The organism is Endozoicomonas ascidiicola, assembly GCF_001646945.1.
GTDB lineage: Bacteria > Pseudomonadota > Gammaproteobacteria > Pseudomonadales > Endozoicomonadaceae > Endozoicomonas > Endozoicomonas ascidiicola.
Genome location: NZ_LUTV01000002.1, coordinates 1 through 57671 on the forward strand (window position 1 = coordinate 1; position 57671 = coordinate 57671).

Sequence of the window (57671 nt, forward strand, 5' to 3'; positions counted from 1 at the left end):
CCACTTATCCTGAATTGGTTCAGAGCTAAAAAGGCGTATTCAAGCGGTATAGTTGAGGGTCTGAACACCAAGATAAAACTCACTACGAGAAAATCTTACGGTTTCAGAACCTACAGATGCGCGGAAATTGCGTTATACCATGCACTTGGCAAGCTACCTGAACCAGAAATTGCCCACAGATTTTACTGACGAGGCAAAAATATAAATAGTTATTTTTCAATTACCAGCCTTTGATAAGCATCAGATTTTCGAATTAACTCGTTAATCAAATCACTATTTATTACATAAAGGAATAAATATTCCCAAAACAAAACATTTATTCATTAAGAGTTGTGCTGATAAGACGAAATATGAGATAAGATCACCCTTCAATTTTCACCGTAAATTATGACAAAGGGTAAATGTACTGAAAGCCATCCATTTTCAGTTTCTTTGTTAGATAAAATTATTTTTATTCAATTACGGAAGATACTGGGATAATAGAGGTTTTAATGACTCAACTGATTTCGGTAGGCGCTCTGGAGTCGTTCCTGATCGCTATTTTTGTTTTATTTCTTGGCCATAGCATTAACTCAAGAGTTCAAACGTTAAAGCAATTTAATATTCCTGAACCTATTGTAGGTGGCCTTCTGGTCGGCATTGTCATTGCTATCCTGCATGTGAATGGCATTAATCTGGAGTTTTATCTGCCACTTCAGGACGCCTTCATGCTGATGTTTTTCGCAACGGTCGGGCTTGCCGCCAATTACACCCAAATGATCAAAGGCGGGAGAAAGGTATTTATCTTTCTGGTTTTTGCCTCCATCTATATCGTTCTGCAAAATGGCCTTGGCTTGACCCTGGCGACTCTGCTGGGCCTGGACCCTTTAATGGGACTCATTGCAGGCTCTATTACCCTTTCTGGTGGACACGGCACCGGCGCAGCATGGTCTCAGACCTTTCACACGATGTATGGCATGGAAAATGTCCTGGAAATTGCGATTGCCTCAGCAACGTTTGGGTTGGTAATGGGCGGGATTATTGGCAGCCCTGTTGCCCAGCGACTGGTGGAAAAAAACAACCTCAAGTCCCGGTATGGCAATACGCCGACCATTCATGAACAGTTTCCGGAGCTGGTGACTTACAGCGAATATGAGCAAGAGAGCGTGACGTCCAAAAAAGTCATTGAAACCTTGTTTGTGCTGTTGATCTGCGTTGCTGGTGCCAAGTATCTCGAGATCTGGGTAAACTCCTTTAACATCAACTGGCTAACCATCCCGGATTTTGTTTACGCCCTGTTCATTGGTGTGATTATTACCAATACGCTTGAAGTAACCAAACTCAAGACGCTGGATGTAGAAACTGTAGACGTTCTTGGTACCGTCTCTTTGTCTTTGTTTCTGGCCATGGCACTGATGAGCCTGAAACTCTGGAATATCTTGGATTTAGCCGTGCCACTGCTGATCATTCTGGCAGCACAGACGGTGATGATGGCTATTTTTGCCTATGTCATTACCTTCCGTATGATGGGAAAAGACTACGATGCCGCAGTCATCTCCAGTGGCCACTGTGGTTTTGGCCTCGGTGCTACGCCCACAGCGGTGATGAATATGGGTACCGTAGTTAACCGCTTTGGCCCATCGCCTCAAGGCTTTATGGTGGTACCCATTGTCGGCGCGTTCTTTATCGATATTGTGAACCTGATTATTTTGCAAACCACTCTGGCAATTATTGGGTAATTATACTGTCATCAACCTTCTTACCGCGGCTTCATCCATGGAGTCGCCGGTTCCCGCCAAAGCCACTTCCCCTCTGTCTAGTACTACATAAGAATCCGCCAAATCCCGAGCAAATTCAAAGAACTGCTCCACTAGCAAAATCGCCATTTCGCCACGATCTCTCAACATACCAATCACCGATTGAATATCTTTGATAATCGATGGTTGGATGCCCTCTGTCGGTTCATCCAGAATTAACAGCTCTGGCTTGGTGATCAGCGCTCTGGCAATGGCCAACTGCTGTTGCTGACCGCCGGACAAATCGCCCCCACGGCGATGGCGCATCTGCAGCAACACGGGGAATAGGTCGAAAATTTCAGCATCAATCCGACGCTGAGAACGGGCTAAACAGGCAAACCCGGTTTCCAAATTCTCCTGCACCGTCAACAATGGAAATATCTGTCGCCCCTGGGGAACATAGGCAATGCCCTGCCGCGCACGAGTGTGAGCCGCTGTGGTCGCAATGTCTTTTCCCTGCCAAAGAATTTTCCCACTGGATGGGCTAACTCTACCGGCAACGGCATTCATAAGCGTCGTTTTACCAACGCCGTTTCGCCCCATCACACTGGTGACCTGACCTTTCCGGGCATTCACCGACACAGATTTCAGCGCCTGACTGGCGCCATAGAACACATCAACGCCCTGTACTTCCAATGCTCCGTCCATGTTTACCTCCCTAAATACACGTCGATGACTTTCTGATTTTGCTGCACATGATCCAGAGAGCCTGTCGCCAGAACACTGCCCTCATGCAGCACCATAACCGGACACTCCAAGGCACGAATAAACGCCATATCATGCTCAACCACCACAACGCTGCGCTCTTTTGCTAACGCTTTCAGCAAGTCTGCCGTTCTGAATGTCTCTTCATCCGTCATGCCCGCAGCGGGCTCATCCACCAGCAACAGTTCCGGCTCCTGAAGCAATAACATGCCGATTTCCAGCCATTGTTTCTGGCCGTGCGACAGTGATTCGCCAGCCCACTCTCTTCGATCAGCCAGACGAATCAGCTCCATAACTTCATCAATTTTGGCAGCACCTTGTGAGCTCAATTTGCCAAACATAGAAGCAAAAGGCGAACGCCTTCCAGACAGGGCCAACTCGAGATTTTCCCATACTGACAGGCTTTCAATCACCGACGGCTTCTGAAACTTCCGCCCAATGCCCATATTGGCCACCTGAGTTTCATCGTAACGGGTAAGATCCACATCCCCGCGAAAAAACACATCGCCGGAATCCGGACGCGTCTTTCCGGTCACCACGTCCATCATGGTGCTTTTACCGGCACCATTAGGGCCAATAATGGCGCTCAACTCTTTCTCTCGCACCATAAACGACAACTCATTGAGAGCACGAAAACCATCAAAGCTTACGGTCACATTGTTGAGATAAAGCAGAGTGTCGTTGGGTATATGTTTATCCATGGTCAACTAACTCCCTGTTACTCACTGATTGCCTGCGGGCTTTAATGATATCCACCACCTGCTGATACAAACCCACCAAACCTTTGGGCAGCCAGAGGGTGGTCACCACAAACAACGCCCCAAGGGCAAACAGCCATGCATCGGGCATTACGCCGGTAAACCAGGTTTTGGCATAGTTGACCGCCACGGCACCAATCACCGCACCGTAAAGCGTGCCACGGCCACCTACGGCTACCCAGACCACCAGCTCAATGGAATTAACAGGAGAAAACTCGCCGGGATTTATGATGCCCACCTGTGGCACATAAAGTGCACCGGCAATACCCGCCAGCATGGCTGAAACGGTAAAGGCCACCAATTTGAAATACTCCACCCGGTAACCCATAAAACGAACCCGGCTTTCCGCATCTCTGACCGCAACCAGTACTCGTCCATAACGACTGCTCACCAACCAGCGGCACAAAACATATCCCAGCATCAGTGCCAGAGCAGAACTGATTAGCAGCACCACTCGGGTGCCATCACTTTGCAAGCTGAATCCCAACAGGTCTTTAAAATCCGTCAGCCCGTTATTACCACCAAAGCCAAAATCATTCTGGAAAAACAGCAGCATTAATGCATACGTCAACGCCTGAGTAATAATCGAGAGATATACCCCCGTTACCCGAGAACGGAACGCCAACCAACCAAATAGAAAAGCCAGAATCCCGGGCACCAAAGCCATCATCACCATGGCAAAACCAAAGGAATCAAACCCTTGCCAGTACCAAGGGAGTTCCTGCCAATTCAGGAACACCATGAAATCCGGCAGCTCCGGATTCCCGTAGACGCCTCGATCACCAATCTGGCGCATCAGATACATGCCCATGGCATAACCGCCCAGGGCAAAAAAAGCACCGTGACCGAGGCTGAGAATACCGCAATAGCCCCAAACCAGATCCAATGCCAACGCCAAAAGTCCATAGCAAAGATATTTGCCCAGCAGCGTTACCGTGTAATTACTGACGTGCAGTGCCGAACCTTCCGGCATCAAGGTATTCAACAAGACAACCACTGTCGTGACAACAAACACAAACGACATCAGAAGTTTTCCAGCACGATCTTCCAATAGCAGTCGGGTAAGCCAACCTTTACTCCATTTATTCTCCATTTCTTACCCCTCAACTGCCCGACCTTTAAGGGCAAACAACCCTCTCGGTCTTTTCTGAATAAACAGAATAATAAAAATCAGTACCAGAATTTTAGCGACTACAGCACCCGCCCAGGGCTCAAGGAATTTATTCACAATCCCCAGCCCCATAGCTGCCACCAAAGTGCCCCACAAGCTGCCAACGCCACCAAAAACCACCACCATGAACGAATCAATAATGTAGTTCTGACCAAGGTTTGGCCCCACATTGGTTAACTGCGAAAGGGCAACACCGGCAACGCCAGCAATACCGGAACCAAGGCCAAATGTCAGCGCATCCATCTTTCCCGTAGGAATGCCCATGGAGCTAGCCATGGCACGGTTCTGGGTCACGGCTCGAATATTCAAACCAAAGCGGGTGTAACGCATAACAAACAACAAGGCGAAGAAGATTAGAAGGCTAAAACCAACGATATAAAGACGGTTCCAGGTTAACGACAGTGCTTCATTAATAATCCAGGAGCCACTCATCCAGGAAGGTGTTACCACTTCTTGGTTCAGGGGAGAAAAAATCGTTCTTACAGCCTGTTGCAAAATCAGGCTAATACCAAACGTCGCAAGCAGTGTTTCCAGCGGTCGGCCATAAAGATGACGTATTACCAACCGTTCAATCAGCACACCAGCAGCACCGGCCACCAAGAATGCCATGGGAATGGCAATAAATAATGATTGATCAATTAAGTTCGGGAATACAGATTGAATAACAAATGTCGAATATGCCCCCAACATCATCATCTCACCATGAGCCATATTAATAACGCCCATGACACCGAAAGTAATCGCTAAACCAATCGCAGAAAGCAATAGAACTGAACCAAGACTTAAACCAAAAAATACACTTTCTGCCATGCCATAGTATTGCTGTCGTTGGTCGATTTCTGCCAGCGCGACACGGATAGACTGCGCTAGTTCGGTACTACTTGTATCCGCCAACGAAGCCGCCAGCTCAGACCGAACATAGGGATGGTTGGAATCCGTCAGTGCATGAACAGCCTCAAGTTGAGCAGTCCCCTTCGCGGTCTGAAAAGCATGAAGGGATAAAGCAACGTCGAGCGCTGACAGCACATCCTTGTTTTCTTCCGTCGCTCTCATGGCTTGGAAAGCAGTCAGTGTTTTATCATCAAGGGTTTTCAGACCGGTATAGATAGCCTTCTTTCGCGTATCAGGATTTTTTGACTTCAGATCCCACGACGCCAGCGCTGTCTTCAAAACAGAGCGAAGTTGGTTATTGATGCGTACTTTTTTTAAGGCTCTTTTCTTTACCGTTCCCAATTCATCAGAAGACAATAAATCATAAATTCGGTATTTCTTTTCCGGTGTTTTCTCTGCATATACCAATTGCTTTTGCTTTTTTACAACAAACAGATGGCCATTTAGCCAATGCTCCAAAACTGTCTGGCTCGCGTCACTGCCTTCGTTGGTCAGGGAGATTACTACCTGCTCTAACTGTGACCAGGTGCTTTTTTTAAGCAACGGTTCGAGTTTATCCGTGGTTAATGAAAAGCCCGGTCGGGATACTAGTAACAGCAATAACAACAGCATGCTGCCAAGTAATCGTTGAATGAGTTGAGAGACACTCTGATTCATATAACATCCTTAGAGTATTTAGTCACACCCCCACGGGGACAATGGGAGTGCAACTATACCCGTCGTCTTTCAAGCTGCTACTTTGTTGGCAACGCTCACTCACCCCAATCACCTACTACTCGTAGGCTCATGGGGACTCACTCGGTTGCCGCCGCGTAGCAACTTAAAATACTTTGGGTATTAACTGTTGAATCAGTAGTTCTGGCCGGAGCAGACGCCGGTTTCCAAGTTGTAGTTACCGCACTGCACTGGCGCTGACCAGTCGGCAACAATCTTTGAGCTTTCTGGCAGGAAATCCGTCCAGGCATCGCCAATCACGCCGCCTTTGGTTTCCCAAACAATTTCAAACTGGCCATCGTCTTGTATCTCACCAATCAGTACAGGCTTGGTCAGGTGATGGTTGGTATTCATAACCGCAGTTCCACCCGTCAGGTTAGGAACAGAAATACCATATATGGCAGAGCGAACGTCATCGATATCAGTGGTTCCCGCTTTTTCAACAGCTTCAGCCCACATGTTAAAACCAATGTATGTGGCTTCCATTGGGTCGTTAGACACTCGATCTTCATCCTTGATAAATGTCTGCCACGCGTCGATGAACTCATCATTGGCATCACTTTCGGCACTCATAAAGTAGTTCCAGGCCGCCAGATGACCAACCAGTGGACCGGTATCAATACCAGACAATTCTTCTTCACCTACGGAGAATGCAATCACCGGAATGTCTTCAGCAGATACGCCCTGGTTACCCAGCTCTTTATAAAACGGTACATTGGCATCGCCGTTTATTGTGGAGATCACCGCAGTCTTCTTACCGGCATTACCAAATTTTTTGATGTCTGAAACAATGGTCTGCCAGTCAGAGTGACCAAACGGCGTGTAGTTGATCATGATGTCTGCATCTTTGATGCCTTTGGCTTTCAGATAAGACTCAAGAATCTTGTTGGTGGTTCTTGGGTAAACATAATCAGTGCCCGCCAGTACAAAACGATCAACACTGCCACCTTCTTCGCTCATCAGGTAATCAACCGCAGGGATCGCCTGCTGATTGGGTGCTGCACCTGTATAAAAAACGTTTTTGGATGACTCTTCACCTTCATATTGAACCGGATAGAACATCAGGCCGTTCAACTCTTCAACCACTGGCAGTACTGACTTCCTGGACACAGAAGTCCAGCCACCAAAAATCACATCCACTTTTTCTTTTACCAAAAGCTCCCGGGCTTTTTCTGCAAACAAAGGCCAATCTGATGCAGGATCAACAACCACAGCTTCCAGTTTCTTTCCAAGAATACCGCCGTTCTTATTTTGTTCTTCCACCATCATAAGAACAGTGTCTTTTAATGTGGTTTCACTGATCGCCATGGTGCCGGACAGTGAGTGAAGTACTCCCACCTTGATGGTATCTGCAGCCTGCGTCATAGCAGAGAGCGACAAAGAAGCGGTCGCAACGGACGCCCATACTAGACTTCTGGAAATTTTTTTTATTTTCGTTTTCATGCTTCCCTCTCTTTCTGTTTGTTGTTCTGATTAATTCCTGAACAGAAATAGCAAGAGGTATGCCAGTACCGACCTAATCCAATAAAAGGGCAAATTCCATCGAAACAAAGCATTTATATAGAGCAATCACGCCCTCGCCTTATTTTAGGGCGCTCAACACAGGTAAAAATTGACGGCGCACCAAATCAAGGCAAAGCAGTTGCACCATTATTGACAACCCAAGGGTCTGTTGACGTTTTGTTGCGAGACTCAGTGACTCAGAAAAACGTCAAGCGCGCGAAAGGGTTGCGCCGTGCGTAGCATTCTACGCCAAGCAAGCCTGACAAAGCGGGTGGCGTTTTTCTGTGTCACCCGGAGGGCGGCTCAGGGCACCCTTTATGCCCTCGGGTATGACCCGCTGAGGGCGCAACGAAATGTCAACAGACCCTACACACCACGCCGCATTGCGGGGCATGGCATTGGTTTTGCTTTGCTTTCAGTACAAGCACACCAAGGCGAATAAATGCACTTACTCACCGAAGCTCATAACAACGACCACGTTGGTCTGAGTGAACATCAGCCTTTTGCGTCAATCGGGTGGAAGGCCGGCATTTCCGCTGAACTAAAACAAATTAATGAACACACACGTCTGGGGAAAACCAGCCATTACGGTCCTTTGCGAATTCAACGCCCTTTTTGGCCGGAGGGCAAAGATCTCGCTCACCTGTACATCCTTCATCCACCAGGAGGTTTGGTGGCTGGTGATGAGCTTGTGCAACAGTTTTCGGTTTGCAAAGGCGCCAAAGGGTTAGTCACAACGCCAGCTGCGGGCAAAGTGTATTTTAACGGCAATGGTCAACTACAAAAGCAAATCACTGAAATTTCTGTGAGCGAAAACGGTTCTATGGAGTGGCTGCCTCAGGAAACCATTTTGTTTAATGGTGCCATTGCTGAGCTGAATACCCAGATCGAGCTCTCTGGTAATGGGCTCTATGCCGGCTGGGACATTGTCTGTCTGGGCCGAACTGCCAGTGGTGAACAGTTTATTCAAGGGCAGTTGACGCAGAATCTCCGAATCACCCGTGATCAAAAACCTATTTACCTTGAAAGGCTTCATTTTGATGCAGGCTCGTCATTTACCAATTCTTTGCTGGGGCTTCACGGGCACACCGTGTTTGGCACATTGTTAATGACCCGGGATAAGTCGCCAGACTTATCCACACTCCACAGTCTCCTCGAAGAAAAAGAATGGCATCACGTCACGGCGATCACCTGGCGTGCAGGCGTATTTATCGCCCGATATCTTGGCGACTCATCAGAACAGGCACGAAATATCTTCACTTGGCTATGGGAGCAGGAAAGGGAACGGTTCAACGGTCGTTCCGGCTGTCGCCCCCGAATCTGGAACACTTGATTAATACAAAAAGAAACAGGATGCACTGATGGAACTGACTCCAAGAGAAAAAGACAAACTGCTGTTATATACCGCTGCACTAGTTGCCGAACGTCGTTTACATCGAGGCGTGAAACTGAACTATCCGGAATCCATTGCTCTGATCTCCATGCACATTATGGAAGGAGCAAGGGATGGAAAAACCGTTGCCCAGTTAATGAATGAGGGTAGAGAAGTCATTTGTCGTGAACAGGTGATGGAAGGCATTCCCGAAATGGTGCCTGAGGTTCAGGTGGAAGCCACCTTTCCTGACGGTACCAAATTGGTCACTGTCCATAATCCAATTGCTTGAGGAATCAACATGATACCCGGAGAACTGATTGCCTCTTCAGAGCCAATTGAAATCAATGTCGGCCGTGAAACCTTGATGCTGTCTGTGGCGAACACTGGTGATCGCCCGGTTCAGGTAGGTTCGCACTATCACTTTTACGAAACCAACCCTGCACTCTCATTTGAGCGTGAGCAGACTCTGGGATTTCGGCTGAATATTCCAGCAGGTACCGCTGTTCGATTTGAACCGGGACAGGATCGACAGGTTGAGCTGGTTCGCTATGCCGGTAAACACCAGATTTATGGTTTTCGTGGTGACGTTATGGGCAAGCTTCAGGGAGAACAGAAATGAAAAACGACCATGACATCACGAAAAGAACCCTGATGGACCGGCAAACCTATGTGGATATGTTTGGTCCAACCGTAGGCGACAAAGTTCGTCTTGGTGATACAGAGTTATTTATCAGCCCTGAGAAGGACTTCACCGTTTATGGCGATGAAGTGAAATTTGGCGGCGGAAAAGTGATTCGCGATGGTATGGGACAGAGCCAGCAACCAGAAGCGTTTGTCGTAGACACTGTCATCACCAATGCCTTGATTCTTGACCATTGGGGCATTGTAAAAGCCGATATTGGCATCAAAGGCGGACGCATCGAGCGCATTGGTAAAGCCGGTAATCCGGATGTGCAGGAAGGTGTGGATATCATTATCGGCCCTGGTACCGAGGTGATTGCAGGGGAAGGGCAGATCGTGACTGCTGGCGGTGTTGATGCTCACATCCATTTTATTTGCCCTCAACAAATTGAAGAAGCGCTGACGTCTGGCGTCACCACCATGCTCGGCGGTGGCACAGGTCCAGCGACGGGTACCAACGCCACGACTTGTACTCCGGGCAGCTGGCATATCAGCACAATGTTGAAAGCGGTGGACAATTTGCCAATGAACATTGGCTTTCTGGGTAAGGGCAACGGTAGTTTGCCGGAAGCACTGGAAGAGCAAGTGCAAGCCGGCGCTATGGGGTTAAAACTTCATGAAGACTGGGGAACAACGCCGGCCTCCATCGACTGTTGTCTAACCGTTGCCGAGAAATACGACATTCAGGTAGCAATTCATACCGATACATTGAATGAATCGGGCTTTGTGGAAGATACTCTGGCCGCTTTCAAAGGACGAGTTATCCATACCTATCATACCGAAGGTGCTGGCGGTGGCCATGCTCCGGACATTATCAAGGCCTGCGGTGAAAGCTATGTACTGCCATCGTCTACTAATCCCACAAGACCTTACACCATCAATACCGTTGATGAACATCTGGATATGCTGATGGTCTGCCATCATCTTGATCCAAATATTCCTGAAGACGTAGCTTTTGCAGACTCACGAATTCGCCGTGAAACCATTGCCGCAGAAGACATTCTTCATGACCTTGGCGCCTTCAGCATGATTGCTTCCGACTCCCAGGCCATGGGCAGAGTTGGCGAAGTGATCAGCAGAACCTGGCAGACCGCCCACAAAATGAAAGTCCAGCGTGGTTTATTGCCTGAAGATGCAATGGCGGAAGTGGATAACTTTCGTGCCCGTCGTTACGTTGCCAAATACACAATCAATCCTGCACTGACTCACGGTATCGCCCATGAGGTGGGCTCTGTTGAACCGGGCAAGCTGGCGGATCTGGTGTTATGGAAACCCGCTTTCTTTGGCGCCAAACCCTCTCTGGTTCTGAAAGGTGGTGCGATTGCAACAGCACCGATGGGGGATCCAAACGCATCTATTCCAACACCGCAACCCGTTCACTACCGGCCGATGTTTGCGGCCATGGGACAGGCTGCAGCAGCTACTTCACTGTCGTTTGTTTCCAAGGCCGCTCTGGATGCCGAGATTGGTGAAAAGCTGGGTTTGAAGAAAACACTCTCCGCAGTGAAAGGCACTCGCACAGTAAAAAAGAAAGACATGGTGCTGAACACATGGCAGCCAGAGATGGAAGTGGATCCGGAAACCTATGAGGTGCGAGCTAATGGTGAGCTGCTCACCTGTGAACCGCTTGATGTTGTGCCCCTTGCTCAGCGCTATTTCCTTTTCTAAACAATTATTCAAACAGGATCGTTTATGTTGAAGTTTACCGAACGCCTTTCGGAAGCGAGCAGCCATTACAGTGATGAACTTCTGCTCCCTTTCGATGAACGTAAGCGTGGGCGCTTGAAGGCTGTCACCCGAAATGGTCAGCAAGCTGGTATTTTCATTGAACGTGGCGAAGTCATGCGTGATGGTACTCTGCTGCAAGCCGAAACCGGAGAAGTGATCAGAGTCACCGCAGCGAATGAAGCCGTTACTACTGCTCGCTGCAACGACCCGTTGCTATTTGCCAGGGCCTGTTATCACTTAGGTAATCGTCACGTACCTCTGCAAATAGGCGACAATTGGCTTCGTTTTCAAATTGATCATGTGCTGGATGAAATGGTGGTACTTCTGGGGTTGGAAGTCAGTCACGCAGAAGCGCCTTTTGAGCCAGAAAATGGCGCCTATGCCAAAGGTCATTCCCATCAGCACGGACACGAGCCTCAAGAGCATCACCATGAGCATCACCACTGAGTCACTGTTGGGGTTGCTGCACCTCTCCAGCCCCGCATTGCCGGTGGGTGCGTTCGCCTATTCTCAGGGGCTGGAAACAGCCATTGACCGACAGTGGTGCCATAACCGGCAAACCACTGGTGACTGGATCAGTGAATTGATGCTACAGGGCATGGCAAAACTCGACGTACCGGTTTTTCTGCGCATTTATCGTGCCTTGAAAAACCATGATCAAGAGCAGGTTATGTTCTGGAATGACACTTTACTGGCCTTTCGTGAGACTAAAGAGTTATACGACGAAGATTGTCAGGTTGGCAGAGCGTTCTGTACCTGGGTGAAATCCATGTACCCCGATGAGCCAAGAGCCGACTGGCTGATCACACCCACCCAATGCTCGATGTTTGCACTGTCCAGTCTATTGGGAAGCATTGATGAGCAAAGTGCCGTCATTGGTTTGCTGTGGTCCTGGTGTGAAAATCAGGTAACAGCCGCGACAAAAGCAGTGCCCCTTGGGCAAACCGATGCCCAGCATATTCTGAAAAGACTGACCCATGAAATGGATGGCGCACTGAATGCGGCTCATTCCCTGAACGATCATGAGATTAGCAACAACATGATGCACTACGCCATGGCCAGCAGCTGGCACGAGCATCAGTATTCCCGGTTGTTCCGATCGTAACCTGATAGAAAAAGGATAAGAATAATGACACTTAACAGAACAACTCGAACCCCGCAAACGCTGCGAGTAGGCGTCGGTGGCCCTGTAGGTTCTGGCAAAACAGCATTGCTGACCAAGCTCTGTGCCGCCATGCGGGACTATTACAATCTGGCGGTTGTCACCAACGATATTTATACGAAAGAAGACGCCCAATTTTTAATGCGCAACGAAGCACTGGATGAAGATCGCATCATTGGTGTTGAGACCGGAGGCTGCCCACACACTGCCATCCGTGAAGATGCATCCATGAACCTTGCTGCCGTGGATGAACTTTGCCAACGCCATTCAGGGCTGGAACTGGTTCTGGTGGAATCTGGCGGTGATAACTTAAGCGCTACTTTCAGCCCTGAGCTCTCTGATTTGACGATTTATGTGATCGATGTGTCTGCCGGCGACAAAATACCCCGTAAAGGTGGTCCGGGCATCACCCGCTCCGATTTGCTAATTATTAATAAAACCGATCTGGCTCCCATTGTGGGCGCATCACTTGAGGTTATGGATCGGGATGCAAAAAAAATGCGTGGTGAACGACCTTTCTTTTTTACCAATCTAAAAGCGGAGGAAGGGGTTAAAGAGATTATCGATTTCATCATAGATCAAGGCATGCTGGAAGCAAAGATGCCTGAAACGGCAGAAGCCGTATAACTTTCATTCATACAAACACTAACTGGAGAATCATAATGAAAATAAAAATTCTTTCTACGAGCCTTGCTGCTTCACTGCTTTCCAGCCATGTTATGGCCCATCAGGGAGATCATTCCGGTGGTTCTGTGATGTCATCTATCTGGCATCAAGTGACAGAACCTGACCACTTGTTGCTGGCTGGTTTAATTGCTGCGGCTATTTTTGGGGGTGTCAGAACGTATATGAAGAAGAAAAGCTGAGCCCGAAAAGAGTAATTGCACTCTTATGCAATTACTCTTGGCGTTTTACTCTACTCAGTAATGATGGTTTAGCCCCCGTTAAGGATTGCAAAGCGTTCTTAAAATCACTGGAAAGCTTTGCTGTCTGAGTATTTGTATCTTTACCGTTTAACAAACTGAGCCGCTCAATAAGGATTTTATACAACTCTCCTTCTTTATAGCCTGCCTCTGTACAGTACTGCATCAATGATCTATAAATAAACTTGTACTGCCATGATGAACCGATATCCATATCCGCAATTTCTTGATCTCTTTGAGCTTTCATGCCCGCAGTATCGCGAAAATCAATTTCCAATTTTTTCCCTTTTATCGTGGCGTCTTGCACTTCAACCCACTTTATCTTGCCTTCTTCCTCTACCCGAACAAAGTTACTCTCCTCTTGATCATTTTCCCTGGTTTCGAACAATGCCTCTGGGAAAATTTGGTTATGCACATAATCAAACGCTTTAGCTGATTTTTCCAGCCAGCGAGCACCATCATTACTTAATTTTTCATTGGCATTGCGTGATAACGATTTAGCCAAGGCTTCATAACGCCTTACTGAACCGTAGTCGCTCACCCAACGGCGCAACATATATTCCTTGAACCCTGGATCATCCTCTTTCTGAAACTCTTCGATTTTATTCTGATTGATAAATGAGCGCATCTGCTTGATAGCTCTCTCAGGGTTACACAGGTCGACGAGGCTATGTAATGTATTGTCATTGATTGCAGCTTTTTTCCCAGAGTAGCCAAAGGATAGTGCATTAATCTGGTTTACCACTTTCTCGGTTGCCTTTACCACATTACCGCGCAATATTTCAGCAACCTGAAGACCGGTATAGCGATCATGAATATCTTCCATATCCCATACTTCATTCTCGAATTGCTTAACAAGAAGACTGAATAATTTCAGCTGCTGAACAACCTTATTCAAGCTTAGTTTTCCACCTTCCAACTCTTTTGAAAAGCCATTAATGAATTGCCGGAGAACAGTGGTGTTTTCCCAAGGGAAATTGGGGGCTACATTTTGCCATTTCTGAAATTTTTTATCAGGCAGGTGAATCTTGAGGCTGGGCCTGACAACCATACTCTGCAATTTTTTGGCTAGCCTGGTCTTGGGATGCTTCCCGATATAACTCTTAACTTGGTTGTGACTTAAGTTGATTTTTCGCTGCTTCCACAAGCTTTTTGGCGTTATAAAAGGCTTGTACAAGAAGCGGTCAAATCCAGTGAGGATGACTCTATCATTCTGAAAAGTAATACTCATCGCTTAACATCCTGTTATTGCGGCTATTCCATTTATCGCTTAGCCTTTAGTCTAACTTTCTCTTAAAAATCATAATGTTATAAAAGATAGCATTAAAACTAGCACTCTTTTGCTTCTGAACACCTAACCAGCCGGTCAGCACTGCTAACAATTGACTCAGATGATAAGATCTATTCAGAAAAACCACTTTAATAACTATAGGCTATAAATAACTGAACTCAGGCTGCATCAGAGCAACACTCTTCATACAGAAAGCCAAGCAGCTGCTGAAACAACTCAATCTGCGGGATACAAAATAGCGTTCTTCCAGCCCGCACCTGACGGACAAGCCCAGCTGAGATAAGTGCCGAGAGGTGATGAGATAGTGTAGATCCGGGAATGTTCAGCTCTTTCTGCAAATCCCCTACAGAAAGCCCTGCTTCACCAGTCTTAACCAATCTTTTATAAATAGCTAAACGCGCTGAGTGACCAAGTTCTTTAAGTATTCTTGCATACATTTCAAGCTCGTTTACCGGCGACATTATGCATACTCCTAACAAAAAGGCTGGCCTTTTCAGGGCCAGCCTTTTCCTTACACATCAATAAAATCAGATAAAGGTCATCACAAAGCCAGCAGAAATCGCCATCGCAAAGATCACCACCAGGAAAGCGATAATCATTGGATTACGGAACAAACTTCTCAACAAGATAACCTCAGTCAAACTCGCACCAGCACTACCGATAATCAGAGCCATCAAAGCCCCCATACCCATCCCTTTAGCTGCCAATGCAGACGCCAGAGGAATCACAGCTTCAGCACGGATATACAGTGGCACACCAATGATCGCAGCAAATGGGATCGCCAGTGGGTTATCTGGGCCTGCGTACTGAGCAATAAAGTCCGCAGGGATAAAGCCATAAGTAAAGGCACCAATACCTACACCCAGCATCAGAATCGGGAATATCTTCTTGAACTGGCTCCAGGTTTCACCCCAAATACGACCCCAACGATCATCACTCTTAGGTTTGCTATCACCACAGGCCGTTGCACATCCGGATGCAGCAGGCGCTGGAGTGCTGTCACAACAGCTGCTTTTAGTCTCTACCGCAGGTTTGCTATCGCAACAGCTAGTCTTAGGCGCTGGTTTACTATCACAACAACTGGCTGCTGCAGCTTCACCGTAAACCACTTCTTTACGCACATAACGCTCAAAGCCCATTTTCTCCAGAATAAAGCCACCAGCCACAGAGACGGTCAGCGCAATCGCGAAGTAGATTACGGTAACCTTCATGCCGAAGGTAGCCAGCAGCAACCCCATAATGATTGGGTTCATCAGCGGCGAGGTAAACAGGAAGGTAATGGTTGGACCAAAACCTGCCCGAGCCTTCAGAAGACCCGTCAGCATAGGAATGGTTGAGCAACTGCAGAACGGCGTCAGAGCGCCCAGTAAACCCGCTGAAACGTAGCCTTTACCCCCTTTGGAACCAAGGATCTTTTGAATCTTCTCTGCCGGCATGTACTCAAGAATAACGCCAATGATAAAGCTGACGACCAAGAACAAAATGGTCAACTCACCCGCCAGAAAGATAAAGGTACCAAGGGCATTTACCAGATTCTGTGCCATGTCAGCACCGATACTGGATTCCAGAGCCGGTTTAATCACCGGGCCGATAAAATCGGTTATCTGCTGTTGTATACTCATATCAATAATTCCAGAAAAATAGAAATATAAACTTAAAAAAATCCTATGCCGACCAGTCCTTTCCACCTGTTGTGGGTAAGTACCACTGTAACCAGTGATCATCGGCTCTTAAATCTGTCGATGGGCGTATGTTAGACGCATCAAACAACAAACTCAACCATTATTCTAAAAATATGGAAATATCTTTCTTTTATCGTTTTTTGCTACCATCAAAAATCAGCTATTCAAAGCTCAAGCCCAGAGATCATGTACCTATCATCGACTGTTCAGGAAATTCGACTTGGTAAAGTCACGAGCTGGCTTTCATTACAATCCGCCATTAAGAAACACCCTATCGAGTGCTGTCAGGTCGATTTACTGGGCATTATCGGTGATGAGCAGGCCGAGTCTTTCCACGGGGGTGCAGATCGTGCACTGCTGCAATTCGATATCAGACACTACAAGACACTGGCAGAACATTTTCCGGAATCAGCCCATCTCTTTGTACCCGGTAGCTTCGGAGAAAATCTGGTCGTCAGCGGTATGAGTGAAACAACACTCTGCATCGGCGACATCGTTACCGTTGGCAGCACCGTCTTACAGGTGACACAGCCTCGAAAACCCTGCTACAAACTGAACTTGTGCTTTGAACAACCTGTTATTTCAAAATTTATTCAGGATCACGGTATGGGAGGCTGGTTCTATCGAATACTGATACCAGGCACCATTTCTGCCGGCGATACTATCACCGTAACGGAACGACCTGAACCGGAGTGGACTCTTGCCAAAGTTCAGCATTATCTGAATATTGAGTTGCTCAACGAAAAGGTTATGCAGCAACTTCTCACCGTAAATCCGCTGGCACAAAATATTAAAAACACATTCCAGAAAAGACTCGAGAGCGGAGCCATTGAAGATTGGCACCCAAGGTTGTTTACAGGCAGTTAATACAAGCTAGTTGGTAAAGGCAATCTGCTATAGTGGACGAAGGGTTCCCTTCATAGCGATACCATTGCTATGTTGCATTTCCTCCAGAGACTATAAAAATGAAGCAGCCTGCTGAAGCGTATTATGACAAACTTTCCTCTGTGTATGATCAAGCCACTTCTGTTGAAAATGCTTGGGTTGCCCCCGCTTACATGACAGAACGCATGAAAACCTTTCTTAGGCCGGATATTGATCTTCTTGAAATAGGCATTGGGACTGGACAACTTAGCGAAGAAATTCTTAAACATGAGAATAATATCAACATCACAGGTATTGATATTTCGTCTTCTATGCTGGACATCTGTGCAAAGCGTTTTCCAACTATCAAACTAATTCACGGTGAAGTTTTTGATATTGTTAACAATCAGAAAACATCTTTTCAAATCATCGCAATATGTGGAACACTGGAATTCATTGAAGACTACACGCATGCCTTTGCCGCCTGCCATTCTCTATTAAAGCCTGGAGGCCTGCTTGCCTTCACATACGAGCCAGTTATTCATAACCACCCCATTCAAAAAGAACATAAGTCTTTAACCGTCTCATCGATTGAAAGTAAATATCATGTCCCGGACTTCTATACCTATCGTAGAAGCCCGGATGAAATATCCTTAGCCTTGGAAGATAACGGGTTTTATGCTTTAGAAAACTCAGAGTTTGTGCCCTACTCAAAACAGGGAATCGATGTTATTTATCACTGCATTCTGGCAGAAAAGGATGAAAACTAAGTAGCAGAGAACCTCTATCTATTGTCGTTTATATAGGGGTTCGCTCCCGGATAAACCGGGAGCTATCATCAGGAAGCATGAGTAACCGGGAAACGATCGCGAGTACGATTAGCGTAAGCCACCAACGCCAGCATGATAGGCACTTCCACAAGAACACCCACCACTGTCGCCAGTGCTGCACCAGAGTTCAGACCAAACAGGCTGATGGCAACCGCTACCGCCAGTTCAAAGAAGTTAGACGCACCAATCATACCGCCAGGCGCCGCAACACTGTGCGGCTCTTTCCACTTATACATCCAGAAGTAGGCAATGGCGAAAATCAGCACGGTTTGAATAATCAGAGGGATCGCGATCAGCACGATATCTACAGGGTTCGCCAGAATGCGTGGCGCCTGAAAACCAAATAGCAGAACCACGGTCAGAATCAAACCGAAGATGGAAAGCGGTTTAATCTTGCTACCAAAACTCTGCAGCGCCTGCTCAGAGCGCAATGCTTTTCGGGTCAGCAACCCTGCAATCAATGGAATAACGATAAACAGAATCACGGACAGAAACAGAGTTTCCCAAGGTACGATCACATCAGTCACACCCAGCAAGAAAGCAGCAATTGGTGCAAAAGCAACGACCATGATCAGGTCATTCACTGCCACCTGAACCAGTGTGTAGTTTGCATCACCACGGGTCAGCTGACTCCAGACGAAGACCATCGCCGTACAAGGCGCAACACCCAGTAGAATCATACCGGCAATGTATTCGTTACCCAATTCTGGCGAAATCAGCCCAGTGAAATCACCAAAAATATATCGCATAAAGACAATAGCCAGCAGCGCCATAGTAAATGGCTTAATCAACCAGTTAACCGTCAGAGTCACGATCAACCCTTTTGGGCGACGATGGATGTTTTTTACCGCCGTAAAATCAATCTGCATCATCATTGGATAGATCATCAGCCAGATCAACACGGCGATCACAAAGTTGATGTTGGCATACTCCAAGCCACCCAAAGTCGTAAATACACTCGGGAACAGCGAACCACCAGCCAACCCTGCCAGCATGGCAAGTGCCACCCAGACACTTAAATAACGTTCAAATATACCCATGACAGATTACCTTCTACTCTTCTTCGAAAATCTTTCATCGAATATCGTCGAAAGACGATTTAAAGTTTTAAAAAATAACCCGGTATTGTCATCACAAGCAATGCCGGGCTGTTATCGTGCAATTTCAGCGTACAATTACAGAGAGTATAGATCCCCAAGTAACTGTCGAATTCTCTCCAATGCTTCAGGACGAAGACTGAAGCAGGTTCTGGGATGGGTCACTTTCGCATCCACCAGCCCGACTTCCCGCAATATACGCAAATGCTCTGATACTGTGGATTGCGCCAGTCCAAGTTGATCAACCAGATCAGAACCAAGACATACACGCCCAGCTAATATCTTCAGCAATCTGACTCTTGCCGGGTGCCCAAGCGCTTTGGCAAAACTGGCCAATTCTTTCTCTTCGGCTTCGTTAAACTGAATGCCGTCGAGCGTTGTAAGGCATTCAGTCATCACTAAAACCTATTGATCGTTAATTGACGATGGACGATACTCCCGATTAAAACCTAAGGCATAAGTGTTTGTGTTTTCTCGGCAGGTGGCTAGTGTAGTGAGCTGCATTTAATACAACATAAATAATCTCGCTGTGCCATTATAGGTAAGAGCATCTAAGGACGGATACTATCTATGAGAGTCGCAGCCAAGATAAGCCTGAGTGAACAGGAACAAAAACTACTAAAACGTCTATCGTCGTCAACTCAACAACCACCGGCTAAAGCCGGTGGGTTAGATTTACGGACTGAAAGTCCGGATACGCGTCCAAGACGCGTTAGTATTCAGTCCTGAAGCTATCATCTACTTTGGGCTCAAAATGATGATCCAGATACTCCTTGATCATCTCTTCAGTCACCTTTCCCGATGTGACACAAAAATAGCCTCTTGCCCAAAAATGCCTTCCCCAGTATCGCTTCTTCAAATCAGGGAAACTTTCAAACAATCTTGTAGACGACCTTTCTTTGACCCTCCTCATTATTTCACTCGGAGCCATATTCGGAGGCGCTGACACAAACAGATGTACATGATCCTTACTAATCACTCCCTTAAGAATCTCTATCTCAAATGCCTGGCACGTTTCTCTTATCAGCTCCCTGGCTCTTAAGCCAACATCTCCCTTGAGCACCTGATACCGGTACTTCGTGACAAACACAAAGTGGTACTGAATATTAAATACTGTGTGACTGCCATACCTGTAGTCCATCGCAGAACCTCTACATCCAGATAACTGCGACAAAATATCATAGCTAAAGCTGACCGGCTAAAGCCGGTGGTTTTAACCTTACGAAAGACTAATAAAGCTGGAATGGCAGGGCGCAAATAAGTGTCCCAATGTTATTGTTCATCAAGGTCGATTAGGTTTCAGCAGTCCAGAAAAAATGCATGAAAACTGGCTGGCTGCTACGACACATTGTCCGCACAGATGCAATCGGTAGCCTGTATTGTGAAGCAACCTGATAGCCAAAGGATATCGAGAGATTGAAATGATCAGGAGCTTGCAAAGTTGAACTGAATATGGGAAAGAGAACGCTTGACTCTTTCCCATTGAATGAAATACAGAAATCAAGAAGGAAGAATAATATTACCGCCCGCTTCACGGATAGCAGCAACGCTCTCTTCATCAAACTTGGTGTCAGAAATGATGCAGTCCAGATCTTCCAGACGACAGATCGTCTTCATACTGGAAGCGCCGTACTTGCTGGAATCCGCCAGCAGAACCGTCTTGTTAGCACGATCCATCATTTTACTACGAATATAGTAATGATCATTGGAAGCGGTGGTCACACCGTTATGCAGGCTCCAGCTATTGGTTGCCAGAAAAGCGATGTCCGCATTAATGCTATCCAGAAATGACAGTGCCGCCACATCAGTATGGGCTTTAGTGATCGCGCTGACATTACCACCTGTCGTATAAACCTTAACAGTGGAAGAATCAGACAACTGCAGTGCAATCTTCAGGTCTGTGGTGATGACGGTGACTTTCATCCGCATCATCAACTTAGCCAGAGCCATGGTACTGGTTCCAGAGTCGAGCAGGACGATTTGCCCTTCACGAACATGCTTCAGAGCTTCATGGGCAATGGATTTCTTTTCTTCAATATTAACTGCGTTTTTCTTTTCGTAAGGAATGTCTTCCATCAAAAAGCTTTTGGAAACGGCACCACCATAAGTCACACGCAGTTTATCTTCTTGCTCCAGAGTTCGGATGTCACGACGAATCGTCATTTGGGATACATCAAAACGCTCTGCCATTTCTTCGATATTGGCACAGCCCTTCTCTTCAACAAATGCAAGAATATGTTCGCGACGTTCAACCGGAAGCATTAGTTAGTTCCTCTTACCGATAGCCTTATAAATGATGACTGGCTGCCCGACTCTGCGGGGAATGCTGTAATCATTGGTATAACAGATGATACCAATTGCCAGTGAGTATTCGCAGATAGTGATTTCCCGTAGAACTGGTTCTTAAACCTTACCGTTTTTCAAGGTTTAGAGTAGGGAACTATTTAACACTCTCGACACAGAAGACCGCTTGAGGGGCATGATCGGCGATTATATCACCAGTTCCTCTGCGGTCTCCTGATATTTCAAAGCAGGTTACAATTTTTAACTATGCATCAGCGTCTTCTTTAATCGTGAGAATTAAACGATCTTTTTCTTTCCAGAGATCATTCACCCACTCTTGGCATTCTCCACGGAAGTCATCATCCGTACTGTAATCTTTACCAAGATAGGTTTCCGCGATGGGCTGCTTTTCGATAGTGACGCTTATGCTGTCGTGTTTACCACACAGAAAATCCCAAAACCCCGGAACGGCATCTTGATACACGATGGTGATATTAATAAGCGTTTTCAGCTGATTTCCCATAGCTCCCAACACAAAGCCAACACCACCGGCCCGTGGTTTGAGAAGATAACGGAATGATGACTGCTGTTGCTTATGTTTGGTTTCAGTGAACCGTGTGCCTTCCATAAAGTTAAACACAGAGACGGGCACATCCCGGAATTTCTCACAGGCCTTCCGGGTCGCTTTCAGGTCTTCCCCACGCTTTTCAGGATGCTTCTCCAGATATGCTTTGGAGTACCGTTTCATGAACGGAAAGTCGAGAGCCCACCAGCTAAGCCCGATCACTGGTACCCAGATCAGTTCTTTCTTCAGAAAGAATTTCAACATGGGTATTCTGCGATTCATCAAATGTTGAACAATAAATATATCCGCCCAGGATTGATGATTACAGGTCACCAGATACCAGTCATTTTTCTCCAATGACTCAAGCCCTTCTATCTGCCACTTCAATGGTCTCGTCAGTCGCATCCAACCACTGTTTACGCTGATCCAGCTTTCGGCCAGGGCAATACATATTCGAGTACACAGTTTATGCCAGGCTTTGATAGGCACCAGAAAACGACTGACGCTAAATAACAGCAAAGGCACTGAAAAAAATAGGGTGTTAATCACTAGAATCAGGGTCGAAATAACGCCCCTTAAAAAGGCAGGAAGAAATGACAACATATGGGCACACAAAGTCTTAGTTATTATTGGGTAATCGTGTTGCAACAAGGTGCCGCTATCCTGACACAGCGGGCTGCCTTCTACCATCAAATTTCAAACAACTATCAAATTTCAAGCATTTTTGGCAGATGGCGATATAAAAGGTTCAAAACCGCTTTCTTCTACAAGCAGCTCATCACATGCCACAGGATGCTTATTTTCCAGAGATTAGAGAGATCATCAGCCTCGGCGGTTTATTATTGAGACGCCTTTTTAACAAGCCTGCTTTATTTCTTCTCTTTATGATCGTTTCGCCTGTTCATAGTGCGCAGGTATTACTCAATCAAAATCAGCAACTCCCCGTTTCCTACACCTTTGGCCCTGAATGGTATCGATCTGGCAGCGAACTGATTATCCGTGGTCAAAACACCTCTATTCAGTTGGCCTCCCTGCTTATACGTATCGAGAGCAAGGAAAACAAAGAACCGTCTTCCAATGTCCAGCACTTTTCCCTTCCCGCAGGAGAGTTCCAGCTGGTAGTACCCTTTACAGGCCTACGTACCTCTAAAGGAAACGAACCTCTTCTCCAGCCCTATGCAGAGATTCGAATAGAGTCACCGGATAATCAAAACGACATCACGCTTGATCGCATAGTCATCAACACTGACAAAGCACTTCCTGAGCAAACACTGGCATTGGATTTCGGTCATTCAGGGGGGCAAATTTTCCCGAAATTCACCCTCATTGAAAAAAAGCATTACTACCTTGAAGGCACTATGAAAATGCTTCGTAGCCGTTCGGGTGACCCTTTGATTCAAGACGGAATTTCAGGCATCGATCTGGTTCAGATACCCTGGCCAGACGGCCTGTGGCGACTGAGCCTGTGGGTGCAGGACCAAGGGAGGAGGCAGTATATCCCCCATTTTCTCCAACGAACGATTACCGCCAACGACACAATAATACACCAGCACAGCCTGACTCAGGATCAGTGGATAAAAAACAACTATCTGGCAGGAAAAAAGCAGGAAGCAGTGGTTGATGGTAACCTCTGGTCACTGATTGGTCGCCGCCGGGATGGATTCATCTCAAAGCTGGTGAAGGTGAAAGACGGGCTTCTCAACATTCGACTCTACGGTGATTCGGCCAGCCGATATCTGGCAGGCCTTGTTCTGGAGCCTCCTGAAGGTCGATTTGCCGAGGGAGTTCAGGAAAATCGCCGCCACCGCTACCTGCTTCAGTGGCCTATCGTGGATGACCGTTCTGAGTCAAAACCTGTTAGTAGCGGCAATATCATCGCACTACAGGATATTAGCCAACAGATAAAAAATAATCAGGGTGAGTACCTTGCCGCTCAGAACATGATCTTGAATCTGGCTTTTGAAGTACACAGTACGCTTGATGACAGAGCACCTATGGTCGTTATTCCCCCACCACGAGCCCCTGATAAAACACCGCTGAACGTATCCCGTCGCTATGGACACTGGCGATACGAAAGACCAACCCCCGATGCAAAATCGTTGATCGTGGATGATAGTTATTTGCGATCGGATATGGAAAACATCCGTTTCTTTAAAGATCGCCCACGGAGACTCCATATTCAGGTGCATATCCCAGATAGTGTAAAACCCGGTGTGTATCACGGTGAAGTGCAAGTGTTAAGCCATGGCATCCTGCATCTGAAAAAGTACACCGTAAGGGTAATGCCTATTCTGTTACCTAAACTTGAACATCCGATCGGGCTGTATATTGAATCAGCACCGTTTTATCAATGGTTCAGCGGTATGGAGAACCGTCAGCTCAGAGCCGTTACCTGCGATTTATCTTTAATGGCCAACCATGGGTTCAGCACCGTCGCCCCCAGCTTCGCTATTCCATCCACCGATGCTGGGCGTCAGCGATTTATCAAACAACTCAATATGATTAAAAAATCAGGGTTTACTGGCACCACTCTGGCCTATTCTCCTCTGAAACAACTGGTAAACCAGAAAGGTGAAAGCAAGGCTGGTGTCGATCTACTCAATTTGAAACGGGCAATGGCGTCCATGGATTTGCCCGAAATATACTGGTCAACTTTCGAAGAACCTAATCTCGAACAAATGGATCAGGCTCGAAGCAAAACAGCACTGTTGAAACACTCTTCCCTTGGGTTTAAAACAGCCGGGCACATGAACAGCGAACATCAAAGTGAACTGGCAAAAAAAACCGACCTGATTCTCATGAGCCATGGTATGAATACATCAACCATCCGGATTCAGGTACTGAGGCAGAACAGCATGGTCTGGTTATACAACTTCCCAGATCCAAGGTTAGCTGCTGGCTTCTACCAATGGCGGGTTGGTGCCGACGGTTACCTGCAATGGCATGGTCGTATGCCGGAGGCAGACCCTTTTGATCCGACGGATGGTGAAGCGGGTGATACTATCTACCTCTATCCCGATGCTGACGATTGTCGGGCGACCCCTGATATTCACCGACGTTTTCTCGACCTCCATGAAGCCACTCTGGACTTACGCTGGTTACAATGGTTGCAGAACGACATGGCAAGTAATCAACAAGCTGTTGATCTGGTCAGAAGTTTGCAAAAACGAGTTCCGGGTGACTGGCAACAGGCTCACGACACATTATCATCTGATGAAATTCTTGAGCTGAGAGAAGACATTACTCGATTTGCCCTATCAACCGTCAGCCAACTCTCCAACCTACAACCGCCTCTGTTTAGTGACCATAAAAACACGTTACCACCAACCGATGAGCAGACATCAATTAAGAAACCAGAGCCAACTCCTCAAAGAACAGAAAACCAGGAAAAAGCCGCAAGATTATTAGAAGGGGTCTATGCCAAAGATCAGGAAATCGAAACGGAAATAACGGTAGATACGAAGTCATCATTTATCCCTCGCCCTCTACCCACGGGATTTTACCTGCAAGCTGGCAGCTTCAAAATACAGTCCAATGCTGACAGGGCGCTGGCAATGGTCAAGGCAGAAGGGTTCAATGCATATATACAGGGGGCCCTTGTGCGAGGCACTCACTTCTACAGAGTTCTCATAGGGCCTGACTTAACACTGGAAGGGGCAAACCGGTTACGAAAGAAACTCGGCCATGTACTGCCATTCATGCGTTATGCGAAAGAACCGGTGCGCATAGTAAATGACATTGAGCCACCTTTAAGTTCAAAACCCAAAATATCATCACAATATAAGAAAACGCTTCAGCTGCCCGTAACGTCGACCTCTGATAACAAAAAACCAATCAAATCTTCATCAGTGCCTTCAGTGCAGCAAAAGACAACAGAACAGACTTTAGACACAGAGATCGAATTCCTGCTCGATGAGATCGGCCTCCCCCCAGAGCCAGGCTCCACCCCCCCTGATAATGACGTAATAACCGACATGGCCATTGAGCCTAACAGCACGATCAAAAACGAGCCACTATACGAAGTTGGCTCTTTTATGTGGCAAGTGCAGGAAATTAGCGATCAAATCATACAGACTCTAAGCCCTGTGATTGACCCGATCGCCAAATACCTGAACCGCGAGCTGCCGCCCCATAAATCAGGCTACCTTTCTTATGATGAAAGTCTAAATGCACACAGTAAACTTCCATGGCTGAATAATAGCGAACCCCTTCCACATAACTACTATCGGTTAGATGAATTGCGGACTCTGCAATACCAACTCCATGTTCATAAAATTGATATTCATATACAAAAAGCAATCAGCATAACGGTGCCGCACATTCATCATCTGATCGATAAAACTAAAGAGCATTTCAACTCATTTGCGGAAGATGAACCGTCAGAAGACTCAGAGGGCAATGAAGCGACGCCAGAAGGTAACCACTCCGCAGAAAACTAAATTGACTGTTCTTGAGCATTAGAACATCAGAGCACCTGCACTTTCTGTCACGCAGATTCGGTTTTATCCAGATTAAACCGCTCTCGATAAGGACAAGCCGCTCGTTTTTGAGATATCAACCGAATAGGGTTAAGCAAAAACTTTCCTTAATATCCGCCCCATCTTTGATCGTATAAATGGATTGAATCTATGAACAAATTCATCGCATTGGTTCTGTTGAGCCTGATGAGCTTCAACGTCATGGCTGGCGACTGGAAAAAACTCGGCGAGCGTCGTGTATCTTTCAGCAGTGACCGGGATGTCATCCACGTCAGTGCTCTGAGAGGCAAATTCGACGCTATCGCATTCTCCGTTGGTAAAGCACCTATTTATCTGAGCAAGATCAAAATCTATTTCGGTAACGGTCAAACCCAGAGCCTGCACATCAACAAGCGCCTGGAAAAGGGCAAGCGCTCCGTTCCATATCGTCTGCTGGGTGGTGATCGCGTTATCAACAAAGTTGAAATGAACTACCGCACAGCTATCGGCGGCCACAAGTACGCTGAAATGAATATCTTCGGTAGACGCGATTAATGTCGTGACTTCTCAAAAGGCGCCTGGTGCGCCTTTTTTGTTGCCGATTCACACCTACTTACCGTTTTCATTCTGACCGTTTTCAACCTGATTTATTCCCTTTCCAGCCTTTAAGCGCATAAACGCAGCAAATTTTTCATTTCTGTCTATCTTTACAACTCTCGGTTCGGTGACAGGTAATAGAAATCAATGCTACGAACGGCCGTCGTGGGTACTGGCTACCTTGGAAAATTCCACGCAGAAAAATACGCCCACTTACCTTCCAGTCAATTGATTGGGGTTGCTGATATTAATGAAGACTGCGGACAAAAAGTCGCTAGCCAATGCAACACTCGTTATTTCAAAAATCACCAGAGCCTCATTGGGCAGGTGGATGCCGTTAGCATTGTTGTTCCCACCTCCCACCACCACGCGGTTACGCGAGACTTTCTTAATGCAGGCATTCATGTCTTAGTGGAGAAACCCATCGCCAACAGCGTTTCTCAGGCGGAAGAGATGATCGCCCTGGCGAAAAAAAACCAGGTTATTTTGCAGGTCGGTTTTCTGGAGCGCTATAACGCCGCATTGAACAGTGTAACCAGTAAAGTGTCGTCACCACTGTTCATTGAGTCCCATCGCCTATCGCCATTCAAACCAAGATCCATGGACATTGATGTGATTATGGATTTGATGATTCATGATCTCGACATCATTCTTAACCTTGTTAACTCACCTCTGTCGGATATTGCAGCTAACGGCAGCTCTGTCCTTTCCAACTCGGTGGACATTGCTCAAGCACGCCTGACCTTTGACAGTGGTTGTGTGGCAAACGTGACCGCCAGTCGTATAAGTCAGAAAAGCAAACGTAAGATGCAAATATTTCAGGAGAATTCCTGCATTTGTGTGGATTTTCAAGCATTGAAGGTCAGTCATTTCTCTAAAGAGTCACAAAAATACCATTCAGGCATTCCAGAGATTCAATGCTCTGAACAATGCTATCAAGGGCATGACTCACTTCAGTCAGAAATTGAAGATTTTCTCGATTGCATTCTAGAGTCCAGCTCACCAAAAGTCAGTGGTGAGGATGGCCGGGATGCTTTGCAGGCTGCTCATCGGATTTCCAACATCATTGCCAGGTAAACTATGAACAACATCCCCATGGTGGATATTCAGTTATGGCACAAAACCCTGCAGTCAGAGCTGGAGGAGAAAGCCATCAGCGTTTTGCGCAGCGGACGTTTCATCATGGGAGAAGAAGTTGAAGCGTTTGAAAAAGAAGCGGCCAACTACCTTGGAGCCCGGCACGCAATCAGTTGCGCCAACGGTACCGATGCCTTGATTCTTGCACTTCATGCAGCAGGCATTGGCCCTGGCGATGAAGTACTCACCACCGGATTCACTTTTTTTGCCACGGCGGAAGCCATTCTCCGTGTTGGAGCAAAGCCGGTTCTGGTAGATATTGACTCCCAAACCTTCAATATTGATCCTGTTGAGCTTGAAAGAAGCATCACCTCCCACTGTAAAGCAGTCATTGTCGTTCATCTATTCGGCCTGCCAGCACCCATGGACGCAATTAGGGCCGTCTGTGATCGTCATGCCTTGTTAATACTGGAAGACTGCGCACAATCCTTTGGCGCGGCTTACGGATCCAGGAAAACCGGATGTCATGGCCTACTGGGTGCTTTCAGCTTTTTCCCCAGCAAAAATCTGGGAGGCTTTGGTGATGGAGGGCTGGTAATAACTCAGGACCATCAAACAGCTGAAACGATCCAGATGCTTAGAAACCACGGCAGCAATTATCAGTATCACCACGAATGCACAGGTTACAATAGTCGTTTAGATGCCATTCAGGCTGCCATGCTGAGGGTGAAGCTCAAATACATTGATCAGTTTAATAATCAACGCAGACAGGTTGCCCAATGGTACGGGGAATATTTACAGAAGAGTGAAGTGATTTGCCCTATCGATACGCCGGAGCATGTCTACCACCAATATACCGTCGTATTGCCAGCGCGCAGGGATACCATTAAAAAGAAACTCGCCAATAAAGGCATTGCCAGTGCCATCTACTATCCAATGCCATTGAATAAACAGAAAGCTTTAAGTTCCACCGAAGAAGACTATGAACTGCCAGTCTGCGAACAACTGTCCGAACACTGTCTTTCTCTACCGATCTTTCCCGGCATGACCGAAGAGCAGGTAAAACAAGTCGCTGATGCACTGATCGCCGCTATGTAAACAAGGCATATGTTGTATGCCTTGTTACTTTATTTTTTCAGGCAACAGCAAGCTGCTTCAGGGCTTCAAACTTCTCCAGCTGCTCTGGGAAGAAGTTCTTTTCTTTATCTCTACGCAGGTAAACTTTAAACAACATGCGTCCAGTTTTACTCAGGAACTGAACAGAACGAGTATCCACACCATGGAATGGCTTACTGACCAAAGCGATGGTTTCTACATTATCCACTTTTAAATGGCCTTTCAGTGGTGAACGCTTGTCGCTTAAGTTGTAATACCCAAACTTCTCACCGCCTTTCGGGAAGTGCCCCACCATTTCAAAAATAGAACCATCCACATCAATAACCAGCGTCAGTTCACCCCAGGTTTTGATATCTCGCAGTACATCCAGATAATGCCTGGCATCAATCAATGTCACCAGGTCGGCCGGCATTGCCTGAATCACTGCCAGCTCACCGACGTTTAACTGCCTCGCCATTTCCGCTGGCAGAATGGCTGGGTTTTCGGACAAAATATCCTGAACTTGTTTCACCAGAGTCATGCAGCTCTCTCCGTAGTTTGTCCATCTAATGGGTATTGTTTCAGAAAATCGATCAGTGCCTGATGCATGGTCACGTTCCAGAACTGACCCGGAAGCGTCAGATCGAGAATACCGTCATGAATCGTGGTCAGACCATTTTCCTGCCAGGCTTCAAACAATGGCATACAGTGCTCGCTCATGCCGGCACCACCGGTCTGATCCAGTTTGGCAATCTCCAACCAGCCGCGATCAAAACCAGACCCCATAACACTGAACAGTGCTTTGTTGCCGGTAGCCTTACTCATCATCATGATGGGCTTGTGACCCGCATCGATGGCTTCGTAATACGCTGGCAAAGTGCGCAGGCTCATGGCGTTATGGCCGGCAAAATTTCCACCAGCGCCAGAACCGAAAGGCATAATCTCAGCGCCGGATTTAACGCCATGGTTGTAGATATTGCGTTCACGAAGATCTCTGCCCCAATGGCTGACACTCAATCGACCCACTTTATGATCACTCAAGGTCGCAACACCCAGTCGGAACATCTCCGCTCTTTCTGGTGATGTGGCAGGCTCCGGCATCGAACCATTTTCAATGGACTGCTTCATACGACTAGAGCCCAACAAAATAAGCTGGTACAAATCCACACCATGCGCTTTGGACTGCAAAAAGGTGTGCAGATCTTTTTCCCAGTCACCCAAAGTCTGGCCCGGCAGGCCAAACATCAAATCAATAACCACTGCCGCATTGTTCAGGCTGTTAAAATAATCCAGCCTTTCCAGCAGAAATTCACCGGAATCAATGCGGCTCATACGACGACGTAATGTCGTATTAAAACTTTGGGCGCCTAAAGAAAAACGATTAAAGCCAGCCTCAAGACAAGCCTGTACTTTGTCATTATCAAAGCCATGGAAGCGGCCTTCAAAGGTCATCTCAACATCATTGGCCAAAGGCAGGGATTCACGGATTGCATTACCCAGTCGCACGATATGCTCTGGCTGCAGATCTGTTGGTGTACCGCCGCCAAAATAGACACCGTGGAACAGGCCACTCTGAGTCCAGGCATCATGGGCAGACATCCGGATTTCTTTTTCCAGATAATCCACATAACGGTTCACTTCATCTTTCTTGGTCGTGTTCTGAAAAAAACCGCAATAGGAGCAGTGAGTCCGACAAAATGGAATGTGGATATAAGCCAGCCTTTTTCCTGGAGAAAGTGTCTCAGGAAGCGCAGGTGTATCCATCAGTTTGCGATAAACCGCCTGAGTCTGATCAGCAGGCACTGGAATCGAGCCACTGCTGGTATGAGCAGACTTCTTACCCGCAAAGGCAAACTTCAGAGGATCAGGCGACGAGATCCCGGTCAGCTCGGGACTCAGAGAGTGTATGGCAGACATAATGTGAATATTTAAACCTGAAAATGAGAATCTCTATTATTCTCACTTCAGAAGCGCTCTACAATTGATACAGATCAACAAATTTCGGCCTCGGAAATTCGGTTTATCACTACCGCTATTCGCTATTCGCTTTTGCCTACAGCACAACCTGAAACAAAATACCAATAATAAACCAAAACTCACTTGAAACCATCGGTTTTATTTTGGTTTTGGCTTAACCGGTTTTCTGAGCACCTCTTCCTCCTCGTCAAGAGACGTCTTGGTATGGAGTCTGTCGGCTAACTCGACTGGTTTTTGGTTAATCTGCACGCAGAAGGCTTTGACATTCTTCACCAGTTCATCTTGGGTGCTATGACAATAATGATAAGTTACCTCCTCTCTCAACCAACGCCAAAGAGCCTCAACTGGCATAAAATCAGGACTGTACGGAGGTAGCCAGACTAGCTCTATTTTTAGATTTTTTGCAGCCTTGCAGACGTCAAATGACCGATGATAGGACGCACCATCCCAAATAACAGTAATTTGTCGTTCAAGATTCTCCTGTCGAATACGCTCCAGAACATTCACAGTATGTTGTGAATTGCCTTTGGGGTATGGCCAAATCCTAACCTGGCCCTCGTTGTAGTAATAAATCCCGTAAAACGTGACTTTGGATAGCCCTGGAGAGCAAGAAGACACAAAGAGTCTACCGCCTTTAGCTGACCACCCACTACCGATATCCGTATCCTGATGAATGTGCGCTTCGTCAATATAAACGATCAGTTTTTCTTGCCTGGTTGCCTGCTGAAGTAACGGCTCAAGCTGCTTCAGATAGTCTGCTCTTTTTTCAGGATCGGCACGATTCAGGAGCTTCTTCGCCTTTTTCCAGGAGATATTATTCCTTTTCAAAACACGGCGAATAGTTTCCCGGGAGCAAGTAAAGTTCCATTTCACCTTGCACCAGTTTACTAACCTTTTAAGAGTCCAGCGAGGGAGTGACGACTTTTCAGCATTTGCAGCGGCTTCAGCCGAACGGTGGATGGCTTGAGTGATGATTGAGGTAACGGTTAGACAAAAGGGGGGTGCCCGCCTGTACGCTTATACTGGAGAGCTTTTGGGCCGAATTCATTATAAGCTTTGATCCATTTCCACAAGGTGTGTGTTGCGCGTTTGGTGCTGAAGGCCACCTGTGAAGCGGATTGCTCACAACAGACTTGATAAAGGGCCATAAAGCGTTCGCGCGTCCTATGGTGAGGTTCTGATAATCCAGATTGATAGAGGCATTCTGGGGATTGATTCCATTTATCGTGTAGGACTTTAAGCATGAATCGAATAGTTATGGCAAAAAATGATCTGTAATTATACGTCTTGAATCGTTTTTCGTTTCATGCTTTGGATCAATTTATCTGCTCATTTAGAACCGTATGTTTCAAATGAGTTTTGGTTTACCTATTTCAATAAAAATGAATTTTTCCTCACGAGCGCTGTCTACCGGAACAAGTAAACTGCCCAGGAGGTATTGTTAAGTGAAGAATCGCTATGCTATAGCACTCAGTGTCTGGCTTATATTGCTCTCAACTCAGGCAATCAATGCTGACGAGGGCGCCATAACGCCAGATAAAAACCACATCAGTTATCTCCGGCAATACATGGCTACCAACCGTTTCTTTGATCGTCTGACACGAAATGCATCTGACTCACAAAGGCCTATTGAGGAACAGATCAAAGCGGAAAGAAAAGTAGCAAAACAACAATTTTCATGGGTTATTAGAGAGTATCCTCTATACGCTACATTGCCGTACGCTGCGTACTATGCGGGCGCTTTCACGATAGGCGGGGCTGTCTATAGCTATAGAGAGGCAATCTATAAATATTTGGCTGCCTCCTCAGAGCTCGCGACAATAGCATTTGGTTCGGGTATTTATATTTCGGCATGGTTTTACATTCTACCGGCTATCCCACTAGGCCAGCTCATCTACTACGCTGCTTTTGCTCCGGATTTGGCGGAAGAAAACCTGATTCTCACTTATGGCTCGAAGAAAAATCTACTGAATAAAAGCACTCAGCACTACATTGAGGATGAGCTGTTTTATAGTTTCTGGAGAAGTCCGAGCAGTGACGCTCTAGCGCGTTTACAAAAAATTCTTGATAAAGCATTAAGGCTTCCGTTCTATTCCAAAGAATTGGTTTACGATGAGCAAGCAATCGACTCCGAATTACAAAATTACCCGGAGCACTTGAGAAAGCGTTTAAAACGGTTTGCACGTTCTGAGTTGATTTATCAACAAACAGATTCCTCTATAAACGACAGTCATTACCCTGTTTATTTTCAGGGTGTTCCTGGTACAGGTAAAACCCATGCAGCTAAAAAGCTGGCAGAGGCCATGGGAACCAACCTGGCTATTGTCTCCCTTGATGGTGCCACTATTGATGATATCACCGGCACCTCGTTTGAGAATGCTGACGCCAAAGCCGGGCGTATTGTGGATGCACTGATTTCCAGAACAGACTCCAGTCAGGATATTAATCATGATAATCAAATTTTACTGATCGATGAGTTTGACCGTTTGTTCCTCTCTGACAACCCAAAAGCAAAAGAAATTTTGCCATTTTTTCAAAAATTGCTGGATCCAGCTGATCGCTCTTTTTATAGCCCATACTTGAAGACCAGAATAAAACTGCCAGACACCATTATTCTTGCCGGCAATCATGATATCCACGCGCTGAGCCAAGACAAGCTTGTTCTGGAGGCTATCGTGTCGAGACTGGATATGATTGAGTTTGCGGGTTTCAGCCCAGCTGCCAAAAGAGCCATTGCGCAGGAAACGCTGATTCCCAATAAAGAAAAGCGGTATCAGTCGGCAGGAAAGCTTTTTGAAAACTTCACACTCCCAAGTCAGGGGTATGAAATGATCGACAGTTTTATTGAAACCGATCAGGATGTCGGCCTTCGATCTTTAGAGAAACGTGTTTCAGAAGTGTTTGAGTATTTTGCTAATGGTGTCGGTATTTAACGTGCAGCATTAAAGCGAACGATCTGAAATAATTCTGATCGTTCGCTTTTCTATCACTTAATGGTTCACCACCAATGGGCAGTGATAAGCAGGGTGATCAGACACACTGACTTCGATCTCAAACACCTGACCAATAGTCTCTGGCGTTAACACCTGATGAGGTGTGCCTTCCGCAGCCAGTTTGCCGTTTTTCAGAATAACAATACGATCTGAATAACGAGCAGCCAGATTAAGGTCGTGCATAATCACCATCACACCAATGCCTTGATCTGCTTCCTGCCGTGCCATCTTCAGTGTTAATTGCTGATGCGCCGGATCCAAAGCAGAAGTCGGTTCATCAAGGAGCAGATACCGCTTACCCTGAGGTGACTCATCCCATATTTGAGCAAGCACGCGAGCCATATGCACCCGCTGACGTTCACCACCAGACAGCGTTGTGTAACTGCGATCTTTAAGATAGAACGCATCCACCTTTTCCAGGGCCTGACGGGCAATCATCAGATTCTCTTCTCGATGGCTGGAACAGGGTATACGACCAAGTAGCACGACTTCTTCCACCGTAAATGGAAACGACAACGAAGACGACTGAGGAAGAACACCCAGCATCAGAGCTTGTTGCTCTAAAGGCCAATCACCACGACCATTCAACAGTACGTCACCGGTTGTAGGCTCTCGCTCGCCGCTGATCACCTTCATCAACGTACTTTTACCAGCACCATTTGGCCCGAGAATTGAAACAACCTCACCAGGCTTAATGACCAGGTTAATATCATCAAGCAGTTTGCGATTGTCTATCTGAACAGAAACATGTCTGACTTCAAGAGTGCTACTGTCTTCTACTCTATCCATCTCAGGCAATCCTCTTACGCTGCTGCCACAACAGGGACAGGAAGAATGGTGCACCCATCAGTGCCGTCACAATACCAATTGGTAATTCGGCAGGCGCAACAACGGTTCTGGCCACCATATCTGCGCCTAGTAGTAGTATTCCGCCTAACATGGCAGAAGCAGGTAATAAAATTCGGTGATCCGGCCCTACCGCAAGACGTATCAAATGAGGAACAACGAGACCAACAAAGCCAATAATACCGCTGACAGACACCGATACACCCACCGCCAATGCGGTCAGGAAAATCAGTGTGAGCTTAATCTTCTGAACATTAATACCCAGATGCCGGGCTTCCGACTCACCAAGCAATAAAGCATTCAGAACCTGACCGTAACGAATCAAAATCAGCATGACAGGAATCAGGAACGTGGCACAGATCATCACCAGCTCCCAGGTCGCTCCACCGAGGCTACCCATTTGCCAGAAGGTCAGATTACGCAGCATGGTGTCGTCGGCAATGTAATTCAGCATACCCATGCCGGCACCCGCCAACGCATTGATGGCAACACCAGCCAATAACATCGTCGCGACAGAAGTGCCATTACTGCCTGAGCCCATTTTATAAACGAGCCATGTCGTCAGAACACCGCCACCAAAAGCCAACACAGAAATACTGTAACTCTGAATTAACGACGGTGCATCGGCAAACAACATGCCGCCCAAAACAATGGCAACACCAGCACCCAAAGCAGCACCACTGGAAACACCGATAATACTTGGGTCAGCAAGTGGGTTACGAAACAAGCCCTGCATGGAGGCACCAGCAACAGCAAGCGCACCACCGACGATAACGCCAAGTAATGTTCGTGGTAGACGAATAGACTCCACAATCAATGCAGACTGATTGCTGACATCACTGTGAATCAAGCCCAAACGATCAAAAAGAATGGTCAGAATATCTCCTGCCGGAATGGGAACAGCTCCCACTCCAATAGACACAATCACCATGACTGGCAGCAGGATTGCCAGCCCGGTTAACAGCAGTGCCCCTTGATGACTACGGCGCATTAGAGGATGTCTTATCCTTTTCAGTTAATTTGAAGATTATTGTCGTCTTCTGGAGCATAAAAAGTTTTCGCCAGTGACAAAGCAACGTCACCGGTTCTTGGCCCAAGACCACCCAGAAGCAGGTTGCCATCAATCGCCACTACACGTCCATTCTTGCCTGCCGGTGTTTGCTTGAGAATGGGCATCTGCTCCATCAGTTTTTCTGGCGTCATATTCGGGTTACTTCTGGAGCCGGGAAAGACAATCACTTCCGGAGCCAATAACAGCAAGGCTTCGTTGGAAAGGCCTTTGTAACCTTTGAACTGTTCCGCCGCCGGATTATAACCACCGGACAGATCGATCAACGCATTGGCTGCAGAGCCACTGCCTGCAACGGTCGGCGCTCGACCGCCCATAGCCAGAACAAACAGCACAGGTACTTTTTCACCATGCTCTGCTTCGTAATTAGCGGCAAGTGCCTGAGCTTCTCCTAAAGATGCATCGATCTCATCCCAGAGTTTTTCACCCTGTTCTTCTTTGCCAAGGATTTCTGCCAGCGTCGTAATCTGTTGTTCAATGCTTTCAGCACTGTGTTCAAGAGGAATCGCTTCCACATCAACACCCGCACTCTTCAACTGAGACAGCGTTGAAGGTGGTCCCATATCACTGGTACCAATCAACATACTGGGTTCAAGCGCCAGAATACCCTCAGCAGACAACTGTTTGTGATAACCCAGCCTTGGTAGTTTATTGACCTCAGCAGGCCAGGTACTGGTTTGATCAACGGCAACCACCTGATCACCGGCACCCAGTGCATAGATAATCTCTGTCACACCGTTGCCGGCAGAAATAATGCGCTGTGTGTCGTGTGTTTCTGCCGCAACGGCAGCACTTGCAGATAGCCCAATCAAAGTAGACAGAATCAGCGGTTTCATCGTTGTTTTCATCAGTTACCCTTTTTGGTTTCCTGTTCCATCAGTACTTGCGCAGCTTCAATTTTGTGCTGGCTCAAAAACATCATGAGCTCCACCAGATTGCCCAGCGGGGCGTCTTTATCCCCCGCAATCAACACCGTTGTGTCAGGCTCTTGCTGAACCTTTGTTAACAAGGCAGTGGCAAACACTTCCCAATCACTGAACTTCTGATCTTCCAGTGCCCAAGGCTCACCTTCAGCCAGAATACTTACGGTTACCGTCTTCGGCACACTGGTCACCGAGGCTTCCTGCTGAGTGGCCTGAGGCAAATCCACCGGCAGGCTGAGCGTCTGCACATTGGCAGTGAACAGCAAAAACACCATGACGATAAAAACCACATCCAGCAATGGCGTCAGATCCGCCATAGACAGCGAAGCGCTGGTTTCATCAATGTCGCTGATCTGAATCATGCCGCTACTGCCCCAGCATCCATCATGTTTGTATCTGGTGTTGAGGAACATCCGTTATTCACTGAATGCTTTTTTACGCTGTTGACTGCCGATGATTCTGTTGCGCTGGTTGTTGCCATACCATCGTCGTTCATGGTCACGCCTTCCAACAGAAGATTGATATGGTTCAGCGCAAACTCCAGCTTGGCAAGGTAATGGTTCGCCCAAACTCCAAATCCGTGGGCAGCAGCCAGAGCGGGTATCGCAATGATCAAACCATACGCAGTAGTAAACATTGCCTGCCACAAGCCAGCAGCGAGCACATCCGGTGTTACTGGCCCGGCAATGGCAGCGATATCCTGAAACATATCAATCATGCCTAAAACAGTACCCAACAGCCCAAGCATCGGCGCAAGAGTTCCGATCAGCATCAGAGGCTTCAGCCAGGCATTCAAACTGCGTTTTTGTTTCAAGAGCCAGAGGCCGGCGACTTCTTCACGCATCGCTTTATTACCGCCACTGTGGCTGAGCAAAACCGCAATGCCCTGACGGATACCTTTGCCTTTGCACATACTCTGACAAAGCGCACTTTTACTGTCGTTTTTGCCACAACCACAGCATTGACGAACATCGTTAAAGATCTCCGTCAGTCCTTTTCGATTCAAAGAGGGCAACATAGCGTACGTCACCAGACGTTCAAGAATCATCGCCAGCCCAAGACAGGAGGTGATCAACAATGGCCAGGCCATCACTCCCAGAGAGGTAAAATTTTCTGTCAACATGGCGTTACTCGCTTAATCTTCTATAAAATCTGTAAAAACCAATCAACTAATTTCGAAAGCAACGGGAATATGAACCCGCGACTTAACAAACTGGCTATTTCTCTGTTCAGGCTTAAACGACCACCGTTTCACCGCATCAATGGCCGCCTTATCGAGCACCGGATAACCCGATGACTCTAAAATATCGATCGTCAGTGGCGCGCCGCGCTCATCAACCACAACATCCAACATCACTACGCCTTGCTGATTACGGCGTTGCGCCAACTTCGGATAGCGTGGTTCCACCCAGTTTTGAATCGCAGGTTCACTTACCATGACCGGCTCATCGCTCAACCCCGGAGCGATACTTTCTTTGGTGACCGTGCGTTCCATGGCTGGCTCTACGGGTTTCTGTTCTTTCTCTACTGGTTTTGGTTTTTCAGCTACTTCGGGTTTTGGCTCTGGCTTTTTCTTTAGCGGTTCTTTTTTCTTTACTCTCTTTTTTAAGAGTGGCTTGGCTTTAGGCTGAGGCTTTTGTGCTACCTCAATTTCTGGCTCAGGCTGCACTTCGTCTTTCACAGCAGATTCCTCAACCTTTGGTTGAGTAACCGTCGAAAAGCTCAGAGAGACCGGCGCCTGAATAGACCCCATTTGGATAATTCTGGGTTCAGATGCCTCATTATCCAAAGCGATCACCGCAGCTACGTGAGCAGCAATGGAAACCAGCAATGTAACTAGGAGTTTTTTAGGCATAACCCGGATCGTCTATAAATGACTCAATTTTCAGCATCGTAGAGTACTCTATGTGCTGACCACCTTCAATAACCTAAATGATAATAATTCGCATTATTTGTGCAAATTAGTAATATCCGATAATTAGTTGATCTAAAGCACTATTTGAGCCGTACTGATCACCATGCAGAGGCGCTTATTCGTAATTTATGGAGGGCGAAATGGCATTAAAAAGAGCCGAGATCACACTCCCCGTGACACTGTTTTACGACGGAAGCTGTCCGATTTGTATGCGTGAGATCAACCATCTTTCCGGTATGAACCGCAAGCAGCTGCTGAAGCTGGTTGATATCAAGGGGGAAGGCTTTCAGGAAAATTATCCAGAGTTTGATCCAGAAGAGCTGGATCGCTTTATTCACGCAAAACTTGCCGATGGTCGTGTAGTGAAAGGCATTGATGCGACACTTGCCGCCTGGGAAGCGGTTGGGATGGGTGTTTTTATTGCGCCCTTACGCTGGCCAGGTGTCGCCTGTGTAGCCGACCTTGGGTATCGGGCATTTGCTCGAAACCGTCATGGCCTCTCACGAATGCTTGGACCGCTGCTTGGCAAGAATGAATGTAACCATAAATAATCGCCCTTCCCCGATAAGGGTGTCGCAAAACTCCAGAAACCTAGCTCCCATGCTTCGAAGGTTTCGCGACAACCTCCCGATACTTCTGTAAGCGACTTTTCTTTGACTTAACTCCAATAACTCTAAAGCCCAACGGCAAGAAGCTCTTAGTTATTTCTATCCATCCATTAGATAGAAATATAAATGATAACGATTTGCATTAAGAATAATTACTGATTAGTATTGCGTTCGCTAACAATGCTGACTGTGCAATATCGCAATCAGGCAACACAAGAAAAATAGAGTCACAGGGTCGTAACCCCCTCAAGAACAACACCAACACCGGTACAGACAACAATGACGTTTTCGAAGAACAAGCTGGCGCTTGCGGTTATGGCCGCGACTTTTTCATTCTCTTCAGCTCAAAGTGCTGTAGCAGCTAATATTAAAGAAGAGCCTGCCTTACTGAAACAGGTTACGGTAACTGCAACACGATTTGAAAAAGATTACTCGGAAGTGTCGCAAAAAATTGAAGTCATCGCTCAGGAAGAAATCGAGCAGCAGCAAGCAGCCTCCGTTCCAGAACTTCTCGATTTCCTTCCAAATGTCACTGTATCCGGTGGCCCGCGAGCAAGCGCCCAAAGCGTGAACATTCGTGGACTGGAAGGCATCCGGGTATTGCAAGTGGTTGATGGTGCACGTCAAAACTTTTCAAATGGCCATCGTGGCACTTATTTTACTGACCCGGAACTTCTTAAATCAATTGAGGTTATCAAAGGGCCATCAAGTAGCCTCTGGGGTTCAGGCGCTATCGGCGGTGTTGTTCTACAAAACACTAAAGACGCTTCAGACCTCCTTGAAGACGGACAAAGCTTTGGTGGCTATATTTCTCAGGGATATCACACAAATAATAGCCGCTCTCTTACCAGTGGTTCATTCTTCGGTGTTCAGGATAACGTAGACTGGTTAGTTAACGGCTATTACAACGATGGAGAAAATTACGAACTCGGGAATGGAAAAGACCTTGAAAACAGTGGTTCAAGAGAACAAGGAGGCTTGACCAAACTGGGCTGGGATCTTGATAGTGATAACCGATTCGAATTTAAAGCTCAGCATGGCAGTTACAACGGATTTGTTCCCAGCAACCCAACAACAAATGCAGGCACCAGTTCCCCCCTTATTGAAAGAGATTCAGAAAGCACCAATCTTTCTGCATCCTGGTTACTCAACCCTGAAAGCGAACTGATTGACGCAAGACTCCAACTCTTCCACAACTACACCAAGTTCGAAGAAGATCGTGTTTCCCAAGGACAAAAAGATAACACTCGTTATAAGACCAATGGTTTAGCACTCACCAATCTATCCGTGGTCAATGACATTGAGCTCACTTATGGTATTGATGCTTACCAGAATGAAATCACCACGAAACGAGACACTTCTGGCGCTGCTGATAACTCACGCCCCGAGTCACTGGATGGTAAATCCATTACATTCGGTTCATTTGTCCAGGGAAGCGCCCATTTAACACAGGAGTGGGTACTTCAAGCCGGGCTCAGATACGACAGTTTCACTGCAGAAGATAATCGCTCAGGATCTAATGTTGCCGACAAAAAACAAGACGACCATGCCTTATCACCATCGATTGGTTTAATTTGGTCAGCTAACGACTGGTTAACTCTAACCGCAAGCTATAATGAAGCATTCCGAGTCCCCGGTATGGAAGAGATGTTCTCTACAGGCACCCACTTTTCCATGGGCCCCATGTTTAAAAACGTATTTGTGCCAAACCCTGACCTGAAACCGGAAACAGCACAGAACAAAGAATTATCTGCCCGAATGGAGTTTGCAGATATCCTTGGAGAAGACGAGCTTCGAGTGAATGCCAGCGTCTTTCAAAATGACATAGATAATTTTATTAACCAATACACTTATGACCCTGAATTTCCATTTGGCCCTGGCATGGCGTTTGACAGCAAAACCAGCTGGAAGAATGTGGACGATGCAGAGCTGAAGGGTTTTGAAATTGCAGGTCAGTATCGTATTCAGAATATTGAAGCAGGCCTATCCTATGGTCAAACCCGTGGCAAAGATAAAAGCACCGGCGAAGATTTAGGAAGCATTCCTGCTGACAAAATCGTTGCTGATCTTGCTTACCTAGCGTTCCAGGGCGACTTAAAGTTTGGCACACGCTACACCCATGTTGACGACCAAAACCGGGTTGATCCTTCTGAAACGGTTACTGAATACCCCGGATATAATCTTGTCGACTTCTACGCCACTTATGAACCGTCCACTGGTAGTTTAAAAGGCCTGAAGGCTGACTTTCTTATAAAGAACGCTGAAGACAAATACTATAGAGCTGCCTGGCAACAACTGCACCAAGCTGGTCGTAGCTATCGTATGAACTTGCGCTATTCGTTCTAAATCTAATATAACCTTGTTGATCTCAGTCCCGCGGCCTGAGGTTGTCGAAAAACTCCAATCAACTCGTTCCCATGCTCCAGCGTGGGAATGCATACCCCAAACATCAGGATTGCCGGCTCCCACGCAATACCCAAAGGACATAAAAGCATGGGAGTCAGAGTTGGAGGCTTTTGTTCTGGTTCCCATGCTCTGCGTGGGAACGAGGTTTCTGGAGTTTTGCGACAACCTCGGAGCATGGGAACGAGATGTTTGGAGTTTTGCGACAACCTCGGTCTCCGTGGGACTCATCCGAAGAATGATTCTCGCCTGCTTACGCATCTGGATGCTAAAAGTAACAATTCACTTCCTTTCAAACTCCGTACCGCCTGCCAGAAGAGCTTCCAGTCTTGATCTACGTCAAAGACCTATGAATGTAAGTGCAATCCCGCCGCAATATTCAAATGATAACGATTTACATTTACCTTATAAAAAAACTATTATCGTGTTGATTATTATTCTCATTACTTATTAGTAAGTTTGAGATGCCAAGAAGTAGGCAGTCATGGTCGACTGTCAGAGTGCAACATTTGTGGCTGCTAAGCCCTACACTGGTACAGTTTGAAATAATGAAGTTTTCAAAAAATTCTCTGGCGCTGGCTGTGATGGCAGCCACCGTGTCTCTTGTTCAAACCTCTGCCGTTCTGGCGGAAACCTCTGCAGAAGATTCTCCAAAAAAATATCAGCCAACTCTGATGAATCAGGTGACTGTGACTGCAACCCGCTCAGAAAAACAGCTTAAAGATGTAGCAGGTACGGTAACCGTTATTGATAGTGAGCAGATGGAAAAGGAGATGGTTCAGAATATTAAGGACCTTGTTCGTTATGAGCCGGGGGTTCAGGTTGGAGAAGGTTTTCGAGGTGGTCAGGATGGCTTCACGATTCGTGGCATGTCCGGCAACCGTGTCAAAATTACTGTTGATGGCGTTGATCAGGCACAGGCATTTTCAGTAGGCACTGGCTCTGAATTTATGAGCAGCCAACAAAACTTTGTTGACGTGGAAACACTGAAGGCCGTTGAAATTGTAAAAGGACCCGCCTCCAGCCTTTATGGTAGTGACGCTATTGGAGGGATGGTTGCGTTCCAAACAAAAGATCCTGCGGACTTATTAAACGCCAAAGGTGATGATACCTCCGCGTCTATAAAAGCAGGATATGCCAGTGTAAACGAGGGCTTCACTGAAACGATTGCTATCGCCAATCGTACCGGGGATCTGGAAACGATGACTATTTATACTCGTCGTGATTCTAAAGAAACTGATACCCATAGTGGCGACAATATTGTTGGAAGTGCACGTGGTCAGGCAAATCCCTCTGACACTGGGCTAAACAACCTTCTCACTAAAGCTCAGTATCAAGTCAATGATTCAAACCGTATTGGTCTCACCGGTGAATTTTATGAGTCCGAGTCTGACGTCGAATTAAAGACTGCGGGTATTGTTGGTGATGATACTACCGGTAAAGATAAGGTCACACGTTACCGAGTTGGTTTCGATCATCAGTGGTCTGCAGGTCTCACCGCTTTTGATACTCTTGACTGGCAAGTCGATCTCCAAAATAGTAAAACTCGGATGAAGACCTTTCAGCCTTCGACTGATAAGTTTCGCATCAAGGACTACGCATACGAAGAGCAAAGCGCACTTCTTGGTGCCCAGTTGAATAAGGCAATATCAGTTGGTGGACTAGAGCACAGCCTAGTTTATGGCTTTAATTACAACCACACTAAAGTAAGCAATGACAGTGTTGAATACGAATTCAAACCAAATCAACCATACAAGATAACGCTTAAAGATTACATCCCTGAAACAACAGTAACCAAGCTAGGCCTATTTGTTCAAGACGATGTTCAAATCAATCAGCAACTGAGTATCACTGCTGGCATCCGTTACGATGAGTTTGATTTTAATCCTGAATCAAAAGCCAGCAACCCATCTGAACAAATCAATGACAGCTCAGATAGTAAGGTTACCGGTCGGCTTGGAACAGTTTACAAATTTACAGACGGTCTTTCTGCATTTGCTCAATTTAGTCAGGGCTTCAAAGCACCGGGCTACCTGGATATGTACTATACATACAGCAACACCTCACAGGCACTCTTGGCAAACCCAAATTTAAAGCCTGAAGAAAGTAACTCTTACGAGGTTGGCTTGAGGGGTGAAAATGCTATCGGCGGTTTTGAACTGACCAGTTTCTACACCAAGTACAAGAACTTTATTGATCAAGAACAAGTGGGGATGGATGGTGCTGTCGAAGTCTTTCAAAAACTAAACATCGGCGAAGCCACTATTAAGGGTATCGAATTAAAAAGTGAGATTTGGCTGGATCAGGCCATTAATGCTCCCGAAGGCACCACCCTGCGGAGTTCTCTTGCTTGGACCGAAGGCAAAAATGAAACCACTGGAGATTATCTGAATAGTGTGGCGCCACTAACTGCAGTAATTGGGTTAGGTTATGATGATGCCTCTGACACTTGGGGTGGCGAACTGATATGGACTTTGGTTAAAGGCAAGAGCGATTCAAAAGTCACCAATATTGCCCCGAGTGCTTTCGCACCTGATGGTAAAGAGCAGTTTAATCCCTCCGGATACGGCATGGTAGATTTAACCAGCTATTACAAGCCATCAGAAGATTTGATTCTACGTGCTGGTTTGTTCAATCTGTCAGATAAAAAATACTGGAATTTGATGGATGTTGATGGGCGAGATAGCAATTATTCAGGCCTCGATCGCTACGCCCAACCCGGTCGTAATGTCGCAGTCAATATGACTTACACATTCTAAGCCACGACCAAAATGGTTTCCTATGAACAACTCATGGGAAACCATTCAACTTCAAAACACATACTGAATAGCATCCACCTCAACCCGCGGTGCTCTATCCACCGGGTTATCCACTTCACCACGTATTTGCACTGGCGATTTCAGCATCACACCCTGTTCAGGCATCACACCATCCTCAATCACAATTTTGATATCACCGGTTTCACCTCGAAACAGGTAAATGCGATCTTTGATTTGCTGGATGATTTCACCGGAAATTTTCACCAGTTCTTCATCTTCAGAATGGCGAAGAACCTCTTCAACGCTGTATTTCTGATAGGAAGGCTGGCTAGAGAAGTAAGAGAGCCTCTCAATCTCTGGGTTATCTGCACTTTCCTGAGAACAAGCACCGGTCATCACGCCTGTCAGCAGGATAGGGAGTAAATATCCTTTTTTCATCGTATATGTCTCTGTGGGTCCATTACCACTTATCGACGCCAGACGGGATATCTGACCGGAATCCATTCGCAGGTTGGGAATATACCCAAAGGATTTCATGTTGCTACGCGGCGGCAATCGAGTGCAGCCAACAAAGTAGCAACTTGAAAGGCGACGGGTATAACAGGCTCTCTTATTGGTTATCTGTGTAGCCGAGTAAGCAATATAGTTACTCTTCATCCTTTTATCAAAAGATGACGTTTGGAAAGATTTCAAAATGCTATTGAAACTCTTTCTCTTTACTGGCCAGTTGGCACATAGCCTGCTGGTGACACTGTGGATTATGAGAACAGTAAAACAGCGTGAAATACTGAGTATTCGCTGTGTTCAGCGGTATCATCAAGCATGACAGTTCATCAGGCAGCTGCGCCAGCCCGCATATTTCACACACGCCAAACTGCATGCAGTTATAAGTCCTTTCCATCATTATTGTCTCAATTTTAAGCTCCGCTGAATCAGGATAGTCAAAGCCAGTAGATTTCTCTTTATTCCGCTACTAGCGCAGGGTTTGCACTTATTTCTATAACAGAGCTTTTTCATATACTGCGCGCCACTCTTTTTCTTTGATGTAACCTAATGAATTGTAAGCCGTTCATCCCTGTCATTTTGGCTTCAGCCCTTAGTGGCTGCATTACCTTTCCCACCGAAGAATCCAAAGAAATCAGTGTTATCTGGGATGAAACCCAGCGAATTCAGCACTGCACGCTAAAAGGTACGGTCTTTGGTTCTGAAGGGCATTTTTATGATCACTTTCTGCACAGCGACAAAGATATGATTTGGGGCACCATCAACCAGATGAGCATAAAAGCGGCAGCGTTGGGTGCTGATACTCTCTATTTATACCGGCCTTTTCAGTTTGTTGGCTCAGTCACTATGATGGCCAACGCCTATGACTGTACAAGCTCTGCATCCAAATCAGGGTTAGAAAAGCCAGTAAATCCATGATTATCTCCATCAGATGAAGACAGCTCCAATTTTTAAGCCATACTGTCGAATCTAAGTGGTATGGCTAATAAAATAGTATGTTCAGTAAAAAATACCTCTGGGCGCTTTGCCTGCTTGCGCCCCTACTGACGGCCTTCAGCCAATCTTATGCTGATGCCTTATCCTGGCAGGAGTTGGAGACCTTGAGCCCACTCCCGCCATCCCGCTCAGATGAAACCCACAAATCCTATTTGGATCACCGAGAGAAGCTGAGGGCTCAAGGTTTACCCCCTGAATTTGCAGTCTTACGCAATATTTTTGGGATGACAGAAGCCCAAGTCCTGCTCTGTATCGAGCATGGTTGCCCCAATCGTTACGAACTCACTCAAAATAATTATGGCTATTGGCTGGAAGAAGGGGTTTATCAGGTGCTTATGTTCAGTACGGATTCTGAGTGGGATGATAACGTGCTGCGGAGCAAATCTAAGGAGCTGCTACGCCAGCACTTTCCCGAACTGTTTGAAGAGCCAGGTTTTGAGTGGATTATTTATATCAACCCACCCTCTCACCGTTCGGTTAAAGGGTTGGCTCATGCACATATATTCTTGCGAGATAGACTGACTAAACCCTCCAGAGTACCGGCTATGATCGAACGGCTTCCCTGCAGGAAAAGGCCGATCAATTAGACTCCAACATCCAACGAACCACCTCTGCAGCATGAATTGCCGTTGTATCAAACAGTGGCGTCGCAACATGTTCCTGCTGCACTAACAAGCCAATCTCAGTGCAACCAAGGATGATTGCCTTAGCGCCCTGCTCTGTCAGATTATGGATGATATCGATGTAAGCCTGTCTTGATGCATCCTGAATAGAACCAAGACAGAGTTCGTTATAGATGATGTCGTGAACGACTGTTCTCTGCAGGTCATCTGGAATAAGTACATCCAATGCGTATTTTTCAACCAGCCGACCTTTGTAGAAATCCTGCTCCATGGTGAATGCCGTTCCCATCAATCCGACTTTGGAAACGCCAGCCTTTACCAATGCCTGAGCCGTAGCATCAGCAATGTGCAACAGGGGAATGGATAATGCCTGTTCAACGACAGGTGCCACTTTGTGCATGGTATTGGTGCAAATCATGACGCCGTCGGCACCCGCCAGCTCCAGGCTTCGAGCGGCATTTGCCAGAACCTGCCCAGCCTGATCCCATTTTCCCTGATGCTGTAATTGTTCGATTTCGGCAAAATCAACACTGTGCAGTAGGATTTTACCGGAGTGAAGGCCACCCAATGCTTCTTTGATGCCTTCATTAATCAGCCGGTAATAGTGGGCGGTCGACTCCCAACTCATTCCACCCAGCATGCCGATGGTTTTCATACTTATTTAGTCTCAGGTTTCAAAATGCCAGAAACAATCATGTATTGAGCCAGGTAATAGGTCACCATGATCATCAGCGAAGCATAAGGCAACGGATAGAGAAACTTATTGATGGCAATCAAGCTATCCGAAATCGCAAAGGTCGAAGCCCCAAGAAACAACCACTGCCAAGGGCGCTGACAAAACGCGGCACCCAAAACCATGGCACTGATCGCCAACAGATAAGCTGTAACTGGAATCATCAACTCGCCACTGGCGGGTAAAATAAACCAGGCTAAAACAGCAACGACTGGAATATACAACACGGCCAACCACCAGCGCTGTCGGTTGTTAAAGGCCGTTCTCTGCCAGAACAACACCGCGTACGTTACTTGAGCAATCAGAAAACTCCCGAGACCCGGCACAAAGAAATCTCCGGCTACGCCATCCAATGCAAGAAAGATGTCGCCACCCGCGGAGAAAATAATCGCAATCACCATGCCGATTCGCAGTTTTCCAGCGAGCATTGACCAGACAGGAACAAGGAGTAAGAGAATGGGCGCCGCTTTTGAAACGACGGCCAGTGCCGACGGCATCGCATTCATAAATACCAGATAGATAAGCGACAGTAGCCAGAAAGCAAGTGTGAATCTTTTAGACATGAGTGTGGTTGTTCTTATTGTTAGTGTGGGGAAATTATGCAGAGATTGACGTTTAATACCAAGCCATAAATACACTGGAATCGTGATATTTATGGCTTAGGAAGGAAACTAAAGAGAGAATTGCTCAGTCTCTTCGAACTCACCGTCAAATAAGCCGTACTGAATAAAACCTTTGCCGGTTTTCGCCGCTTCTGGCAGAGGCATTTCCCAATGCTCACCGGCATATATACGATTACCATCACTCAAATCAGTGCAGCTTTCAGGCTTTTTGCTGGTGCAGTATTTGCCATTACGGAGCACGACATTGATGTTACCGCTGTTGGTAAACGTCATCTTTCCGCCCGCCACTTTGGCAGAGACTTTATATTTCGGATTCTCAGGTCGCACAAAAACCAACGCCTGATAAGCCACCAGCAGTTTGATGGCTGTTTGCTTGGCTTCCAATTCACCAACCACGGGGCGGAAAGTCACACGGTAAACCAACTCTTTCTCTTTTGGGGTTTCAAGGCTGACCAAACGTACGGTCTTTCTGCCATTGGGAGAAATCACCGCTTTGCCCGGAGTTGCCAGCAGCTTTATTTCGGTTGGATCGGTGACCCGCACTCGCTCTTCTTTTTCCGTGCCCGGATTCACCACTTTATAGACTTCCGTCTGCAGGTAGAGATTTTCTTTGTCGGGGTTGGTGACAATAATATCCTGCCGTGGCAGTTGATCAGGCTTAAAGTAGACGATCATGCGATCCAGCGACATGGTCGCCATGGCCTGGGAGCTGATAACCAGCATTGCCATCAGGCTTATCAAACTGGCGATCTTATTTCTCAGCATTAGATTCAATTCCGGTGAGTTGTTGTTATACAACAAAGTACAGACTTTCCATTATTTTATGGGTTATGAAAATAAACTCAAACGGCGATTGAATTAAAGAGGGATAAAAAAGCAAGGCTCCACTATTTCCAGGAGCCTTGGAGCAGTTATTCCGCTTGAATCACCAGTACTGCGGGTTGTGTAGAACCCCGAAATTCATCAGAAGGGATGGCAACCAGTTGCCGACTGCTTTCACGACAATTTCTTTCTACGCCAATGGGGTTCGAAGGCTGCCTTGTAATCGGCAAGCGACCATCGGTGTCTTGCACGGTTAAACCAACACCCTCTGCACCATCCGACACAAGACTGAAATGATTCATTCCCCTGGCTGCCACACAAAGCGACACTGGCTTACTAAACCGGAGGGTATCGGTGGGAATGATCTGATGGTCACCCTGTTCATCCATCACCGATTGCCCAATCCTCGCCTGCGCGGAAGGATGAACCACCAAAGTAATGGAAAATGAACCGGTGGACGTGTTTCCCAATGTGCCTTGAGTGGCCGCATGAGAACCTGTCAAAGAGATGGCGGTGAACACACCAGCCAGAAGCAAAGCGCCAAATCCCTGGCGAATTTTACGAGTCCGTTCCATGTTATTACTGCCTTACTGCAACATGATACGTTCAGTATAGGCAGCAACAGGAAAGCGCCATTTCCTTACGTCCTGAAAGGCTCCCTTATATCAGTCCGTCACCATCAAGCCATTAAAGGCTCTTCTTCTGAAGCACTTTCTTCCTGAGCAGATTCCAGACCAAGCTCTTTTATTTTTCGAGTTAACGTATTCCGTCCCCAGCCCAGAAGCTCGGCAGCGTCTTTCTTTCTACCACCGGTATGGGCAAGGGCTGCTTCAATAACGATGGTTTCAAAAATCGGAACCGCCTGATCCAGAATACTTGAGTGACCCGCGGTCAGCTCACGATCACACCATTGCCGCAATAACTGCTGCCAGTTGCCGTAACCGGCAAAGGCCCCGTCATTGTCGGCCTGGTCCATCAGCTCTGGTGGAAGATCAGAAATTAATACCTCTCGACCGGACGCCATAACAGTCAGCCAGCGGCATGTGTTCTCAAGCTGTCGGACGTTTCCGGGCCAATCCAGTGCGCTGATATAGGTCGCAGTTTCTGGATTCAGGATTTTGGGCTCAACCTCCAACTCCTTGCCTGCTTTGTCCAAAAAGAATCGGGCAAGCCTTGGAATATCTTCCTGACGATCTCGCAGCCTTGGAAGGTGAACTCGTATGACATTCAATCGATGAAAAAGGTCTTCACGGAATTTACCCTCTTCCACCAGCTTTTCCAGGTTTTGGTGTGTAGCAGCAATAATACGAACATCGGCTTTTACTGGCGTGTGTCCGCCCACTCGATAGAACTCACCATCTGCCAACACTCTGAGCAATCGCGTTTGGGTATCTGCTGGCATATCGCCAATTTCATCAAGGAACAGTGTGCCACCGCCTGCTTGTTCAAACCGTCCGCGCCGCAAACCGCCTGCACCGGTGAAGGCACCTTTTTCATGCCCGAACAGTTCTGATTCAATCAAATCCCGTGGAATCGCGGCCATATTCAAAGCAATAAATGAGCGTTCGGCTCTAGGGCTATGACGATGCAGAGCCTTGGCAACCAACTCTTTACCAGTGCCCGATTCACCATTGATCAATACGGTAATATTGGAATGCGACAGTCGTCCGATAGCTCGAAAGACTTCCTGCATCGCCGGCGCTTCACCAATGATTTCTGTGGATTCAACCACTTCCTGCACCGGTGCATCCGCCAGCTGTTGCTGTCTATGCTCTTGACCACGTTTAACCAACGCTACTGCTTCATCGATATCGAAGGGTTTTGGTAAGTATTCAAATGCACCGCTTTGATAAGAGGAAACGGCGCTGTCCAAATCGGAGTGCGCAGTCATGATGATCACGGGAATATCCGGCTTTTTCTCATGCACTGCTTTCAGCAGATCCAACCCATTCATGCCCGGCATACGAACATCACTGATAATCACCTCAGGCTCATCACGCTCCAGCGCGGTCAGTACTTTTTCAGGAGCATCAAAAGCCTGGGTTTCAATACCTGCTGAACTCAGAGCTCTTTCCAGAACCCAGCGTATTGCCTGATCATCATCCACAATCCAGACTTTTGAATTCATATTCATACTCACCCCTCACTCCTGTGATGTTCACTGACACCTGCTGTCGATACGGAATCATTCGTCAGCGGTAAATAGACGTTAAAAATGGTTTCGCCGGGTTTGCTTTCGCACTCGATCAGCCCCTGATGCAGACTGATAATTGACTGAGCCATAGGCAAACCAAGCCCAGTACCTTCAGCACGGCCACTGATCATGGGGTAGAAGATATTTTCAATCAGCGCTGGCGGAATACCGGGGCCGTTATCAATAATCGACAGATGACAAACTAACCGACGACGCTGGTTGCCAATGGTGAATTGTCGTGCAATTCGTGTGCGCAGCGTGATCTGACCTTCAGAGAGCGGCATAACCTGCTCAACGGCCTGCATGGCATTACGAACCAGATTTAAAACCGCTTGAATCAGTCGCTCAAAATCACCGGGGAACTCTGGAATACTGGGGTCATAATCCCGCTTCAATTTAAGTTCACCACCGGTTTCTGCATTGATGATCTGAATAACCCGTTCAAGCACTTCCAGAATATTCACGTCATCCATTTTGGGTGGCTGAAGCGGCCCTAACATCTGATCCACAAGATCACGGAGGCGATCGACTTCCTGAATAATAATTTCTGTGAATTCTTTAAGACCGGGGTCGGATAGTTCACGATCCAACAGTTGCGCAGCACCACGAATACCACCCAATGGATTCTTCACTTCATGGGCCATGCCACGCACCAGTATTCTCGACGTTTCCTGCCGGGCTACCAGAGATTCTTCCCGGGTGATGCGCTGCATGCGGTCACGATGATTGATTTCCAGCAACAACCGGGCTTTACCGTGATCGATGGGCGAAATACTGTAATCAACCAGGGCTATTTCACCATTAATGCTGACCTCCGTTTCCCGTCGGGTAAAGAGTTCCCCCTGAGTCAGGCTTCTGTCCAGATCTACCTTAAAGTGTTCTTCCGCGACAATAGACGTCACTGGTTGACTCAGTAACCGTTTTAAACTGGTATCCAAAAGGGCTTCAGCAGCAAGGTTCAGGGTGATCACTTTGAACTCATCATCCAGCAACATCACTGCCGTGGTCAGATTGTCCAGAATAACGCTTTGAGTTGTTCCCGACTCCGGAACAGCCTCAACAAAAGAGTCAGATAGTGAATTCTTCATGGTGTCATTTTGTATTTCCGGTTGCCCTGTTTTTAAGTAGTTAACCACATGAAATCATATTTTCTGACTAAGTTGACAGTCACTCTGCGGCGTTACAACTCCGGTCACATAGCTACGGCTATGCTCCCTTCGTTGTGCCTTGCATAGTAACCGTCCACTCAGCCAGAAATATTCGATTCCATATGGCCAACTACTTAAGACAGTTATTTTTAGAGCACGATCTTGAGTAACGTTTTCTTTAACCTGCAAAAATCAAACCAGAGTTTTAAAAATTGTTGCTCCGTGTATTGCCAAGGGTTAGACGTAAAACAGCAAATACGTGCGCACCATAATGGTGCACCATATGAGAAGGGATCGCCATCTCTGTTTTCGAGACAGCGATATCAACAGCAAGAAATGAGTTAACTGGAGAGTTTGGGTTTTATGACGGTGGGGGCGGAGGTGCAATAGCGCGGTGCACAAAAACAGTGCTTTTCGCAGATTTGATCACTTTACTGTTTTCATCCAGAATTTCAGCGGTCAGTACCTGACTGCCTCTTTCCACATTACTGGCAGTAAAGCTCAGCTGCCCGGAAGATTCACCAACTCGCTTGCCATTTAACAAAAGGCGGATGCGGTGACCCGGCTGAATCCCGGGCGCCAAAGCAATACGAACGTTAAAGCTATCTTGATTTTGAATGGTTGCCCCCGGAGTCGGCTCAACTATCTCTAACTTCTTATAACTGACTATCTTCTGCTCTTCTGGTTTAGGTTTCGATATGTTTAGGCCAGATTGAGGCGATGGTATGGGCGTTAGCGGTTTAAGCTTCACTTCTTCAGAAGGTTTTCCTGCAGGTGCACTGTCCGAAAATACAACATTACCCTCCTCATCAACGGTCTTATAGATGGCTGCAGAGACAGAACTCGCAAAAAGAGTACAGGACATAGCAGCAAGCAATATGCTGGAGAAAAGCCGAACCCTGTTCTTTATCATAAGCCTGAAAATCCCTGAGAAGTGTCAATCTATTCGAAGTTATATCGTTTACCTGCTGCCGATTTTAATAGCAGTGGTCAGTATTGAACAGATATAGATTGTCAGTGATACCAACCATCTTGTCATTTATCCAACTCTTGTTAGTTGCTAGCGTAGCGCAATGTGTTAGTTGCTAGCGTGGTGTAATGCTATTACCAAAGATGAAAGATGTATGAGAATTCGAAGGAGTGTTTGACAATGGATAGTGTACCTAATCAAGTGAAAAGGAGTTATTCAGCCCACGTCGGTTCAGGGGTTGATACAACCAATGACCCTGCAAAGAGGAGCTGCACAACCAGCCCCGACCAACCCAATTTTTTGAGCATAATGCCCACCCATGCCCGAAAAAGCCTAACACCACTGATTTCAAAAGAGTTCAAAGCCGTTCATCGAGTTCAGAGTCAACTTCAGCCACTACCGTTGCTTGATAGCGACTTTTTGAAGCAATGCCAGAACCATGTACAAAAATATCTGCACACCAGTTATGACGGCTCACCGGTGACAGCTGATAACTTCCGGATTCGCCACGGCGCCCAGCATCAGAGTCGCGCCGCCCTCTGGGCATTGATACTGCTGCAGATGCGCCGGGATGCCGGAGATCAAGAGGCGCTGGCCTTTCCCAATAAGTGGATAAAGGCCTTGGTGATCACCTGCCTGCTGCACGACAGTGGCCGGAAAGCCGATGGTGCTGACCGCCCGGAATGGGAAGCCGCCAGTGCACAGAATAGCCGTAACACCGTGAATCAATTGATGGACAATCAGAAGCTGGCTGAGATCTGCCACAATGCCATTATCCACAAAGATACCCCAGAACAGTTTCCCCACCGTTCTGATAAAAACGCCTGTTTACTGCGCTCCCTGTTGCACGATGCCGACACTCTGGACGTGATCCGCACCCGCGGTGATTTTTGGCTTGAACGCCTGGAAAGTTATCAATTACCTGATATGAAAGAGAAGGTAACCGAACTGGCTAAAGATGTTCGGGACATCATTTCTGCCCAGCATGATCTGGCGCTGACCATTGCCATCTCGATCTCGCAGCCCGATCAGCATCAGCGTGAGACGATTGCCTCTGAGATACCCGAGAATTATAACAAAACGTTCAAAGCCGACTTTGAGCTGGCGGATAATGCTCTGGAACGGCAGTTGAGCCATCTGGCGCAATGCAAACCGCAACGATTTGCCACTTTGTCCCGGGCCGGGCTAGTGTCAAACCCGCCACTGGATAATAACAGCCCCATTCCCTCCACCCTAAGCCAAATGGTGAAGCTGGGGGAAAACCTTGGGGTTAATGCCGGCAACGAAGTCGGCTTGCATCGGGATCTGGTGAACGGTCAGCACTGGTATGTCAAAACCGGCACAGAAGCTGCCGTCCGCCATGAAAAACTGATGTGTGATCTGGCTCGATGCCTTGGAATGGATGTACCGGAGTGTCATCTACATCAAGAGGCAGGTGGACACTATTTTCTGTCGAAATGGCGGGAGAATCTTACGGATGGGAAAGAAGCACTGACGAACGTGTCCGTCGAGCAGAAAGCGCAGCTTATGCTGGTGATGGCACTGCTTGGAAACTTTGATGGCATTGGCGGCAAATTCAGCAACACGATGGTGGATAACAATGGTCGACTTGTGGCCATCGACTGGGGACAAGCAGGGCCTTTAAGTTGTTGTTCTAATCCAGCCAAACGGAAAGGTCAGCTTGAATTCTCATCGACGCCTCACGAGTTGGAGCTATTGCGTGATCCGCACACCGAAGCAATGAAAGGTTTTATTCAGCGTGGGATTCTTGGTTGGAATCCTAAAACGATTGAGCACACTGCTGAATTTTTTAAGCCGGTGAATGAATCTCGCCTTGCAGTTGCTGCCCGACAATTATTGCAAGCAGATCACCGTCAATTGAATGAATTGATCGAAGCAGGAGGGCCGATAAAAGAGGTTGAACGCAATCTGTTAAAACAAACGATTGCCGACCGCATTGCCTGGCTGGCTCTGCGTTTCCCAAGGACCTGTGATGATTTGCCAATAACCCCTGCCGAAGTAGCTGCTATTCGGGCGTCCGGCGTTCGGGGTTATTCCCGACAGATGAGCACTAAAGATGTTGAGAGTGGACAGATCCGGTTTTTCCAGCGGCAACGGGCAGACAATACATCAGAAACCGTCGCCCATTGCTATCTTACACCCTCTGCCGCAGAACGCCTCGCTATCTCGTTTGGAGCGACGACCGCTATTCATCATGCACTGGGGCAGTTGGATTTCTATCGCAATACCGTAAAACAAACGACATTGTCGGAAGAGCTGCGTTGCGATCTGGACTGTTTTGTGCAGAGGCTGACAACGATTGAACAGAATATTAATGAGACAAATGACGGGCAGTGGCAGTTTCACCACAGCGGTGATCGCAGTGATAAAGCGAGTTGGGAGGAAGTGAAACAATCACTGACGAATGCTATCAACTCATTGCACTTAGTGCTCAATTCTGAGCAAGATAGCGGAGTCAATTTATCGACCCTCCCTGATATTCCGTTCACTGTCATCCGCCTTCCCGGCCGGGTTGCACCGGTGGCCGTTGATGCCAGTAAAGTGGAGCTGGCAGAATTTAAGGATGGATTTGCCCAACTTACCGGCGAGAGCTCGGCTATTCCGAACACGGAAGCGGATAAGGGATTGCCCGCTTATGACTTTACACTGACGCTGGATAATGGCATTCGGGCCAGTTTTCATAGCGATAACCTGCCCGGCGCCATGAGCCTTGAACGGCAGCTGGTTCTGACCATTCCCGGCGATGACACCCAGGCCTGCCAACGGCTTTTTGCCGCCGTAAAGGCGCTGGACATCAACACTGATCGTCCTGACTATGAACAACTTCAAAGCCGGTATCTCGAACAGCTTGCTGTTCATCATGGTTGCGATTCTGAGATGCAAAAACAAGTGCTCGGAGAAATCGGCAGTATTTCCGAACAAAATGAAAAATATAAAACATTTCTTACGGAAAAGGGCTTTATAAAGGCGGGAGAAAACCCTCAATGGGTAAATCATTGCCAATTTCTGAACGGTGAACTGATGTTTTATCGCCCGCCTTACCCCTTCCCGCCGGGCGACACTGAGGAAACGGCATTCTACCCATTCCATGAGTTATCGTATAACTCTGAAACGCCAGACAACGGTATCGATAAGGTTCTCCCACGCCTTATTCACAGCGGTGGCAGCATCGACAGTTTTAATGAGCGCAGCCGCAAAGGGGTGACGATCCTGGGGAATCAAATTCTGGCTAAGAACATCCGCCAGGGTGCAGGTACCCAAGTCTTTACCCGACTGAAAAGCAAGGTGGATGAGGTATCGGGATTCGGTCTCGTAGGCTCGCCAGCCACTCTGGCGCGACTGGATGCCATAGGGCTGAACGATAATGCACTGAGATGCCAAAGTCAGAAGTATCCTTACCATTCTGCTTACGCCCGGAAGCACTTCCGGGCATTCCCCTCCGGACAGAAAATGCAGCTATTGGCAAAGCAGGAAAAGAATATTGTCAACCTGTCTGGCAATCTCTCCCTGTTAGATGAACTTGACAGCATTATGGTCACCACGAAGTCGGAGAAAGCGCGAGTCATTGAGTCCCTGAAACCTTTTTTTGATACCTGGCCCAATGGCAAGACACTGGATGAGCTGGTGACCTTCCGGAACAATTACCAGACGCTGTCGACTTCGGGCCCGCTGGCCAGTATTGTTAAAGCGGTCGGGCCTGTGCAGTTTGAGCGTTTTGTGCGTTCGAACCCCAAGATTAAGGACGGGATACTGTATTGCCTGAGTAATTTCCGATTTGAAAAAGGTTGTTTTGAACACCTTACAGTAAAAAATGATGCATTCAAAAATTCAGTCTTTATAGACTGTCAATTCAAGAATTGTGATTTCACAAAGCTAACACTGGATACCCTCGGGCAGGTAGAAGGTTGTTCATTTATTGACTGTCAATTTGACATTAATTCACACACTCTGCCGTATCTAGTGAATATGCTGCAGAAAAATCGTCTACCTACTCACCAGATAGAAAAAATTATAGAACAGGGGCTTTCAAATCTGGAAAACAACGAATCTCCGGGCGAAAAAGATCTACAGAAATTCCTGCTATTTTGTCAACTTATCATAAATAATAATGTAGACAAGAGGCTTACCCATCAAGCTAACCGCTTGATAGAGCATTACAGTGGAACGATACTATATAACCATACAAAACATTTTCAGCCTTTATTTGTAGTCTGGCAAAAGTTAAATAGTAAAAAACCAGAGAATACTTATGAATTAATGGAATTGATTATTAAGTACAATACTAAAGCTACGTGTGAGAATTTTTCCACAGGTGATTTA

General features: G+C 46.9%; 54 protein-coding genes (1 of these 54 running past the window's edge). 23 read left to right on the forward strand and 31 right to left on the reverse strand.

All coding sequences use genetic code 11. The annotated features are described in order from the left end of the window. Together AKL11_RS04135 and gltS are read left to right on the forward strand one after the other, a co-directional pair. Window positions 1-189: transposase (locus tag AKL11_RS04135; RefSeq protein ID WP_172807239.1), on the forward strand; the 189-nt coding region annotated here is incomplete at its 5' end. 302 nt (window positions 190-491) lie between these two features. Then, a complete protein-coding gene (gene gltS, locus AKL11_RS04140; protein ID WP_067515388.1) occupies window positions 492-1718 on the forward strand; it encodes a sodium/glutamate symporter in 1227 nt (408 codons plus the stop codon). Here gltS and urtE read toward each other — a convergent pair whose 3' ends face one another. The 5 genes from urtE to urtA all read right to left on the reverse strand — a co-directional run bounded on the left by urtE (window position 1719) and on the right by urtA (window position 7379). After that, window positions 1719-2423 carry an urea ABC transporter ATP-binding subunit UrtE gene (gene urtE / locus AKL11_RS04145; protein WP_067515389.1) on the reverse strand — a complete coding sequence of 235 codons (705 nt, stop codon included), beginning with the start codon at window positions 2421-2423 and terminating at the stop codon, window positions 1719-1721. It abuts the gene before it with no gap. Between the two features lie 2 nt (window positions 2424-2425). After that, complete coding sequence (gene urtD / locus AKL11_RS04150; RefSeq protein WP_067515390.1) at window positions 2426-3181, reverse strand: urea ABC transporter ATP-binding protein UrtD; 756 nt, start codon at window positions 3179-3181, stop codon at window positions 2426-2428. Then, window positions 3174-4331 carry an urea ABC transporter permease subunit UrtC gene (gene urtC / locus AKL11_RS04155; protein ID WP_067515391.1) on the reverse strand — a complete coding sequence of 386 codons (1158 nt, stop codon included), beginning with the start codon at window positions 4329-4331 and terminating at the stop codon, window positions 3174-3176. Before urtC ends, urtD begins: the two co-directional genes overlap by 8 nt. A 3-nt stretch (window positions 4332-4334) precedes the next feature. After that, a complete protein-coding gene (urtB, locus tag AKL11_RS04160) occupies window positions 4335-5957 on the reverse strand; it encodes an urea ABC transporter permease subunit UrtB (protein WP_067515392.1) in 1623 nt (540 codons plus the stop codon). A 192-nt stretch (window positions 5958-6149) separates the two neighbouring features. Further along, the gene (gene urtA, locus AKL11_RS04165) at window positions 6150-7379 is read right to left on the reverse strand and encodes an urea ABC transporter substrate-binding protein (RefSeq protein ID WP_425387596.1); all 1230 of its coding nucleotides are present in this window, start codon (window positions 7377-7379) and stop codon (window positions 6150-6152) included. A 580-nt stretch (window positions 7380-7959) separates the two neighbouring features. On the opposite strand from urtA, the gene AKL11_RS04170 reads away from it, so the two are divergent. From AKL11_RS04170 to AKL11_RS04205, 8 genes are read left to right on the forward strand one after another with little or no spacing between them, the layout of a single operon-like run. Then, complete coding sequence (locus tag AKL11_RS04170) at window positions 7960-8850, forward strand: urease accessory protein UreD (protein WP_067515393.1); 891 nt, start codon at window positions 7960-7962, stop codon at window positions 8848-8850. Window positions 8851-8878: 28 nt separating this feature from the next. Then, window positions 8879-9181: an urease subunit gamma gene (locus AKL11_RS04175; RefSeq protein ID WP_067515394.1), complete on the forward strand. Its 303-nt coding sequence runs from the start codon at window positions 8879-8881 to the stop codon at window positions 9179-9181. A gap of 9 nt (window positions 9182-9190) precedes the next feature. Further along, a complete protein-coding gene (locus AKL11_RS04180) occupies window positions 9191-9511 on the forward strand; it encodes an urease subunit beta (RefSeq protein ID WP_067515395.1) in 321 nt (106 codons plus the stop codon). Further along, the gene (ureC, locus tag AKL11_RS04185; RefSeq protein ID WP_245673522.1) at window positions 9508-11241 is read left to right on the forward strand and encodes an urease subunit alpha; all 1734 of its coding nucleotides are present in this window, start codon (window positions 9508-9510) and stop codon (window positions 11239-11241) included. The genes AKL11_RS04180 and ureC overlap by 4 nt, the downstream gene beginning before the upstream one ends. A gap of 24 nt (window positions 11242-11265) precedes the next feature. Next, entirely contained in the window at window positions 11266-11748 is a 483-nt protein-coding gene (gene ureE, locus AKL11_RS04190; protein WP_067515396.1) for an urease accessory protein UreE, read from the forward strand. Then, the gene (locus AKL11_RS04195) at window positions 11732-12406 is read left to right on the forward strand and encodes an urease accessory protein UreF (RefSeq protein ID WP_157673414.1); all 675 of its coding nucleotides are present in this window, start codon (window positions 11732-11734) and stop codon (window positions 12404-12406) included. Before ureE ends, AKL11_RS04195 begins: the two co-directional genes overlap by 17 nt. 24 nt (window positions 12407-12430) lie before the next feature. Then, on the forward strand, window positions 12431-13090 hold the full coding sequence (gene ureG / locus AKL11_RS04200; RefSeq protein WP_067515397.1) for an urease accessory protein UreG: 660 nt from the start codon (window positions 12431-12433) through the stop codon (window positions 13088-13090). Between the two features lie 35 nt (window positions 13091-13125). Continuing rightward, window positions 13126-13329 (forward strand): hypothetical protein, encoded by a 204-nt coding sequence (locus AKL11_RS04205; RefSeq protein WP_067515398.1) that lies wholly within the window; start codon window positions 13126-13128, stop codon window positions 13327-13329. Window positions 13330-13360: 31 nt separating this feature from the next. Here AKL11_RS04205 and AKL11_RS04210 read toward each other — a convergent pair whose 3' ends face one another. The 3 genes from AKL11_RS04210 to AKL11_RS04220 all read right to left on the reverse strand — a co-directional run bounded on the left by AKL11_RS04210 (window position 13361) and on the right by AKL11_RS04220 (window position 16299). Continuing rightward, complete coding sequence (locus AKL11_RS04210) at window positions 13361-14617, reverse strand: hypothetical protein (protein ID WP_067515399.1); 1257 nt, start codon at window positions 14615-14617, stop codon at window positions 13361-13363. A gap of 218 nt (window positions 14618-14835) precedes the next feature. Then, window positions 14836-15138 carry an ArsR/SmtB family transcription factor gene (locus AKL11_RS04215; protein WP_067515400.1) on the reverse strand — a complete coding sequence of 101 codons (303 nt, stop codon included), beginning with the start codon at window positions 15136-15138 and terminating at the stop codon, window positions 14836-14838. A 66-nt stretch (window positions 15139-15204) separates the two neighbouring features. Further along, window positions 15205-16299: a permease gene (locus AKL11_RS04220; protein WP_095210167.1), complete on the reverse strand. Its 1095-nt coding sequence runs from the start codon at window positions 16297-16299 to the stop codon at window positions 15205-15207. A gap of 246 nt (window positions 16300-16545) precedes the next feature. Here AKL11_RS04220 and AKL11_RS04225 point away from each other — a divergent pair, with 246 nt between their 5' ends. Both AKL11_RS04225 and AKL11_RS04230 read left to right on the forward strand, forming a co-directional pair. Beyond that, a complete protein-coding gene (locus tag AKL11_RS04225) occupies window positions 16546-17226 on the forward strand; it encodes an MOSC domain-containing protein (protein WP_067515401.1) in 681 nt (226 codons plus the stop codon). A 98-nt stretch (window positions 17227-17324) separates the two neighbouring features. Then, window positions 17325-17993, forward strand: a complete 669-nt coding sequence (locus AKL11_RS04230) for a class I SAM-dependent DNA methyltransferase (protein WP_067515402.1) — start codon at window positions 17325-17327, stop codon at window positions 17991-17993. Between the two features lie 68 nt (window positions 17994-18061). On the opposite strand, the gene arsB is transcribed toward AKL11_RS04230, so the two are convergent. The 5 genes from arsB to yihG all read right to left on the reverse strand — a co-directional run bounded on the left by arsB (window position 18062) and on the right by yihG (window position 22601). After that, window positions 18062-19093, reverse strand: a complete 1032-nt coding sequence (gene arsB / locus AKL11_RS04235; RefSeq protein ID WP_067515403.1) for an ACR3 family arsenite efflux transporter — start codon at window positions 19091-19093, stop codon at window positions 18062-18064. Between the two features lie 135 nt (window positions 19094-19228). After that, complete coding sequence (locus tag AKL11_RS04240; RefSeq protein ID WP_067515404.1) at window positions 19229-19546, reverse strand: ArsR/SmtB family transcription factor; 318 nt, start codon at window positions 19544-19546, stop codon at window positions 19229-19231. A 316-nt stretch (window positions 19547-19862) separates the two neighbouring features. Next, complete coding sequence (gene tnpA, locus AKL11_RS04245; protein WP_067515405.1) at window positions 19863-20291, reverse strand: IS200/IS605 family transposase; 429 nt, start codon at window positions 20289-20291, stop codon at window positions 19863-19865. Between the two features lie 359 nt (window positions 20292-20650). Further along, complete coding sequence (locus AKL11_RS04250; protein ID WP_067515406.1) at window positions 20651-21412, reverse strand: DeoR/GlpR family DNA-binding transcription regulator; 762 nt, start codon at window positions 21410-21412, stop codon at window positions 20651-20653. A gap of 286 nt (window positions 21413-21698) precedes the next feature. Then, the gene (gene yihG, locus AKL11_RS04255; RefSeq protein ID WP_067515407.1) at window positions 21699-22601 is read right to left on the reverse strand and encodes a 1-acylglycerol-3-phosphate O-acyltransferase, YihG family; all 903 of its coding nucleotides are present in this window, start codon (window positions 22599-22601) and stop codon (window positions 21699-21701) included. Window positions 22602-22780: 179 nt separating this feature from the next. On the opposite strand from yihG, the gene AKL11_RS04260 reads away from it, so the two are divergent. The 4 genes from AKL11_RS04260 to AKL11_RS04275 all read left to right on the forward strand — a co-directional run bounded on the left by AKL11_RS04260 (window position 22781) and on the right by AKL11_RS04275 (window position 29227). Next, window positions 22781-26437 carry an SPOR domain-containing protein gene (locus tag AKL11_RS04260; protein ID WP_067515408.1) on the forward strand — a complete coding sequence of 1219 codons (3657 nt, stop codon included), beginning with the start codon at window positions 22781-22783 and terminating at the stop codon, window positions 26435-26437. Window positions 26438-26626: 189 nt separating this feature from the next. Beyond that, window positions 26627-27010 carry a DUF2541 family protein gene (locus AKL11_RS04265; RefSeq protein ID WP_067515409.1) on the forward strand — a complete coding sequence of 128 codons (384 nt, stop codon included), beginning with the start codon at window positions 26627-26629 and terminating at the stop codon, window positions 27008-27010. 189 nt (window positions 27011-27199) lie between these two features. Next, window positions 27200-28129 (forward strand): Gfo/Idh/MocA family protein, encoded by a 930-nt coding sequence (locus AKL11_RS04270; protein WP_067515410.1) that lies wholly within the window; start codon window positions 27200-27202, stop codon window positions 28127-28129. Window positions 28130-28132: 3 nt separating this feature from the next. Then, window positions 28133-29227: a DegT/DnrJ/EryC1/StrS family aminotransferase gene (locus AKL11_RS04275; protein WP_067515411.1), complete on the forward strand. Its 1095-nt coding sequence runs from the start codon at window positions 28133-28135 to the stop codon at window positions 29225-29227. Window positions 29228-29264: 37 nt separating this feature from the next. Here the strand turns inward: AKL11_RS04275 and hutX are convergent, their stop codons facing one another. From hutX to AKL11_RS04290, 3 genes are all read right to left on the reverse strand, one after another. Next, complete coding sequence (gene hutX, locus AKL11_RS04280) at window positions 29265-29765, reverse strand: heme utilization cystosolic carrier protein HutX (protein WP_067515412.1); 501 nt, start codon at window positions 29763-29765, stop codon at window positions 29265-29267. Next, complete coding sequence (hutW, locus tag AKL11_RS04285) at window positions 29762-31141, reverse strand: heme anaerobic degradation radical SAM methyltransferase ChuW/HutW (protein WP_067515413.1); 1380 nt, start codon at window positions 31139-31141, stop codon at window positions 29762-29764. The genes hutX and hutW overlap by 4 nt, the downstream gene beginning before the upstream one ends. A 198-nt stretch (window positions 31142-31339) precedes the next feature. Beyond that, on the reverse strand, window positions 31340-32176 hold the full coding sequence (locus AKL11_RS04290) for an IS630 family transposase (protein ID WP_157673457.1): 837 nt from the start codon (window positions 32174-32176) through the stop codon (window positions 31340-31342). A gap of 470 nt (window positions 32177-32646) precedes the next feature. Between AKL11_RS04290 and AKL11_RS04295 the strand changes: the two genes are divergently transcribed. Then, complete coding sequence (locus AKL11_RS04295) at window positions 32647-34134, forward strand: AAA family ATPase (protein ID WP_067515415.1); 1488 nt, start codon at window positions 32647-32649, stop codon at window positions 34132-34134. Between the two features lie 57 nt (window positions 34135-34191). On the opposite strand, the gene AKL11_RS04300 is transcribed toward AKL11_RS04295, so the two are convergent. Genes AKL11_RS04300 through AKL11_RS04325 form a run of 6 tightly spaced genes read right to left on the reverse strand, consistent with a single transcriptional unit; the run spans window position 34192 to window position 38887 of the window. Then, window positions 34192-34983 carry a heme ABC transporter ATP-binding protein gene (locus AKL11_RS04300; RefSeq protein WP_067515416.1) on the reverse strand — a complete coding sequence of 264 codons (792 nt, stop codon included), beginning with the start codon at window positions 34981-34983 and terminating at the stop codon, window positions 34192-34194. A 1-nt stretch (window position 34984) separates the two neighbouring features. Continuing rightward, window positions 34985-36031, reverse strand: coding sequence for a FecCD family ABC transporter permease (locus tag AKL11_RS04305; RefSeq protein WP_067515417.1), 1047 nt, complete (start codon window positions 36029-36031; stop codon window positions 34985-34987). 20 nt (window positions 36032-36051) lie between these two features. Further along, on the reverse strand, window positions 36052-36957 hold the full coding sequence (locus tag AKL11_RS04310; RefSeq protein WP_067515418.1) for a heme/hemin ABC transporter substrate-binding protein: 906 nt from the start codon (window positions 36955-36957) through the stop codon (window positions 36052-36054). Then, on the reverse strand, window positions 36957-37394 hold the full coding sequence (locus AKL11_RS04315) for an ExbD/TolR family protein (RefSeq protein WP_067515419.1): 438 nt from the start codon (window positions 37392-37394) through the stop codon (window positions 36957-36959). Before AKL11_RS04315 ends, AKL11_RS04310 begins: the two co-directional genes overlap by 1 nt. Further along, entirely contained in the window at window positions 37391-38155 is a 765-nt protein-coding gene (locus AKL11_RS04320; protein ID WP_067515420.1) for a MotA/TolQ/ExbB proton channel family protein, read from the reverse strand. The genes AKL11_RS04315 and AKL11_RS04320 overlap by 4 nt, the downstream gene beginning before the upstream one ends. Before the next feature lie 42 nt (window positions 38156-38197). Then, on the reverse strand, window positions 38198-38887 hold the full coding sequence (locus tag AKL11_RS04325) for an energy transducer TonB (protein ID WP_067515421.1): 690 nt from the start codon (window positions 38885-38887) through the stop codon (window positions 38198-38200). A gap of 200 nt (window positions 38888-39087) precedes the next feature. Between AKL11_RS04325 and AKL11_RS04330 the strand changes: the two genes are divergently transcribed. From AKL11_RS04330 to AKL11_RS04340, 3 genes are all read left to right on the forward strand, one after another. After that, a complete protein-coding gene (locus AKL11_RS04330) occupies window positions 39088-39498 on the forward strand; it encodes a thiol-disulfide oxidoreductase DCC family protein (protein ID WP_067515946.1) in 411 nt (136 codons plus the stop codon). Window positions 39499-39834: 336 nt separating this feature from the next. Next, window positions 39835-41901 (forward strand): TonB-dependent hemoglobin/transferrin/lactoferrin family receptor, encoded by a 2067-nt coding sequence (locus AKL11_RS04335; protein WP_095210171.1) that lies wholly within the window; start codon window positions 39835-39837, stop codon window positions 41899-41901. A gap of 731 nt (window positions 41902-42632) precedes the next feature. Continuing rightward, a complete protein-coding gene (locus AKL11_RS04340; RefSeq protein ID WP_157673415.1) occupies window positions 42633-44717 on the forward strand; it encodes a TonB-dependent hemoglobin/transferrin/lactoferrin family receptor in 2085 nt (694 codons plus the stop codon). A 51-nt stretch (window positions 44718-44768) separates the two neighbouring features. On the opposite strand, the gene AKL11_RS24435 is transcribed toward AKL11_RS04340, so the two are convergent. Together AKL11_RS24435 and AKL11_RS04350 are read right to left on the reverse strand one after the other, a co-directional pair. Further along, window positions 44769-45374, reverse strand: a complete 606-nt coding sequence (locus tag AKL11_RS24435; protein ID WP_095210173.1) for a NirD/YgiW/YdeI family stress tolerance protein — start codon at window positions 45372-45374, stop codon at window positions 44769-44771. 40 nt (window positions 45375-45414) lie between these two features. Beyond that, the gene (locus AKL11_RS04350; protein WP_157673416.1) at window positions 45415-45621 is read right to left on the reverse strand and encodes a hypothetical protein; all 207 of its coding nucleotides are present in this window, start codon (window positions 45619-45621) and stop codon (window positions 45415-45417) included. Between the two features lie 149 nt (window positions 45622-45770). Here AKL11_RS04350 and AKL11_RS04355 point away from each other — a divergent pair, with 149 nt between their 5' ends. Then, the gene (locus AKL11_RS04355; RefSeq protein ID WP_067515425.1) at window positions 45771-46139 is read left to right on the forward strand and encodes a DUF4156 domain-containing protein; all 369 of its coding nucleotides are present in this window, start codon (window positions 45771-45773) and stop codon (window positions 46137-46139) included. 77 nt (window positions 46140-46216) lie between these two features. Next, window positions 46217-46804, forward strand: coding sequence for a DUF3605 domain-containing protein (locus AKL11_RS04360; protein WP_067515426.1), 588 nt, complete (start codon window positions 46217-46219; stop codon window positions 46802-46804). Here the strand turns inward: AKL11_RS04360 and AKL11_RS04365 are convergent. The 7 genes from AKL11_RS04365 to AKL11_RS04395 form a co-directional block, all read right to left on the reverse strand. Next, window positions 46797-47495: an aspartate/glutamate racemase family protein gene (locus AKL11_RS04365; protein WP_067515427.1), complete on the reverse strand. Its 699-nt coding sequence runs from the start codon at window positions 47493-47495 to the stop codon at window positions 46797-46799. The genes AKL11_RS04360 and AKL11_RS04365 overlap by 8 nt on opposite strands. A 2-nt stretch (window positions 47496-47497) precedes the next feature. Next, entirely contained in the window at window positions 47498-48136 is a 639-nt protein-coding gene (locus tag AKL11_RS04370; protein WP_067515428.1) for a lysoplasmalogenase, read from the reverse strand. 108 nt (window positions 48137-48244) lie between these two features. Further along, entirely contained in the window at window positions 48245-48961 is a 717-nt protein-coding gene (locus AKL11_RS04375; RefSeq protein WP_095210174.1) for a fimbrial biogenesis chaperone, read from the reverse strand. 146 nt (window positions 48962-49107) lie between these two features. Further along, on the reverse strand, window positions 49108-49593 hold the full coding sequence (locus tag AKL11_RS04380) for a hypothetical protein (protein ID WP_067515430.1): 486 nt from the start codon (window positions 49591-49593) through the stop codon (window positions 49108-49110). A gap of 104 nt (window positions 49594-49697) precedes the next feature. Further along, window positions 49698-51152 carry a nitrogen regulation protein NR(I) gene (glnG, locus tag AKL11_RS04385; protein WP_067515431.1) on the reverse strand — a complete coding sequence of 485 codons (1455 nt, stop codon included), beginning with the start codon at window positions 51150-51152 and terminating at the stop codon, window positions 49698-49700. A gap of 2 nt (window positions 51153-51154) precedes the next feature. Then, window positions 51155-52348, reverse strand: coding sequence for a nitrogen regulation protein NR(II) (gene glnL, locus AKL11_RS04390; RefSeq protein WP_301335647.1), 1194 nt, complete (start codon window positions 52346-52348; stop codon window positions 51155-51157). A gap of 373 nt (window positions 52349-52721) precedes the next feature. Next, window positions 52722-53225: a DUF4124 domain-containing protein gene (locus AKL11_RS04395; protein WP_067515432.1), complete on the reverse strand. Its 504-nt coding sequence runs from the start codon at window positions 53223-53225 to the stop codon at window positions 52722-52724. Window positions 53226-53510: 285 nt separating this feature from the next. Here AKL11_RS04395 and AKL11_RS04400 point away from each other — a divergent pair, with 285 nt between their 5' ends. Beyond that, window positions 53511-57671 carry the 5' portion of a WD40 repeat domain-containing protein gene (locus tag AKL11_RS04400; RefSeq protein ID WP_067515433.1) on the forward strand. It continues 2055 nt past the right edge of the window, so only the first 4161 of its 6216 coding nucleotides appear in the window; its start codon is at window positions 53511-53513; its stop codon lies beyond the right edge, outside the window.

Coding starts and splice junctions, on each gene's coding strand:
- AKL11_RS04320 (WP_067515420.1), bottom strand. CDS start 38,155: ATGTTGACAGAAAATTTTACCTCTCTGGGAGTGATGGCCTGGCCATTG.
- yihG (WP_067515407.1), bottom strand. CDS start 22,601: ATGTTGTCATTTCTTCCTGCCTTTTTAAGGGGCGTTATTTCGACCCTG.
- hutW (WP_067515413.1), bottom strand. CDS start 31,141: ATGTCTGCCATACACTCTCTGAGTCCCGAGCTGACCGGGATCTCGTCG.
- AKL11_RS04350 (WP_157673416.1), bottom strand. CDS start 45,621: ATGATGGAAAGGACTTATAACTGCATGCAGTTTGGCGTGTGTGAAATA.
- urtC (WP_067515391.1), bottom strand. CDS start 4,331: ATGGAGAATAAATGGAGTAAAGGTTGGCTTACCCGACTGCTATTGGAA.
- AKL11_RS04170 (WP_067515393.1), top strand. CDS start 7,960: ATGCACTTACTCACCGAAGCTCATAACAACGACCACGTTGGTCTGAGT.
- gltS (WP_067515388.1), top strand. CDS start 492: ATGACTCAACTGATTTCGGTAGGCGCTCTGGAGTCGTTCCTGATCGCT.
- AKL11_RS04355 (WP_067515425.1), top strand. CDS start 45,771: ATGAATTGTAAGCCGTTCATCCCTGTCATTTTGGCTTCAGCCCTTAGT.
- AKL11_RS24435 (WP_095210173.1), bottom strand. CDS start 45,374: ATGAAGAGTAACTATATTGCTTACTCGGCTACACAGATAACCAATAAG.
- tnpA (WP_067515405.1), bottom strand. CDS start 20,291: ATGGACTACAGGTATGGCAGTCACACAGTATTTAATATTCAGTACCAC.
- glnG (WP_067515431.1), bottom strand. CDS start 51,152: ATGAATATGAATTCAAAAGTCTGGATTGTGGATGATGATCAGGCAATA.
- AKL11_RS04175 (WP_067515394.1), top strand. CDS start 8,879: ATGGAACTGACTCCAAGAGAAAAAGACAAACTGCTGTTATATACCGCT.
- AKL11_RS04370 (WP_067515428.1), bottom strand. CDS start 48,136: ATGTCTAAAAGATTCACACTTGCTTTCTGGCTACTGTCGCTTATCTAT.
- AKL11_RS04225 (WP_067515401.1), top strand. CDS start 16,546: ATGTACCTATCATCGACTGTTCAGGAAATTCGACTTGGTAAAGTCACG.
- AKL11_RS04265 (WP_067515409.1), top strand. CDS start 26,627: ATGAACAAATTCATCGCATTGGTTCTGTTGAGCCTGATGAGCTTCAAC.
- AKL11_RS04305 (WP_067515417.1), bottom strand. CDS start 36,031: ATGCGCCGTAGTCATCAAGGGGCACTGCTGTTAACCGGGCTGGCAATC.
- AKL11_RS04360 (WP_067515426.1), top strand. CDS start 46,217: ATGTTCAGTAAAAAATACCTCTGGGCGCTTTGCCTGCTTGCGCCCCTA.
- urtE (WP_067515389.1), bottom strand. CDS start 2,423: ATGGACGGAGCATTGGAAGTACAGGGCGTTGATGTGTTCTATGGCGCC.
- AKL11_RS04310 (WP_067515418.1), bottom strand. CDS start 36,957: ATGAAAACAACGATGAAACCGCTGATTCTGTCTACTTTGATTGGGCTA.
- AKL11_RS04210 (WP_067515399.1), bottom strand. CDS start 14,617: ATGAGTATTACTTTTCAGAATGATAGAGTCATCCTCACTGGATTTGAC.
- urtD (WP_067515390.1), bottom strand. CDS start 3,181: ATGGATAAACATATACCCAACGACACTCTGCTTTATCTCAACAATGTG.
- ureC (WP_245673522.1), top strand. CDS start 9,508: ATGAAAAACGACCATGACATCACGAAAAGAACCCTGATGGACCGGCAA.
- AKL11_RS04340 (WP_157673415.1), top strand. CDS start 42,633: ATGAATCAGGTGACTGTGACTGCAACCCGCTCAGAAAAACAGCTTAAA.
- AKL11_RS04275 (WP_067515411.1), top strand. CDS start 28,133: ATGAACAACATCCCCATGGTGGATATTCAGTTATGGCACAAAACCCTG.
- AKL11_RS04230 (WP_067515402.1), top strand. CDS start 17,325: ATGAAGCAGCCTGCTGAAGCGTATTATGACAAACTTTCCTCTGTGTAT.
- AKL11_RS04330 (WP_067515946.1), top strand. CDS start 39,088: ATGGCATTAAAAAGAGCCGAGATCACACTCCCCGTGACACTGTTTTAC.
- AKL11_RS04375 (WP_095210174.1), bottom strand. CDS start 48,961: ATGCTGAGAAATAAGATCGCCAGTTTGATAAGCCTGATGGCAATGCTG.
- AKL11_RS04395 (WP_067515432.1), bottom strand. CDS start 53,225: ATGTCCTGTACTCTTTTTGCGAGTTCTGTCTCTGCAGCCATCTATAAG.
- urtA (WP_425387596.1), bottom strand. CDS start 7,379: ATGACGCAGGCTGCAGATACCATCAAGGTGGGAGTACTTCACTCACTG.
- AKL11_RS04300 (WP_067515416.1), bottom strand. CDS start 34,983: ATGGATAGAGTAGAAGACAGTAGCACTCTTGAAGTCAGACATGTTTCT.
- AKL11_RS04325 (WP_067515421.1), bottom strand. CDS start 38,887: ATGCCTAAAAAACTCCTAGTTACATTGCTGGTTTCCATTGCTGCTCAC.
- ureG (WP_067515397.1), top strand. CDS start 12,431: ATGACACTTAACAGAACAACTCGAACCCCGCAAACGCTGCGAGTAGGC.
- AKL11_RS04220 (WP_095210167.1), bottom strand. CDS start 16,299: ATGAGTATACAACAGCAGATAACCGATTTTATCGGCCCGGTGATTAAA.
- AKL11_RS04315 (WP_067515419.1), bottom strand. CDS start 37,394: ATGATTCAGATCAGCGACATTGATGAAACCAGCGCTTCGCTGTCTATG.
- AKL11_RS04240 (WP_067515404.1), bottom strand. CDS start 19,546: ATGACTGAATGCCTTACAACGCTCGACGGCATTCAGTTTAACGAAGCC.
- AKL11_RS04195 (WP_157673414.1), top strand. CDS start 11,732: ATGAGCATCACCACTGAGTCACTGTTGGGGTTGCTGCACCTCTCCAGC.
- AKL11_RS04260 (WP_067515408.1), top strand. CDS start 22,781: ATGCCACAGGATGCTTATTTTCCAGAGATTAGAGAGATCATCAGCCTC.
- AKL11_RS04215 (WP_067515400.1), bottom strand. CDS start 15,138: ATGTCGCCGGTAAACGAGCTTGAAATGTATGCAAGAATACTTAAAGAA.
- AKL11_RS04270 (WP_067515410.1), top strand. CDS start 27,200: ATGCTACGAACGGCCGTCGTGGGTACTGGCTACCTTGGAAAATTCCAC.
- ureE (WP_067515396.1), top strand. CDS start 11,266: ATGTTGAAGTTTACCGAACGCCTTTCGGAAGCGAGCAGCCATTACAGT.
- AKL11_RS04380 (WP_067515430.1), bottom strand. CDS start 49,593: ATGGAACGGACTCGTAAAATTCGCCAGGGATTTGGCGCTTTGCTTCTG.
- AKL11_RS04205 (WP_067515398.1), top strand. CDS start 13,126: ATGAAAATAAAAATTCTTTCTACGAGCCTTGCTGCTTCACTGCTTTCC.
- urtB (WP_067515392.1), bottom strand. CDS start 5,957: ATGAATCAGAGTGTCTCTCAACTCATTCAACGATTACTTGGCAGCATG.
- AKL11_RS04365 (WP_067515427.1), bottom strand. CDS start 47,495: ATGAAAACCATCGGCATGCTGGGTGGAATGAGTTGGGAGTCGACCGCC.
- hutX (WP_067515412.1), bottom strand. CDS start 29,765: ATGACTCTGGTGAAACAAGTTCAGGATATTTTGTCCGAAAACCCAGCC.
- AKL11_RS04180 (WP_067515395.1), top strand. CDS start 9,191: ATGATACCCGGAGAACTGATTGCCTCTTCAGAGCCAATTGAAATCAAT.
- arsB (WP_067515403.1), bottom strand. CDS start 19,093: ATGGGTATATTTGAACGTTATTTAAGTGTCTGGGTGGCACTTGCCATG.
- AKL11_RS04250 (WP_067515406.1), bottom strand. CDS start 21,412: ATGCTTCCGGTTGAACGTCGCGAACATATTCTTGCATTTGTTGAAGAG.
- AKL11_RS04335 (WP_095210171.1), top strand. CDS start 39,835: ATGACGTTTTCGAAGAACAAGCTGGCGCTTGCGGTTATGGCCGCGACT.